At 67.6% G+C, this 56,617-nt stretch carries 54 protein-coding genes and 1 tRNA gene (2 of these 55 only partly in view); 27 read left to right on the forward strand and 28 right to left on the reverse strand.

Features of this window, described 5'->3' with window-relative positions; all coding sequences use genetic code 11:
• On the forward strand, positions 1-124 hold the 3' end of the coding sequence (amaB, locus tag ASD42_RS17725) for an L-piperidine-6-carboxylate dehydrogenase (RefSeq protein ID WP_056818062.1). Its footprint begins 1,394 nt before the window's first position; only the last 124 of its 1,518 coding nucleotides appear in the window; its start codon lies off the left edge, out of view; its stop codon occupies positions 122-124.
• Between the two features lie 119 nt (positions 125-243).
• Positions 244-317: transfer RNA gene (locus ASD42_RS17730), tRNA-Met, on the forward strand.
• A gap of 43 nt (positions 318-360) precedes the next feature.
• Here ASD42_RS17730 and ASD42_RS17735 read toward each other — a convergent pair.
• Positions 361-900, reverse strand: a complete 540-nt coding sequence (locus ASD42_RS17735) for a histidine phosphatase family protein (protein ID WP_435830420.1) — start codon at positions 898-900, stop codon at positions 361-363.
• A 145-nt stretch (positions 901-1,045) separates the two neighbouring features.
• On the opposite strand from ASD42_RS17735, the gene ASD42_RS33890 reads away from it, so the two are divergent.
• Positions 1,046-6,199, forward strand: a complete 5,154-nt coding sequence (locus tag ASD42_RS33890; protein ID WP_084787191.1) for an Lhr family ATP-dependent helicase — start codon at positions 1,046-1,048, stop codon at positions 6,197-6,199.
• Between the two features lie 4 nt (positions 6,200-6,203).
• Entirely contained in the window at positions 6,204-6,977 is a 774-nt protein-coding gene (locus ASD42_RS17745; protein ID WP_056818065.1) for an Fpg/Nei family DNA glycosylase, read from the forward strand.
• Between the two features lie 26 nt (positions 6,978-7,003).
• On the opposite strand, the gene glpD is transcribed toward ASD42_RS17745, so the two are convergent.
• Positions 7,004-8,794 carry a glycerol-3-phosphate dehydrogenase gene (glpD, locus tag ASD42_RS17750; protein ID WP_235569647.1) on the reverse strand — a complete coding sequence of 597 codons (1,791 nt, stop codon included), beginning with the start codon at positions 8,792-8,794 and terminating at the stop codon, positions 7,004-7,006.
• 213 nt (positions 8,795-9,007) lie between these two features.
• Between glpD and glpK the strand changes: the two genes are divergently transcribed.
• Positions 9,008-10,504: a glycerol kinase GlpK gene (gene glpK / locus ASD42_RS17755; RefSeq protein ID WP_056818067.1), complete on the forward strand. Its 1,497-nt coding sequence runs from the start codon at positions 9,008-9,010 to the stop codon at positions 10,502-10,504.
• 179 nt (positions 10,505-10,683) lie between these two features.
• Here the strand turns inward: glpK and ASD42_RS17760 are convergent, their stop codons facing one another.
• The 4 genes from ASD42_RS17760 to ASD42_RS17775 all read right to left on the reverse strand — a co-directional run bounded on the left by ASD42_RS17760 (position 10,684) and on the right by ASD42_RS17775 (position 16,155).
• Positions 10,684-11,868 (reverse strand): aminotransferase-like domain-containing protein, encoded by a 1,185-nt coding sequence (locus ASD42_RS17760; protein WP_056818070.1) that lies wholly within the window; start codon positions 11,866-11,868, stop codon positions 10,684-10,686.
• Between the two features lie 91 nt (positions 11,869-11,959).
• The gene (locus tag ASD42_RS17765) at positions 11,960-13,081 is read right to left on the reverse strand and encodes a hypothetical protein (RefSeq protein WP_131816684.1); all 1,122 of its coding nucleotides are present in this window, start codon (positions 13,079-13,081) and stop codon (positions 11,960-11,962) included.
• A gap of 366 nt (positions 13,082-13,447) precedes the next feature.
• Complete coding sequence (locus tag ASD42_RS17770; RefSeq protein WP_235569649.1) at positions 13,448-14,464, reverse strand: hypothetical protein; 1,017 nt, start codon at positions 14,462-14,464, stop codon at positions 13,448-13,450.
• Positions 14,465-14,754: 290 nt separating this feature from the next.
• Positions 14,755-16,155 carry an NAD(P)H-quinone dehydrogenase gene (locus ASD42_RS17775; protein WP_056818075.1) on the reverse strand — a complete coding sequence of 467 codons (1,401 nt, stop codon included), beginning with the start codon at positions 16,153-16,155 and terminating at the stop codon, positions 14,755-14,757.
• Between the two features lie 221 nt (positions 16,156-16,376).
• Between ASD42_RS17775 and ASD42_RS17780 the strand changes: the two genes are divergently transcribed.
• On the forward strand, positions 16,377-16,838 hold the full coding sequence (locus ASD42_RS17780; RefSeq protein ID WP_056819179.1) for a gamma-glutamylcyclotransferase: 462 nt from the start codon (positions 16,377-16,379) through the stop codon (positions 16,836-16,838).
• A 39-nt stretch (positions 16,839-16,877) separates the two neighbouring features.
• Here ASD42_RS17780 and ASD42_RS17785 read toward each other — a convergent pair whose 3' ends face one another.
• From ASD42_RS17785 to ASD42_RS17795, 3 genes are all read right to left on the reverse strand, one after another.
• Positions 16,878-18,044: a M20 family metallopeptidase gene (locus tag ASD42_RS17785; RefSeq protein ID WP_056819181.1), complete on the reverse strand. Its 1,167-nt coding sequence runs from the start codon at positions 18,042-18,044 to the stop codon at positions 16,878-16,880.
• Between the two features lie 125 nt (positions 18,045-18,169).
• Positions 18,170-19,372: a M20 family metallopeptidase gene (locus ASD42_RS17790; RefSeq protein ID WP_056818077.1), complete on the reverse strand. Its 1,203-nt coding sequence runs from the start codon at positions 19,370-19,372 to the stop codon at positions 18,170-18,172.
• 49 nt (positions 19,373-19,421) lie between these two features.
• A complete protein-coding gene (locus ASD42_RS17795; protein ID WP_056818079.1) occupies positions 19,422-20,123 on the reverse strand; it encodes an enoyl-CoA hydratase-related protein in 702 nt (233 codons plus the stop codon).
• A 125-nt stretch (positions 20,124-20,248) separates the two neighbouring features.
• Here ASD42_RS17795 and ASD42_RS17800 point away from each other — a divergent pair, with 125 nt between their 5' ends.
• The 3 genes from ASD42_RS17800 to ASD42_RS17810 are packed head-to-tail and all read left to right on the forward strand — an operon-like array spanning position 20,249 to position 22,758.
• The gene (locus ASD42_RS17800; protein WP_056818081.1) at positions 20,249-21,028 is read left to right on the forward strand and encodes a purine-nucleoside phosphorylase; all 780 of its coding nucleotides are present in this window, start codon (positions 20,249-20,251) and stop codon (positions 21,026-21,028) included.
• Positions 21,029-22,537 (forward strand): phospho-sugar mutase, encoded by a 1,509-nt coding sequence (locus ASD42_RS17805; RefSeq protein ID WP_056818083.1) that lies wholly within the window; start codon positions 21,029-21,031, stop codon positions 22,535-22,537. It begins immediately after the preceding gene.
• Positions 22,534-22,758 (forward strand): hypothetical protein, encoded by a 225-nt coding sequence (locus tag ASD42_RS17810; protein ID WP_056818085.1) that lies wholly within the window; start codon positions 22,534-22,536, stop codon positions 22,756-22,758. Before ASD42_RS17805 ends, ASD42_RS17810 begins: the two co-directional genes overlap by 4 nt.
• A gap of 1 nt (position 22,759) precedes the next feature.
• On the opposite strand, the gene upp is transcribed toward ASD42_RS17810, so the two are convergent.
• On the reverse strand, positions 22,760-23,383 hold the full coding sequence (gene upp, locus ASD42_RS17815) for a uracil phosphoribosyltransferase (protein ID WP_056818087.1): 624 nt from the start codon (positions 23,381-23,383) through the stop codon (positions 22,760-22,762).
• A gap of 147 nt (positions 23,384-23,530) precedes the next feature.
• Between upp and ASD42_RS17820 the strand changes: the two genes are divergently transcribed.
• From ASD42_RS17820 to ASD42_RS17840, 5 genes are read left to right on the forward strand one after another with little or no spacing between them, the layout of a single operon-like run.
• Positions 23,531-23,860, forward strand: a complete 330-nt coding sequence (locus ASD42_RS17820; RefSeq protein WP_056818089.1) for a hypothetical protein — start codon at positions 23,531-23,533, stop codon at positions 23,858-23,860.
• Positions 23,857-25,008 carry a C40 family peptidase gene (locus tag ASD42_RS17825; protein ID WP_056818090.1) on the forward strand — a complete coding sequence of 384 codons (1,152 nt, stop codon included), beginning with the start codon at positions 23,857-23,859 and terminating at the stop codon, positions 25,006-25,008. Before ASD42_RS17820 ends, ASD42_RS17825 begins: the two co-directional genes overlap by 4 nt.
• Positions 25,005-25,358, forward strand: a complete 354-nt coding sequence (locus ASD42_RS17830; protein ID WP_056818092.1) for a hypothetical protein — start codon at positions 25,005-25,007, stop codon at positions 25,356-25,358. The genes ASD42_RS17825 and ASD42_RS17830 overlap by 4 nt, the downstream gene beginning before the upstream one ends.
• On the forward strand, positions 25,355-25,714 hold the full coding sequence (locus ASD42_RS17835; protein WP_056818094.1) for a YbaB/EbfC family nucleoid-associated protein: 360 nt from the start codon (positions 25,355-25,357) through the stop codon (positions 25,712-25,714). Before ASD42_RS17830 ends, ASD42_RS17835 begins: the two co-directional genes overlap by 4 nt.
• A 14-nt stretch (positions 25,715-25,728) precedes the next feature.
• Entirely contained in the window at positions 25,729-26,970 is a 1,242-nt protein-coding gene (locus tag ASD42_RS17840; protein WP_056818096.1) for a hypothetical protein, read from the forward strand.
• Positions 26,971-27,022: 52 nt separating this feature from the next.
• Here the strand turns inward: ASD42_RS17840 and ASD42_RS17845 are convergent, their stop codons facing one another.
• The 3 genes from ASD42_RS17845 to ASD42_RS17855 form a co-directional block, all read right to left on the reverse strand.
• Entirely contained in the window at positions 27,023-28,120 is a 1,098-nt protein-coding gene (locus ASD42_RS17845; RefSeq protein WP_056818098.1) for an adenosine deaminase, read from the reverse strand.
• 128 nt (positions 28,121-28,248) lie between these two features.
• Positions 28,249-29,535 carry a thymidine phosphorylase gene (locus ASD42_RS17850; protein ID WP_056818099.1) on the reverse strand — a complete coding sequence of 429 codons (1,287 nt, stop codon included), beginning with the start codon at positions 29,533-29,535 and terminating at the stop codon, positions 28,249-28,251.
• A 27-nt stretch (positions 29,536-29,562) separates the two neighbouring features.
• The gene (locus ASD42_RS17855; protein ID WP_056819183.1) at positions 29,563-29,964 is read right to left on the reverse strand and encodes a cytidine deaminase; all 402 of its coding nucleotides are present in this window, start codon (positions 29,962-29,964) and stop codon (positions 29,563-29,565) included.
• Positions 29,965-30,254: 290 nt separating this feature from the next.
• Here ASD42_RS17855 and sdhC point away from each other — a divergent pair, with 290 nt between their 5' ends.
• From sdhC to ASD42_RS17880, 5 genes are all read left to right on the forward strand, one after another.
• On the forward strand, positions 30,255-30,659 hold the full coding sequence (gene sdhC / locus ASD42_RS17860) for a succinate dehydrogenase, cytochrome b556 subunit (RefSeq protein WP_056818101.1): 405 nt from the start codon (positions 30,255-30,257) through the stop codon (positions 30,657-30,659).
• A 1-nt stretch (position 30,660) separates the two neighbouring features.
• Complete coding sequence (locus tag ASD42_RS17865; RefSeq protein WP_056818103.1) at positions 30,661-31,095, forward strand: succinate dehydrogenase hydrophobic membrane anchor subunit; 435 nt, start codon at positions 30,661-30,663, stop codon at positions 31,093-31,095.
• Between the two features lie 34 nt (positions 31,096-31,129).
• Positions 31,130-32,881 carry a succinate dehydrogenase flavoprotein subunit gene (gene sdhA, locus ASD42_RS17870; protein WP_056819186.1) on the forward strand — a complete coding sequence of 584 codons (1,752 nt, stop codon included), beginning with the start codon at positions 31,130-31,132 and terminating at the stop codon, positions 32,879-32,881.
• Positions 32,881-33,651, forward strand: a complete 771-nt coding sequence (locus ASD42_RS17875) for a succinate dehydrogenase iron-sulfur subunit (RefSeq protein WP_056818106.1) — start codon at positions 32,881-32,883, stop codon at positions 33,649-33,651. The genes sdhA and ASD42_RS17875 overlap by 1 nt, the downstream gene beginning before the upstream one ends.
• Positions 33,652-33,792: 141 nt before the next feature.
• Positions 33,793-34,302 (forward strand): DoxX family protein, encoded by a 510-nt coding sequence (locus ASD42_RS17880; protein ID WP_056818108.1) that lies wholly within the window; start codon positions 33,793-33,795, stop codon positions 34,300-34,302.
• Positions 34,303-34,382: 80 nt separating this feature from the next.
• Here the strand turns inward: ASD42_RS17880 and ASD42_RS17885 are convergent, their stop codons facing one another.
• Complete coding sequence (locus tag ASD42_RS17885) at positions 34,383-35,273, reverse strand: fructosamine kinase family protein (protein WP_056818109.1); 891 nt, start codon at positions 35,271-35,273, stop codon at positions 34,383-34,385.
• 204 nt (positions 35,274-35,477) lie between these two features.
• Between ASD42_RS17885 and ASD42_RS17890 the strand changes: the two genes are divergently transcribed.
• Positions 35,478-36,707 carry a cytochrome P450 gene (locus ASD42_RS17890; RefSeq protein ID WP_056819187.1) on the forward strand — a complete coding sequence of 410 codons (1,230 nt, stop codon included), beginning with the start codon at positions 35,478-35,480 and terminating at the stop codon, positions 36,705-36,707.
• 28 nt (positions 36,708-36,735) lie between these two features.
• Positions 36,736-37,452 (forward strand): TetR/AcrR family transcriptional regulator, encoded by a 717-nt coding sequence (locus tag ASD42_RS17895; RefSeq protein WP_056818111.1) that lies wholly within the window; start codon positions 36,736-36,738, stop codon positions 37,450-37,452.
• Positions 37,453-37,468: 16 nt separating this feature from the next.
• On the opposite strand, the gene ASD42_RS17900 is transcribed toward ASD42_RS17895, so the two are convergent.
• Positions 37,469-38,140 carry a JAB domain-containing protein gene (locus tag ASD42_RS17900; protein WP_056818113.1) on the reverse strand — a complete coding sequence of 224 codons (672 nt, stop codon included), beginning with the start codon at positions 38,138-38,140 and terminating at the stop codon, positions 37,469-37,471.
• A 113-nt stretch (positions 38,141-38,253) separates the two neighbouring features.
• Positions 38,254-38,466, reverse strand: a complete 213-nt coding sequence (locus ASD42_RS17905) for a type II toxin-antitoxin system VapB family antitoxin (protein WP_056818115.1) — start codon at positions 38,464-38,466, stop codon at positions 38,254-38,256.
• 246 nt (positions 38,467-38,712) lie between these two features.
• Between ASD42_RS17905 and ASD42_RS17910 the strand changes: the two genes are divergently transcribed.
• The gene (locus tag ASD42_RS17910; protein ID WP_056818117.1) at positions 38,713-39,609 is read left to right on the forward strand and encodes a phenylalanine 4-monooxygenase; all 897 of its coding nucleotides are present in this window, start codon (positions 38,713-38,715) and stop codon (positions 39,607-39,609) included.
• 153 nt (positions 39,610-39,762) lie between these two features.
• Positions 39,763-40,446 carry an ester cyclase gene (locus ASD42_RS17915; protein WP_235569650.1) on the forward strand — a complete coding sequence of 228 codons (684 nt, stop codon included), beginning with the start codon at positions 39,763-39,765 and terminating at the stop codon, positions 40,444-40,446.
• On the opposite strand, the gene ASD42_RS17920 is transcribed toward ASD42_RS17915, so the two are convergent.
• Together ASD42_RS17920 and ASD42_RS17925 are read right to left on the reverse strand one after the other, a co-directional pair.
• Complete coding sequence (locus ASD42_RS17920; RefSeq protein ID WP_056818123.1) at positions 40,447-41,055, reverse strand: TetR family transcriptional regulator; 609 nt, start codon at positions 41,053-41,055, stop codon at positions 40,447-40,449.
• Positions 41,045-42,556, reverse strand: coding sequence for an MFS transporter (locus ASD42_RS17925; RefSeq protein WP_056818125.1), 1,512 nt, complete (start codon positions 42,554-42,556; stop codon positions 41,045-41,047). The genes ASD42_RS17920 and ASD42_RS17925 overlap by 11 nt, the downstream gene beginning before the upstream one ends.
• Before the next feature lie 117 nt (positions 42,557-42,673).
• Here ASD42_RS17925 and ASD42_RS17930 point away from each other — a divergent pair, with 117 nt between their 5' ends.
• The gene (locus tag ASD42_RS17930) at positions 42,674-43,987 is read left to right on the forward strand and encodes a D-alanyl-D-alanine carboxypeptidase family protein (RefSeq protein WP_056818127.1); all 1,314 of its coding nucleotides are present in this window, start codon (positions 42,674-42,676) and stop codon (positions 43,985-43,987) included.
• A gap of 7 nt (positions 43,988-43,994) precedes the next feature.
• On the opposite strand, the gene yhjD is transcribed toward ASD42_RS17930, so the two are convergent.
• From yhjD to ASD42_RS17945, 3 genes are read right to left on the reverse strand one after another with little or no spacing between them, the layout of a single operon-like run.
• Positions 43,995-45,017 (reverse strand): inner membrane protein YhjD, encoded by a 1,023-nt coding sequence (gene yhjD, locus ASD42_RS17935; protein ID WP_056818129.1) that lies wholly within the window; start codon positions 45,015-45,017, stop codon positions 43,995-43,997.
• A gap of 41 nt (positions 45,018-45,058) precedes the next feature.
• Complete coding sequence (trpS, locus tag ASD42_RS17940; RefSeq protein WP_056818132.1) at positions 45,059-46,090, reverse strand: tryptophan--tRNA ligase; 1,032 nt, start codon at positions 46,088-46,090, stop codon at positions 45,059-45,061.
• A gap of 21 nt (positions 46,091-46,111) precedes the next feature.
• Positions 46,112-47,056 carry an oxygenase MpaB family protein gene (locus ASD42_RS17945; protein ID WP_056818134.1) on the reverse strand — a complete coding sequence of 315 codons (945 nt, stop codon included), beginning with the start codon at positions 47,054-47,056 and terminating at the stop codon, positions 46,112-46,114.
• A gap of 103 nt (positions 47,057-47,159) precedes the next feature.
• On the opposite strand from ASD42_RS17945, the gene ASD42_RS17950 reads away from it, so the two are divergent.
• Positions 47,160-47,798 (forward strand): TetR/AcrR family transcriptional regulator, encoded by a 639-nt coding sequence (locus ASD42_RS17950; protein ID WP_056818136.1) that lies wholly within the window; start codon positions 47,160-47,162, stop codon positions 47,796-47,798.
• Between the two features lie 86 nt (positions 47,799-47,884).
• On the opposite strand, the gene ASD42_RS17955 is transcribed toward ASD42_RS17950, so the two are convergent.
• The 5 genes from ASD42_RS17955 to ASD42_RS17975 form a co-directional block, all read right to left on the reverse strand.
• The gene (locus tag ASD42_RS17955; RefSeq protein WP_235569652.1) at positions 47,885-49,741 is read right to left on the reverse strand and encodes a vWA domain-containing protein; all 1,857 of its coding nucleotides are present in this window, start codon (positions 49,739-49,741) and stop codon (positions 47,885-47,887) included.
• Between the two features lie 94 nt (positions 49,742-49,835).
• Positions 49,836-50,204, reverse strand: coding sequence for a hypothetical protein (locus ASD42_RS17960; RefSeq protein WP_056818138.1), 369 nt, complete (start codon positions 50,202-50,204; stop codon positions 49,836-49,838).
• Between the two features lie 100 nt (positions 50,205-50,304).
• Entirely contained in the window at positions 50,305-50,784 is a 480-nt protein-coding gene (locus ASD42_RS17965; protein WP_056818140.1) for a barstar family protein, read from the reverse strand.
• Positions 50,784-51,278, reverse strand: a complete 495-nt coding sequence (locus tag ASD42_RS17970; protein ID WP_056818142.1) for a ribonuclease domain-containing protein — start codon at positions 51,276-51,278, stop codon at positions 50,784-50,786. The genes ASD42_RS17965 and ASD42_RS17970 overlap by 1 nt, the downstream gene beginning before the upstream one ends.
• Positions 51,275-52,054, reverse strand: a complete 780-nt coding sequence (locus tag ASD42_RS17975; RefSeq protein WP_082844060.1) for an exodeoxyribonuclease III — start codon at positions 52,052-52,054, stop codon at positions 51,275-51,277. Before ASD42_RS17975 ends, ASD42_RS17970 begins: the two co-directional genes overlap by 4 nt.
• Positions 52,055-52,122: 68 nt before the next feature.
• On the opposite strand from ASD42_RS17975, the gene ASD42_RS17980 reads away from it, so the two are divergent.
• A complete protein-coding gene (locus ASD42_RS17980) occupies positions 52,123-52,977 on the forward strand; it encodes an alpha/beta fold hydrolase (RefSeq protein WP_056818146.1) in 855 nt (284 codons plus the stop codon).
• A gap of 42 nt (positions 52,978-53,019) precedes the next feature.
• Here the strand turns inward: ASD42_RS17980 and ASD42_RS17985 are convergent, their stop codons facing one another.
• Positions 53,020-54,249 (reverse strand): acyl-CoA dehydrogenase family protein, encoded by a 1,230-nt coding sequence (locus ASD42_RS17985; RefSeq protein ID WP_056818148.1) that lies wholly within the window; start codon positions 54,247-54,249, stop codon positions 53,020-53,022.
• A gap of 192 nt (positions 54,250-54,441) precedes the next feature.
• Here ASD42_RS17985 and ASD42_RS17990 point away from each other — a divergent pair, with 192 nt between their 5' ends.
• Positions 54,442-56,064, forward strand: a complete 1,623-nt coding sequence (locus tag ASD42_RS17990) for a purine-cytosine permease family protein (RefSeq protein ID WP_056818150.1) — start codon at positions 54,442-54,444, stop codon at positions 56,062-56,064.
• Positions 56,065-56,219: 155 nt separating this feature from the next.
• On the opposite strand, the gene ASD42_RS17995 is transcribed toward ASD42_RS17990, so the two are convergent.
• Positions 56,220-56,617, reverse strand: partial view of an SDR family oxidoreductase gene (locus ASD42_RS17995; RefSeq protein ID WP_056818152.1) — the 3' portion only. 352 nt of this gene lie beyond the right edge of the window; the window shows 398 of its 750 coding nt (coding positions 353-750); its start codon lies off the right edge, out of view; it ends in the stop codon at positions 56,220-56,222.

Genomic DNA, 56,617 nt, shown 5'->3' on the forward strand with positions numbered 1-56,617 from the left:
GAAACATACCGGCGGCGGCCGGGAATCGGGCTCGGACTCCTGGAAGGCCTACATGCGCCGGGCCACCAACACCGTCAACTACTCCACCGAGCTCCCGCTCGCGCAAGGCATCCATTTCGGCTGATCAGCCAGGCGTACCTGCGCCTTCGCTCCGGCCATGCGCAGGGCTGAGGAACGCTGCGCGACTGCGCCCACCAGGCGATTTCACCTTCTGACCCACCCCGTGTAAAGTGGTATTTGCAACGCGGGATGGAGCAGCTCGGTAGCTCGCTGGGCTCATAACCCAGAGGTCGCAGGTTCAAATCCTGTTCCCGCTACTACGAAGAAGGCCCCGGATTTTCGAATCCGGGGCCTTCTTCGTTATCCGTTGCCGAGTCGCAGGGTCCAGTTCCCGCGATAGTGCAGCCGGGTGATGCTCGCGGGCGGAACATCCATGCGCCAGAACGACTTCGCCGGTGCGTCGAGCACCACGAGCAGCGCCGCGCGCACCACGGCCGGATGCGTCACCGCCACGGTGTTCTGCCCCGACGACGCGATCTCGGCCAACCAGAACCGCACCCGATCGACCAGATCGGTGACGGATTCGCCACCGTGCCCACGGAATTCGGGATCGGTCAGCCACGCGAACAACTGATCCTGCGCGAGTTTGCCCATCTCACTGCCCCGCCACGACCCGGCATCGAGATCGCGTAATCGCACGTCCTGTTCGCCGACCAGGCCCAATTCCTCCGCCGTCTCCCGAGCCCGTCGCTCCGGTCCTGTCCGCACCAACGCTTCGTCGAGCGGTACACAGGCACGCACAGCGGCCCGCCCCGACTCGTCCAGGGGTTCGTCGACAGGAAAACGCGCCTTACGTACCGCCTCGGTAAGGCCATGGCCGACAAGGTCGACTCTCAGCACCGTTTGCACGAGAGTCGAGGGTAGCGACGAATGCGATCCACGTCACAACCCGGTCTGCGGGCCGCCCCGGTCATCGGCATATCCACGCAGGTGGGGGTACATGATGCCGGCGAAGTTGTCGGTGGGTCGGTGCACACTTGGTGTCATGGATCGGTTCTCCCCCGCGACGGCACAGTGGTTCGACGGCGCCTTCCCCGGCGCGACGTCGGCCCAGCTCGGCGCGTGGGACGCGATCGCCGCCGGGGAGAACACGCTGGTGATCGCGCCGACCGGATCGGGCAAGACCTTGTCGGCGTTCTTGTGGGCCATCGACCAGCTGGCGCACCGGGACCCACCGGAGCCGGGAGCATCCCGCGGCACGTCGGTGCTCTATGTCTCGCCGTTGAAGGCACTGGCCGTGGATGTGGAGCGCAATCTGCGAGCACCGCTGGTCGGCGTGACGCAGACGGCGAAACGGTTGGGACTCGACCCGCCGGAGATCTCGGTGGGAGTGCGCTCCGGTGACACGCCGCCTGCCCAGCGCCGGGCCATGCTGCGCACGCCGCCGGACATTCTCATCACCACTCCCGAGTCGCTGTTCTTGCTGTTGACCTCGGCGGCCCGCGAGACGCTCGCCCAGGTCGACACGGTGATCGTCGACGAAGTGCACGCCATCGCCGGGTCCAAGCGCGGTGCCCATCTGGCGCTGTCGCTGGCTCGACTCGACCAGCTCACCGAGAAGCCCGCGCAGCGGATCGGGTTGTCGGCGACGGTGCGCCCGCCCGAGGAGGTCGGACGGTTCCTGGTCGGGAACGCGCCGATCACCATCGTGCGCCCGCCCGCGCCGAAGACCTTCGACCTGTCGGTGCGGGTGCCGGTGGCCGATATGACCGACCCGGGGGGCGACTCCGATCAGCCGGGCTCGATCTGGCCGCATGTCGACGAGGCGATCGTCGACCTGGTGCTCGAGCACCGGTCCTCGATCGTGTTCGCCAACTCGCGACGGCTGTCCGAGCGATTGACCGCGCGACTCAACGAGACCTACTCCGCGCGGCTCGGCGAGCCGGTGGACACCGAGCACAAGCCACCCGCCCAATTGGGGCCGTCCACCGAGGTGATCCACGGGGCCGACCACCTGTTGGCGCGCGCGCATCACGGGTCGGTCAGCAAGGAACAACGCGCCATCATCGAGGACGATCTCAAGACCGGTCGCCTGCGCTGTGTGGTGGCCACCAGCAGTCTCGAACTCGGCATCGATATGGGCGCGGTGGACCTGGTGGTGCAGGTGGAGGCGCCGCCGTCGGTGGCCAGCGGCTTGCAGCGAGTCGGCCGCGCCGGGCACCAGGTGGGTGAGATCTCGCGCGGCGTGCTGTTTCCCAAGCACCGCACCGATGTCATCCATTGCACCGTGGCCGCCCAGCGCATGCTCTCGGGTGAGATCGAGAAGCTCCAGATCCCCGCGCACCCACTCGACATCCTCGCCCAGCAGACGGTGGCGGCCTGTGCGCTCGAACCGATCGACGTCGACAGCTGGTTCGATATCGTCCGCTCCACCGGCAGCTACGCGAACCTGCCGCGCTCGGCCTACGAATCGGTGCTCGACCTGCTGGCCGGGCGCTATCCGTCCGACGAGTTCGCCGAGCTGCGGCCGCGCGTGGTGTGGGACCGCGACGCGGGCACCATCACCGGCCGCCCCGGTGCGCAGCGCCTGGCGGTGACCTCCGGCGGCGCGATCCCCGACCGTGGCATGTTCGCGGTGTTCATGGTGGGCGAAAAGGCGTCGCGAGTAGGCGAACTCGACGAGGAGATGGTCTACGAATCACGCGTCGGCGATGTGTTCGCGCTCGGCGCGACCAGTTGGCGGATCGAGGAGATCACCTTCGATCGGGTGCTGGTGTCGCCCGCGTTCGGACTGCCGGGCAGGTTGCCGTTCTGGCACGGTGACGGTTTGGGTCGCCCAGCCGAATTGGGCGCCGCGCTGGGCGAATTCGTGCGCACGGCGGGTCAGGTCCCAGCCGACGAGCTGTCCCGGATCGTGGCGAACATGGGCTCCGGCGCCGCACTGACCCCGGCCGACCTCACGTCGGAAGTTCCCGCACCCACCAAGACGACCCGGGGCTCGAAGAAGGCCGGGCGTGCAGCAGCGTCCAGCGTCGACGACCCTGCCGACGCCGCCGAGGGGCAGATTGCCACTCCGAAGAAGGCGAAGTCGTCCGCGGAGCAGAGCAAGCCCGCGGTAAGACTCGAGCAATTGGTGCGCACCGCCGGACTCGATCAGAACGCGACAGCGAATCTGGTGGGTCTGCTCGAGGAACAACGCAGTGCGACAGGTCAATTGCCCACCGACCGCACGCTGGTCGTGGAACGGTTCCGCGACGAACTCGGCGACTGGCGCCTGGTCCTGCATTCCCCCTACGGCACTCCGGTGCACGCACCGTGGGCACTGGCGGTGGGCGCGCGCCTCCAGGAACAGTTCGGCATCGACGCCGCCCCGACGGCCTCCGACGACGGCATCGTGGTGCGCCTCCCCGATACCACCGATCAACCGCCCGGCGCCGAACTGTTCGCCTTCGAGCCCGACGAGATCGATGACATCGTCACCGAACAGGTCGGCGGCTCAGCCCTTTTCGCGTCCCGCTTCCGCGAATGCGCCGCCAGGGCGCTGCTGCTGCCGCGCCGCGATCCCGGCAAGCGCGCACCGCTGTGGCAGCAGCGGCAGCGCTCGGCCCAATTGCTGGACGTGGCACGCAAATTCCCGCAGTTCCCGATCCTGCTGGAAACCGTCCGCGAATGCCTGCGCGACGTATACGACCTGCCCGCCCTGCGCGACCTGCTCACCAAGGTGGCCCGCCGCGAGATCCGCCTGATCGAGGTCGAAACCGCGAGCCCGTCGCCCTTCGCGGGCGCTCTGCTGTTCTCCTACATCGGCCAATTCCTCTACGACGGCGACAGCCCGCTGGCCGAACGCCGAGCCGCCGCACTGGCGCTGGACTCCAGCCTGCTCGCCGAACTCCTCGGCCGGGTCGAGCTCCGCGAACTCCTCGACCCCGACGTCATCGCCCTGTCCGAGCAGGAACTCCAACGCCTCACCCCCGAACGTCGAGCCCGCGATGCCGAGGGTCTGGCCGACCTCCTGCGTCTACTCGGCCCCCTCACGCCCGTCGAAGCCGCGACCCGCTGCGTCCCCCGGCCCGGCACCGCATCCGCCGCCCGCCATGCCGAAGCCATGGAAAGCCGAGCACCCGACGACTATCGCAAACACGAGCTCGCCTCGGAATCCGGTGAGCTCGCCGCAGGACCCGACGGGGGCGCTCTCGCAGCCGAGCCGTCCGATCCCGCTGCCACCGCAGCGATTGCTGCTCCCTCCGCCGGGATGGATGGTGGACTCGCTTCCGGTCAGGGTGAGCGTGACCTCCTCATCGACTCCGACGCGCCCGCGTGGTTCGCGGAACTACGGGATTCGCGTCGGGCGCTGGAGGTTTCGTTCGCGGGACGAACCTGGTGGGTGGCGGTCGAAGACGCGGCGCGCCTGCGGGACGCACTCGGGGTGCCGTTGCCGATCGGGGTTCCCGCGGCGTTCATCGAACCGGTGCCCGATCCACTGGGCGACCTCGTCGGCCGCTACGCGCGCACCCATGCGCCGTTCACGACGGCCGCGGTCGCCGACCGCTTCGGCTTGGGTACCGCCGTCGCCGCGACGTCGCTGCACCGCCTGCTCGCCGAAAAGCGGGTCGTGGAAGGTGAGTTCACGCCGGGTACCGCCGGCGGAGAGTGGTGTGATGCCCAGGTCTTGCGTCGGTTGCGCCGCCGTTCACTGGCCGCCGCCCGGCACGAGGTCGAGCCGGTGTCCACCGCCGCCTTCGCACGCTTCCTCCCCGCGTGGCAACACGTCGGTTCCGGCGAGCTGCGCGGCGTCGACGGTGTGGCGACCGTCGTGGAACAGCTTGCGGGCGTGCCGATTCCGGCCTCGGCCTGGGAGTCGCTGATCCTGCCGACGCGAGTGCGCGACTACTCCCCCGCCATGCTGGACGAGCTGATGGCGACCGGTGAGGTGGTGTGGTCCGGCCACGGCGCCATCACCGCCCGTGACGGCTGGATCGCCCTGCACCTGGCCGACCAGGCACCGTTCACGCTGCCGCCCGCCGATGACATCGACCCCACCGACATCCAGCTCAGCCTGCTGGTTGCCCTCGGCGCGAACCTGGAGCCATGGCCCCCACCCGGCACCGACTCGACGGCGCCCGGCCCGCGCGCGAAGGCTGCTCGTGGAAAAGCGTCCGCCGACAAGGTCGTCGACCTCGACGCCGCCGAGCCAGCCAGCGGCAACGGCCAACGGCCTGATCCAGAACACGATGCGCCCATCGAATCCGGTGGCGCCACACGATTACCACCCACGCTGACCGGCGGCGGTGCGTACTTCTTCCGACAGCTCTCCGATGCCGCGGGTCTGCTCGACGACAAGGCGGCCGGGGACGCACTGTGGCAGCTGGTCTGGGCCGGCTACGTCTCCGGTGACACCTTCGCCCCGGTGCGCGCCCTGCTGTCCGGCACCGCCCGGACCACCACCGCGCACCGCACCCCGCGCCGCGCTCCGCGAGGCCGCGCGTACCTGCCGCGACCCTCGATGCCGACCCGGTCCGGTCCGCCCACGCTGGCGGGCCGCTGGTCGATCCTGCCCGAACGCGTGCGGGACAACACCGTTCGCGCCCACGCCACCGCCGATCAGCTCGTCGAACGCTACGGCGTGCTGACTCGGGGCTCGGTGCAGAACGAAGGGATCTCCGGTGGGTTCCAGCTGATGTACCGGGTGCTCACCGAGTTCGAGGATCGCGGCCGTTGCCGGCGCGGCTATTTCGTCGACACGCTCGGCGGCGCCCAGTTCTCCACCACCGATACCGTCGATCGCCTGCGTTCGTTCGACACCGACCGTGACAACACCAGAGCCGGCGTCGCGCTCGCCCTCGCGGCGTGCGACCCCGCCAACCCCTACGGCGCGGCCCTGCCGTGGCCGAAGGGCGACGCCGAAGGCGGTCATCGGCCGGGCCGTAAGGCGGGCGCGGTGGTGGTGCTGGTCGGCGGCGAGTTGGTGCTCTACTCCGAGCGCGGCGGCAAGACTCTGCTCAGCTTCACCGAGGACATCGGCCTGCGCCGTGCGGCAGCGATCGCGCTGGCCGGGCTGGTGCGCGACCGCAGGGTCGACAGCTTGGTGATCGACAAGATCAACGGAGAAACCGTGCACGGCAACCTGTTCGTCGAAGTCCTGATCGAAGCCGGTTTCTCGATGACCCCGAGCGGTCTGCGGCTGCGTAGGCAGGTGTAGCCGAATGCCAGAGGGCGACACCGTCTTCCACGCCGCGAAGCGGCTACGCACGGCCCTGGTCGGTAGAACTCTGACCCGCAGTGACTTCCGGGTCCCGCGCTACGCCACCGTGAATCTGGTCGGCGAGCCCGTAGAGGAGGTCGCCAGCTACGGCAAGCACCTGTTCATCCGCACCGACCGTGTGAGCATCCACACCCATCTGAAGATGGAAGGCGTATGGCGGGTGTTCCATCGCGGCCAGCGCTGGACCAAACCCGCGGTCACCGCGCGACTGGTGCTCGCCAACGACGAGTTCGAGGCCGTCGGCTTCTCGCTCGGCAAGGTCCAAGTGCTGGCGCGCGCCGACGAACACACGGTCATCGGCCATCTCGGCCCCGATCTCCTCGGCCCGGATTGGGATGCGGCCGAGGCCTTGCGCAGGCTCACCGAGTACCCCCGCCGCGCTGTCGGTCTCGCCCTGCTCGACCAGCGCAATCTGGCAGGGATCGGCAATATCTACCGCAGCGAGATCTGCTTCCTACGCAAAGTCCACCCGGTTACCGCCGTCGGCGACATCCCCGATCTCGTGGCGCTCGTCGACGAAGCTCACCGCGTCCTCGGCAAGGCCGCACACCAACCACCCTGGCGCGCCATGGTCTACGGCCGTACTCGCCGTTCCTGCCCCCGCTGCGGCACCCCCATCGCCTCCCAACTCCTCGGCGAGGACGACCCCGCCGACCGCATCACCCAGCGCGAACGCGGCATCTACTTCTGCCCACGCTGTCAGCCCCTACCCTGACATCGTCTCGCAGCGCCTGCTGAGGCTCAGCGATCCTGCGGTACCGGTTCCAGCAGTTGCGGGCGCGGCTCGGGAGCGGCGGCGCGCAGTGCGTCGGCGGACTTGTCGTCGGGTTGGGTCTGCGATTCGATTTCGGCCAGCACGCGCGCCTGGTACGTGGATACCTCGCGGTCGATATCGTCGGCATCCCAACCGAGTACGGGTGCGACGAGGTGGGCCACCTGTTCGGCACTGTTCGCGCCGCGATCGGAGTATTCGATCGAGATGCGGGTGCGGCGGGCCAGGATGTCGTCGAGGTGCAGCGCGCCCTCCGCGGCGGCCGCGTACACCGCTTCGACCTGCAGGTAGGCAGGCGCGTCGGTAATCGGTTGCAGCAGTTCGGGTTTGCCCGCGGCCATGGCGAGGACCTCGTCGACCAGGGAGCCGTAGCGGTCGAGCAGGTGCGTCATCCGGTACGGATGGATGCGGTAGTGCTCGGCCAGCTGCACGGTCTGGTTGACCAGCGCGAAGTAGCCGTCGGCGCCGAGCAGCGCGACCTTCTCGGTGATCGAGGGCGAGACGCGCGCCGGAATATCCTGTGCGGCTTCGTCCATCGCGTCAGCCGCCATCACCCGATAGGTGGTGTACTTGCCGCCCGCGATGCTGACCAGTCCGGGCGCGACCCTGGCCACGGCGTGTTCGCGCGAGAGCTTGGAGGTCTCGTCGTTCTCCCCCGCGAGCAAGGGGCGCAGGCCCGCATAGACCCCGTCGATGTCGGCGTGGGTGAGCGGGGTGACCAGCACCTCGTTGACCCGGCCGAGCAGGTAGTCGATATCGGCCTTGGTCGCCGCGGGGTGGGCGAGGTCGAGATTCCAGTCGGTGTCGGTGGTGCCGACGATCCAGTGTGCGCCCCACGGGATGACGAACAGCACCGAGGTGGCGGTGCGCAGGATGATCGCGGCATCGCTGACGATGCGGTCGCGCGGCACCACGATGTGCACACCCTTGGACGCGCGCACATGGAATCGGCCACGTTGATTCGACAGACCCTGCACCTCGTCGGTCCAGACGCCCGTCGCGTTGATCACCACATTCGCGCGCGCCTCGCCGGTGCGCCCGTCCTCGGTGTCGCGCAGTTTCACCCCGACGACCCGGTCGGCTTCGCGCAGGAACCCGACGACCTGCGTGGAGGTGCGGATGACCGCGCCGTAGTGGGCGGCGGTGCGGGCGACAGTCATGGTGTGGCGGGCGTCGTCGACCACGGTGTCGTAGTAGGTGACGCCGCCGATCATCGAATCCCGGCGCAGGCCGGGAGCGAGGCGCAGCGCGCCGTGCCGGGTCAGATGATGCTGTCCCGGAACCGATTTCGCGCCGCCCATGGAGTCGTAGAGGGTCAGGCCTGCGGCTACGTACGGTCGTTCCCATACGCGGTGGGTCAGCGGGTAGAGGAAGCGCAGCGGCTTCACCAGGTGCGGCGCCAAGGTCGACAGCGCCAGCTCACGTTCCTTCAGCGCTTCCCTGACCAGCCCGAATTCGAGCTGTTCGAGGTAGCGCAGGCCGCCGTGGAACATCTTCGACGAGCGGCTCGACGTGCCCGATGCGAGATCACGGGCTTCGACCAGCGCGACCGACAGACCGCGCGTCGCGGCGTCGAGCGCGATACCGGCGCCGACGACTCCGCCGCCGACGACCAGGACATCGAACTGATCCTTGCCCAGACGCTCCCAGGCGCTGCGCCGATGTTCGGGCCCCAGCTCACCCGGCCCGAGCCGGTCCCGCTTCCCGCCCGCGACCAGCTCACCCGGGTGCAGGAACGGAAACTCCGGTGTCTGCGACATGCTCGACTCCTCGCCGCCGGCCGAGGAACGGCCGGTCCCAGTCGACAGTGGGGGCGAACGCCGCGTTCGGCGGCGCCGCTGCGTACAGGCTAAACGTAGTGCCCGCTCGGCGCTCGGGACGTGCGCGGCGGGGCGCGGCGGGGCGCGGCTGCGAAATTCGTCGCCGACGACAAATCCCGCGGCCGCGGGCTCCGCGTTCGGTAACCTGCAGCAATGCGTCGCTATGTGGCTGCCATCGATCAGGGCACGACTTCGAGTCGGTGCATCATCTTCGATCGGCAGGGTCGGATCGTCGGGACCGCGCAGCGGGAGCATCGGCAGATCTTTCCGAAGCCAGGCTGGGTGGAGCACGATCCGGCGGAGGTGTGGCGCAATACCGAGTCGGTGCTCGGTGCGGCACTGGGCAACAGCCGGTGCTCGGCGGGGGATCTGGCCGCGGTGGGGATCACCAATCAGCGCGAGACCACGGTGGTGTGGGACCGGGCCACCGGCGAGCCCGTGTACAACGCGATCGTCTGGCAGGACACCCGCACCGATCAACTGTGCACCGAACTGGCCGGTGAGCAAGGACCGCAACGCTATGCGGACCGCACCGGACTGCCGCTGTCGACCTATTTCGCCGGACCGAAATTGCGCTGGATTCTCGACAATGTCGACGGCGTCCGGGCGCGCGCCGAAGCCGGCGACCTGTGTTTCGGCACCATGGACAGCTGGGTGCTGTGGAAGCTGACCGGTGAGCACCTCACCGACGTCACCAACGCCTCGCGCACCATGCTGATGGATCTTCGTACCCTGCGATGGGATTCGCGGATCTGTGCCGATTTCGGCATCCCGATGTCGCTGCTGCCGCAGATCCGCAGCTCGTCGGAGGTCTACGCCGATATCGTCTCCGGTCCGTTCGAAGGAATCCCCGTCGCCGGCATCCTCGGCGACCAGCAGGCGGCCACCTTCGGCCAGGCGTGCCTGTCCCCCGGCGAAGCCAAGAACACCTATGGCACCGGCAATTTCATGCTCCTCAACACCGGCACCACCCCGGTGTTCAGCAAGCACGGGCTGCTCACCACCGCCTGCTACCAACTCGGTAACGCCCCCGCCGTCTACGCCCTCGAAGGCTCCATCGCCGTCACCGGTTCACTGGTCCAGTGGCTGCGCGACAACCTCGGCATCATCTCCTCCGCCGAGGAGGTGGAATCGCTGGCCCGCAGCGTCGACGACAACGGCGGCGCCCACTTCGTCCCGGCCTTCTCCGGCCTGTTCGCCCCCCGCTGGCGCCCCGACGCTCGCGGCGTCATCGCCGGCCTCACCCGCTTCGTCACCAAGGCCCACCTGGCAAGGGCCGCACTCGAATCCACCGCCTTCCAGACCCGCGAGGTCGTGGACGCCATGCGCGCCGACGCCGCCGCCCAACGCCTCGACCTGGAGCTCACCACCCTCAAGGTCGACGGCGGCATGACCGGCAACAACCTGCTCATGCAATTCCAGGCCGATATCCTCGACGTCCCCGTCGTCCGCCCGGTAGTCCGCGAAACCACCGCCCTCGGCGCCGCCTACGCCGCCGGATTGGCGGTCGGCTACTGGTCCGGCCTCGACGATCTGCGCGCCAACTGGTCCGCTGATCGAACCTGGACCCCCTCGATGTCGGAGGAGGAACGGGCCCAGCGCTACGCCGACTGGAACAAGGCCGTCGAACGCACCTACAACTGGGTATGAACCGACCGCGCACGTGGGTATGAACCGACCGCGCACGCTGCCTCGCCAACAGCGATCCAGGAACACCGTGGAAATGTTGCTCGAAGCGGCTGCCAACTCGCATTCGGCGCCCGATGGGCCGCCGACCGGAATTGGCCCGACATCGTGGCGTGAGAACCGGCGACGAAGGGCCTCGGCATTCAGCTCGTAGTCTGTGCTGCCTTCGACAAGCGGCTGATCGCTTCGGTCAGGGTGGCTTCGTCCGAGGTGGTGAAGCACAGGCGCAAGGTGTTGGGGGTGGTGTCGGCGACGGCGAAGGCGGCACCGGGGACGTACGCGACGCCGGCTTCGAGCGCCGCGGGCAGGAGTGCGGAAGTGTCGGTGTTGTCGGTGAATTCGGCCCAGATGAACATGCCGCCGGTCGGGTCGGTACAACGAACGCGGTCGGCGAAGGTGGCGCGGACGGCGGAGACGAGGGCTTTGGCTCGGGTGCCGTAGGTGGTGCGGATCGAAGCTATGTGGGTGGACAGCCAGTCGGTGTCGGTGAGCAGGTCGGTGGTGATCTGCTGGGTCAGGGCCGAACCGCAGAGGTCGGTGCCCTGTTTGAGCAGTTCCACTGCGCGACAGACTCTTTCGGGGGCGATCATCCAGCCGACGCGGAGCGAGGGGGACAGAATCTTGGAGACGCTGGACAGGCGGATCACCTGGGGTGAGTACGCGGCCACCGGCGCCGGGGCCGGGGTGTCGAACCAGAGTTCGCCGTAGGGGTCGTCTTCGATGATCCAGAAGCCATGTGCCTCAGCCAGTTCCGCGAGGCGCTGACGGCGTTCGGGGGTGAGGGTGACGCCGCCGGGGTTGTGGAAGGTGGAGACGGTGTGGACCACGGCGGGGCGTTCGCCTGCCGCGAGAAGGTCTTCGAGGATGTCCAGGCGCATGCCTTCGCTGTCCAAGGGGACGGCGACGATTCGGGCACCGGCCGCTCGAAACACTTGCAGGGCACCCACATACGCGGGATCTTCGACGATCACGAGGGCGCCGGGGTCGAGGAGGACTTCGGCCAGCAGGGAGAGCGCCTGCTGGGAGCCGTGAGTGATGAAGACTTCCGCGACCGGCACCGTGCGGCCGATCTTTGCCGATTCGCGGGCCGCGATCACCGCGCGCAGCGCGGGCCAGCCGGACGACTCGGTGTACTGCAGAACGGCGGCGTCGCGCAGCGCGGTCTCGGCGGCGAGGGCGATCCGCTCGCGCGGCATCAGGGCGGCGTCGGGGAGGCCGCCCGCGAGGCTGATGATGTCGTCGCGAGCGGTGAGTTTCAGCAGGTCTCTGATCGCCGAGCTCTGCAGGCCGGCGAGCTTACCCGCCAATGCTGGAATGGTCAGCGACATGGGAACCTCCGGGGACGCCAAGAGAAGCAATCATCCTACGATTGCATATCGCCCACCAGAATATGAAATTGTTGTCTCAAATAATGAGAGTCTACCGAGCAGTGATGGACTTGACCTGCCACTTTCCGTCGGTGTTGGTGGTGATGATCTCCTGCTTGTAGACCACCGCCGAGCCATCGGGGTGCATTTCGCGCAGTTCCACGTCGTAGCGGCCCAGGGTGGTTTCGCGCATCTTCACGCAGTGGGTGGTGCCAGGGGGGATCTGACCGTCGATCGCCTGCTGGATCGTCTCGGCAGGCGAGATGTTCTCGGCGTCGGGCGCTACGAACTCGCGCACTTTCGCCCCGGACCGATCGGTGTAGAAGGCGTATTGGAAGCCGAGGATGGCCCTGGCGCCGGTGGTGGTGTCACCCGGTCCGTTGCCGACGGTGACGGATTGTTCTGCGACAGTCTGGCATTCGGAGGCGGACGCGATCGAGGGAATCGGCGCGGCCGTGACACCCGGATCGGCACCGCCGCCGCGCTTGACCAGACCGATCGTCAGCACGAGGGCCACCACGAGCAGAACGGCAGCGGCCACCCCGCCGATGATCCAGCGCAGGCGCTTGTTGTCGGACTCCTCCTCCACCGGCGCCGGGGCGATCGGTGTCTTCGGCGCGAGACGGCGCGCGATCGGGTCGTCGGCCCACGACAGACCGGGTTCGGACGGCGGCTTCGGGATCGCGCCGTCATCGTCGGGGTTGTCCCACCACGCCTTGTCGGCGGCGGGCCTCGGCTTATCCGGGACCAAGGGGGTGCGTGAGCCCTCCGGCGGCCGCACAGGTTCCGAGGCAGGCCCGACATCGCGCGAGGGCGCCTGCGGCACAGCGTCTTTGGGACCGGGGCGACCACGACGGATCACCTCGGTGAGCTCACGACCGGAAGTCACCGGCACGGAATCACCGAACACCGAGTCGCCGAAGACGGAACTCTCACCGCGCGGCTGCTCGCCACCGAAACGCACCGTCGGGTCGGCAGCAGGCGGACCACCGGGGGTGGGACCGCCGAACGGTGCCGCGCTCCGCGGACCCGGTCCGGCGGGCGGCGTAGGAGGCGGCGTCGCCACCGCGTCACCGAAGACGGACGTCGGCGCGGAACGCCGACCATCGGGCAGCCGAGGCGGCGCTTGACCGGCGGACGGTCCCGGCGGCACCGAACCGGTGAACGGAGCCACGGGGGGACCCGGCGGCGGAGTCACGGGCGGCTGACCCGCGACAGGTCCACCGAACGGACCCGGCGCGGGTGCCCCGGCCGGCGGACCGAATGGACCGGGCGCAGGTGTACCGGCCGGCGGACCGGCCGGTCGCCAACCCCGCTCCGGAACCCCGGACGGCGCGGGCGGCGGCGCGGCGGGGACCGGCCCACCGAAACCGGCGTCATCGACCGGCGGCCCGAATCCGCTTACGGGGGGCCCGAATTCCGCAGCAGGTCGTTGATCGCCGCGTTCGTTGTCGTCGCCCTCGGTGCCCAAGTCCAATCCTTTCCCGGGACACACGTGTGGGGCGGTCGAAGGCGACCGCCCCACACGTCAAACTGCGTGTCAGTACTGGATCGAGCCACCCCACTGGGTGTTCACACCCGCGACGTTCAACGTCTGAAGCAACTCCCCCGGCACGGGCAGTGTAGCCTTCGCGGCCGCATCGAGCGCGGCGGTGCCGCCCGGCTGCGCCTTGATCCAGTTCTCCACCGCGGCCTTGGCCAGGTTGGCCTGCGTGGTGTCGAGCACGGTCACCGTGGTGTTGTCACTGCGGCCGTCGCCACCGTTGAAGGTGGTGACCTTGACCTCGTTCGCGCCGACGTACTCGACCGAGACACCGGCGTCACCGAAACCGCCGCCCGGCGTCCGGTAGCCGACGGTGCCGACGTAGCCCGAGGCGTTGTTGTAGTGGTGGGTGTTGGCCAGGATCCCGGCGCCGTCGACGGTGACGCCGATTTCCTGACGCGGGCCTTCCATCTCGACGACGGGCGCGGCGGGCGCGTTGGCCAGGCGCGGCGCCTGCCAGGACGGTTCCTTCGGCTCCTGGACGAGGGTGTCCGGAGACTCGACCTCGGCCTCGGTGCCGTTCCCGGTGCCCTGCGGCACGGTGGGCTGTGTCTGCTGCTGGCCCGGCGTGGCGCCCGGCTGGCTCGGCGTGGTGCCGGTCTCGGGCTTGGTGGTGCCCGGCTGGTCGGGCGTCGCGCCTGCGCGCTCCGGCTGGACCGCGGGCTGTGCCTGTCCCGGCACGGGCAGCGGCGCGACACGCGGGCTGGTGACGCCCGGCTGGCTCGGCGTCGGCTTGGCGGGGGTCTCCTGCCCCGGCTGACCCGGCGCGGGGCTGGTGACGCCCGGCTGGGCCGGCGTCGGCTTGGTCTCGCCCGGCTTCGCCTGACCCGGCTTCACACTCTCCGGGGTATCCGGGGTCTCCGGGGCTTCTACTTCACCCGAAGGCTGGCCCGGCTGCGCAGGAGCCGGAGTCGCGGGGGTGGTCGGCTGGTCGCTGGGGACCGCGCCGGCCGGCGCCGCGAGGAGGGTTGCCACTGCTGCCGCGGCAGCCAAAGGCAATGACGTGCTTGCCATCGCTCGCTGCGCCCGACTCGGCTTACGATGCTTCACTTTTCGTAATCCCTTTCCCGGAGGGAATCCCCCACTGCATCCACCACGCGATCACAACTGATCGCGCCTCGGCGGTGAGTCAACCACAAGAGCGCGGGACAGGCAACGCAGCACAAGGTTTCGAGTTCACCGGGCGCCGCCTGCGCAAACACCTGGCGTGGCGGTTGCCGAGAAGCGACGAGCAACGTTGGCGAACAAGACAATTCGAAACCCGGAAGCCCTTGTGATTCGTTTCACATTCCGGCATCGGGGGCTCAGTCGAGGTCGTCGTGCCGCATCAGCAAACGTCCGGCTTCGGTGAGCGAACCGGTAAGCGAGGGATACACCGAGAACGTCTGCGCCAGGTCGGTGACCGTCAGATTGTTCTGCACCGCCAGCGCGATCGGCAGGATCAGCTCCGAGGCGATCGGCGCGACCACCACACCGCCGATCACCACACCGGTGGCCGGGCGGCAGAAGATCTTGACGAAGCCGCGCCGCAGTCCCGACATCTTCGCGCGCGGATTGGTGTTGAGCGGCAACATCACCGTGCGCGCGGGGACTTCACCGTTGTCGATGGCGGTCTGGCTCACGCCGACGGTCGCGATCTCCGGGCGAGTGAACACCGCCGAGGCCACCGTCTTCAACCTGATCGGGCTCACGCCCTCGCCGAGCGCGTGGTACATCGCGATCCGCCCCTGCATGGCCGCCACCGAAGCCAGTGGCAGCAGACCCGTGCAGTCGCCCGCGGCGTAGATGCCGGGCACCGAGGTTCGCGAAACCCGGTCGACGCGAAGGTATCCACCGCGATCGAGTTCGATCCCGACCCGATCCAGGCCCAGATTCTGAGTGTTCGGGGTGGAGCCGACGGTCATCAGCGCGTGCGAGCCGGTGACGGTGCGACCGTCCGACAGCTTCACCACGATGCCTTCGGCGGTGCGTTCCACGGCGTCGGCGCGGGCGTGCTTGACCAGCTCCACGCCACGTTCGGCGAGGGCTTCCTCCAGCACGAGGGCCGCATCGGCGTCCTCGCCGGGCAGCACGCGGTCACGGCTCGACACGAGCTTCACCCGCACACCCATCTCGGTGTACGCGGACACGAATTCGGCGCCGGTGACACCGGATCCGACGACGACCAGCGTCTCCGGCAGTTCCGGCAGGTCGTAGAGCTGACGCCAGTTCAGGATCCGCTCCCCGTCTGGCTCGGCGCCCTGGAGCACCCGCGGGCTCGCGCCGGTCGCGATCAGCACGACCTCGGCCTCGAACTCCTCGGAGCCGCCGTCGACCAGGTTCGCGCGCACGCGATGCGCCAAACCCGGTGCGGGCCCGACCAATTCGCCGTAGCCGGGAAGTAGTTGCACACCCGCGGCCTGCAACTTGGCGCGGATATCGGAGGACTGCGCCAAGGCGAGCGCCTTGACGCGCGCGTTCACCTCGGGCAGGTGCACCTTCGCCTGGTCGGCATCGATATTGATGCCGAGGTCGCGGGCGCGGCGCAGATCGGTGCGCAGGCCCGTCGAGGCGATGAAGGTTTTCGACGGCACGCAATCCCACAGCACACAGGCGCCACCGATACCGTCGGCGTCCACCAGGGTCACTGTGGCCCCGTGTTGGGCGGCTACCAGTGCCGCCTCGTATCCGGCCGGTCCACCACCGATGATCGCAATCCGTGCCACCAGTCACGCTCCTTGTGCTCGCCTGATCGGACTGCCCCTTGTGAGGGCTCGTCCGTGCTGTCGACTCATCATTTCAGGTGCGATGTGACATGGCCGGGTCGGATCGGTGAACAACGGTGCGCGTGTTCCGCGCCGTGTTCTGCGCCACCGGCAAGTGTGACGGTCAGCCGATCTGGGAGGGAGACGGGAATTCCACCGGGGTTATTGGCTACAGTTCCATGGTGCCGATCTATGCCGCCTACGGGTCCAACATGGACTCGACGCAGATGCTGGAACGCTGCCCGCATTCGCCCATGTCCGGGACCGGGTGGCTGGAGGGTTGGCGCCTGACCTTCGCCGGTGACGACATCGGCTGGGAAGGGCCGTTGGCCACCGTCGTCGAGGATCCCGGCTCGCGGGTATTCGTCGTGCTCTACGACGTCTCCCCCGAGGACGAGGACAGCCTCGACCGCTGGGAGGGCTCCGACTTCGGTATCCACAAGAAGATCCGAATCCGAGTCACCGGCACCCAGGGCGAGTCCCGCCTGGCCTGGCTCTACGTCCTCGACGCCTACGAGGGCGGCCTTCCCTCGGCCCGCTACATCGGCGTGATCGCCGACGCGGCCGAAAAAGCAGGCGCCCCAGAGGACTACGTCCACGCCCTGCGCACCCGCAACAGCAAGAACGTCGGGCCCGGAGCTTGAGAGGAACCCGCGCCGGTCACGTGACCGGCGCGGGTTCGCTCAGTGTGCCTGCAGGATGATGTTGGTCAGGGTTCGCACGCCGACCGCCAGCGCGCGCTCGTCGATGTCGAACGTCGGTTGGTGCAGATCCAACTGCTCGCCGACACCGGACCAGACGCCCAGCCTGGCCATGGCGCCGGGCACTTCCTCCAGGTACCAGGAGAAGTCCTCGCCGCCGCCCGACTGCGGAGTGTCGGCCAGCGCGTCCTCGCCCATCCCCAGGATCGCGTTCTCGAACATCAGCGCCGACGTCGGATCGTTGACCACCGGCGGCACACCGCGCTTGTAATTGAGCTGGTAGCGCACGCCCGTCGGCGCGAGCAAGCCGTCGACGATCTCGCGGACCAGCGGTTCCAGCAGCAGCCAGGTGGCGTGATCGCCGGTGCGCACGGTGCCCGTGAGCATGCCCGTCTGCGGAATCGCGTTGGGCGCCTTGCCCGCGCTCACCGCACCCCAGACCATGATCGTGCTGGTCCGAGGATCGACGCGTCGGCTCAGCAACCCGGGCAGACCCGTGATGACAGTTCCGATCGCGTAGACCAGGTCGCTGGTCAGATGCGGCCGCGAAGTATGCCCACCCGGCGAATCGAGCACCAGCTCGACCGTATCGGCCGCCGACGTGATGGCCCCGGTCCGCACGCCGACCTTGCCGACCTCCAAACGCGGATCACAATGCAGCGCGAAGATCCGATCGACCCCGGTCATCCCGCCGGCCGCGACCACATCGAGCGCACCACCGGGCATCACTTCCTCGGCAGGCTGGAACACCAATCGCACCCCGACCGGCAACCTGTCCTGAGCCTCGGCCAGCGCGAGCCCGGCACCGAGCAGCACCGTGGTGTGCGCGTCGTGCCCGCAGGCATGCGACACACCGGGCACCGTCGAGGCGAAGGTCAGACCGGTGAATTCCTGCATCGGCAGCGCGTCCATATCGGCGCGCAAGGCGATGCGCGGACGATCGGTGGGGCCGAAGTCGCAGATCAATCCGGTGCCGCCCGGCAGTACTTCCCAGGTCAATCCGGCCTTAGTGAGCCAGCCCGAGACGAACTCGGTGGTGGCGAACTCCGCCCGGGACAACTCGGGGTTGGCGTGGATGTGCCTGCGCCATTGCACCAGGTCACCGGTGTGCTCGGCCAGCCATGCGTCGATGATCTCGGTTCCCGACATCAGAGTTGGTTCGGTGTCCGGCGTGGTCGGACACGCTGCGGTCTCGCGTGCCATCGAGGGGGTTCCCACACCCATCGATAGCGCGTCGGAGCCTGCGCGTGCGGTGCCCGGATGGCCGGAAATGGTCACCGAATATCCTCCTGTCGTTCGATCAGCCGTTGCAACAACCTGTCCCTGTGTACTTCATCGCCTGCCACGGCGACAGCGGTACGCGCCAACGCGAGCGCGCCGTCGAGCACCGCCTGGTCCGCCGAGGCGTTCACCGCGGCGGCGGCGAACGCGGGTTGATGGGTTGCCGCGCCACCCGCGTCGATGCCGATCACCGGGTGGATACCGGGAACGACGTTGGTGACGTTGCCCATGTCGGTGCTCCCGAGCGGTCGCAGCACCTCGAGCTCGGGCGCCATCGGCGTCCGTCCCAGCCCGGTGATCTGCGCGCGGTAGGCAGCGGAGAGAACCGGATCGGGGGTGAGCTCGGTATAGGTGGGCGCGAGCGTCCGAATGTCGTGGGTGCAGCCGGTTGCCAGGGCGCCCGCTTCGAAACACGCCTTCGCTCGGCGCATCAGGTCGTCGAGGGAGTCGGAATCGGCCGCGCGGAGGTAGTACAGCAACTCCGCACGCCCGGGCACGATGTTGGGGGCCACGCCACCGTCGGACACTATACCGTGCAGCTGCTGACCGGGTCGCAGATGCTGTCGCAGCAAGCCGACAGCAACCTGGGTCACGGTCACCGCGTCGCCCGCGTTGCGGCCCAGTTCGGGCGCGGCGCTGGCATGCGCTTCGCGGCCGTGGAAGGCGATGGCGAGGTCGGCCAACGCCAAGGAGCGCGCGCCGACGATATCGACAGGGCCCGGGTGGACCATCATCGCCATCGCGATGTCGTCGAAAGCGCCCGCTTCCAGCATGAGCACCTTGCCGCCGCCGCTCTCCTCCGCCGGCGTGCCGAGCACGACCACGGTCAGGCCGAGCGCGTCGGCCACGGCGGCCAGTCCGAGGGCGGCGCCGACGGCGGACGCGGCGATGATGTTGTGCCCGCACGCGTGCCCGATCTCGGGCAGCGCGTCGTATTCGGCGCAGATACCGACGGTGAGCGGGCCGCTGCCGTACACGGCGCGAAAGGCCGTCGACAGGCCTGCGACGTTCGTCGTGACCGCGAATCCGCGCTCGACCAGCGGCGCGAGGACCTTGGCGACGCTACGCGTTTCGGCGAAGGCCAACTCGGGTTCGGCGTGGATCGCGTGCGAGAGCCCGATCAGCTCGTCCGAGGCAGCCATAATCGCGGCGTCGGAGGCGGTGGCTGTGAGTTCGCCGGTGCGCGAGGGTGCCATACCCCCAGTCTTGCATCAGTGCCCGACAGCGGCGCACCGGCGAGCGGGGTCAGTTGCCGAAGGGAAGATTCTCCGGAGTAACGGGGGTGGCCAGCGCGGCGAGGGTCTCGGCGTGCAGCGCGGTCTTGATGATCGGGGTGATCGGCTTGCGCAGGCTGGTGAGCGCGGCGGCGCGGGCGATCGCGGCGGGCAGCACCTCGTCGGCGTCGGCCTTGGCATCGACGATGCCCGCGGCGATGGCCTCGTCGGCACTGAAACGGTGGCCGGTGGTCATCGCCTGGACACACACCTGGTTGCTCAGGCGACCCTTCAGCAAGCCGTTCATGCCGACGGTGAACGGCATGCCCAGGTGCACCTCGGGCAGCGACCAGAAGCCGCGGTCACCGCGCATCACGCGGAAGTCGTGGGAGGTGGCCAGCATGGCGCCCGCGCCGAACGCGTGGCCGTTGACCGCGGCGATCGTCGGCAACGGGAAGGTCAGCAGGCGGGTGTAGAGGGAGTGCACCCGGTCGAGGTAGCCGTGGATCTTGTCGAGGTTGCCGAAGACGTAATCGGTGTCGAGGCCGTTGCTGTAGTACTTGCCGGTCGCGACGGTGACCAGCGCGGCAGCACCCTCGGACGCCTCGACCTTGTCGAGTGCGGCGTGGAAGGCTTCGATCCAGTCCGGCGAGAAACGGTTCTCGTTGTCTGTCTCACCCTCGTTGCCGAGGTACAGGACGAAAACATCACCAGAGCGCTCCAAATACGGCATGCAGGGAGAATAAACCGCGACGGAAGGCGTACCTACTCGCGGGTACGACACGTGGGGGCCGCACCGTGGCGCCGCTGCCGCTCGGGCCGGGGACACCCACCGCCCACGCGGCTTAGACTCCCTTCATGACTGCCGAACAGGCCGCTGCGGCGATTGCCGAACGTACGGGGGTGCCGCGTCATCGCGTGGCCGTGGTGCTGGGATCGGGGTGGCAGGAGGCAGCAGCCGAGATCGGCGCGCCGCATGCCTCGATCCCGATGACGGAGCTGCCCGGCTTCGGCAAACCCAGTGCGCAGGGGCACGGGGGCATGGTGCATTCGGTCACCGTGAACGACAACAACGTGCTGCTGCTGATGGGGCGTCAGCACCTGTACGAGGGCTATACGCCCCAGCAGGTGGTGCATCCGGTGACGGCGGCGATCGCGGCGGGCGCCGAGATCGTGCTGCTCACCAATGCCGCGGGCGGGCTCAGGGCCGGGCTGCAGGTGGGTGAGCCGGTACTGATCGCCGATCACATCAACCTCACCGCGCGCACCCCGTTGGTCGGTGCGCGATTCGTCGACCTGGTCGACGCCTGGGACCCCGAATTGCGGGCGCTGACAAGGGAAATCGACCCCAGCCTGACCGAAGGCGTGTACGCCGGGCTCATCGGTCCGCAGTACGAGACGCCTGCCGAGATCCGCATGCTCGCGACCATCGGCGCCGATCTGGTCGGCATGTCGACGGTGCTGGAGGCGATCGAGGCGCGTTCGCTCGGCGCGAAGGTACTCGGCATCTCGCTGGTCACCAATCTGGCCGCGGGCGTTACCGGGGAACATCTTTCGCACGCGGAGGTGCTGGCCGAAGGGCAGGCCGCGGCGCCCCGGTTGGGCAAGCTGCTGCGCGGCATTCTGGAGCGCGTGTAGATGCTGCGTTTCGGGACCGCAGGCCTGCGTGGACCGTTGCGCGAGGGCCCGGACGGCATGAATGTGACGACGGTGTCGCGGGCCACGGCCGGGCTGGCCGACTGGCTGCGTGAGCGGTGCCTCGGCGGCGGGGCCGTGGTGGTGGGACGGGACGCGCGGCACGGGTCGGCCGAGTTCGCCACGGCGACCGCTGAGATCTTCACCGCCGCGGGCTTTCCGGTGACAGTGCTGCCGGATCCGGTGCCGACTCCGGTGGTGGCGTTCGCGGTGCGCGAGCTGGGTGCGGTGGCGGGAGTGCAGATCACCGCCTCGCACAATCCGCCCGCCGACAACGGTTACAAGGTGTATCTCGACGGCGGGTCGCAGTTGATCGCGCCCGCCGACAGCGAGATCGAGAAGCACATCGAGGCGGTTGTCGAACCGATTGCGCGGAAAACTGTTTCGGTTTCCGGTGCGGACCTGGTCGATCGCTATCTCGAGCGCGTCGCGGAACTGCCCGGCCTGCTGGGCGGTCCCGGCGAGCGGGCGGGTGTGCGGATCGCGCTCACCGCCCTGCACGGTGTCGGCGGCGAGCTCGCGGTGCGCGCGCTGGCCGCGGCGGGGTTCACCGACGTGCATGTGGTCGAGGAACAGTTCGCCCCCGATCCCGACTTTCCCACCGTCGCCTTCCCCAATCCGGAAGAGCCGGGCGCCGCCGATCTGTTGCTCGCGCTGGCCGAGCGGATCGAAGCCGATGTGGCGATCGCGCTCGATCCCGATGCTGATCGCTGTGCGCTCGGCGTGCCCGGCCCGAACGGTTGGCACATGTTGCGCGGTGACGAAACCGGCGTGCTGCTGGCCGACTACGTGCTGCGTACGCGTCCCACCGACCCGCTCGTCGCCACGACCATCGTGTCCTCGCGCCTGCTGTCGAAGCTGGCCGCCGCGCGTTCGGCTCGCTACGCCGAGACCCTCACCGGCTTCAAATGGCTGGCAAGGGCTGGCGACGGACTCGTCTACGCCTACGAGGAAGCCATCGGACACTGCGTCGACCCCTCGAAGGTCCGTGACAAGGACGGCATCTCGGCCGCGGTGGCCGCCGCCGACCTCGTCGCCCTGTTGAAAGCTCAGGACACGACGCTGCAGGGCGAGCTCGACTCCTACGCCGCAGAATTCGGCCTGCACGCGGGCGGCCAGGTCTCGCTGCGCCTCCCCGACCAGGCCGCCGCGACCGTGCTGGTCGCCGCCCTGCGTGCGAATCCACCCAGCGAAATCGCAGGCACCCCGGTGAAATTCACCGACCAGGCGCAGGTCCGCGGCCGATTGCGCACCGACGCGCTGATCTTCGACGCCGACGACTTCCGCATCGTCGTCCGCCCGTCGGGCACCGAACCCAAACTCAAGTGCTACCTGGAAGTTTTCGCCCCGGTGGCCGACGACGCGGCGCTCCCCCAAGCGCACCTCGCCGCCGACGACCGCCTCGCAGCACTGGCCGACTACTGCAAGTCCCTCAGTACTGTGGCGCGGTGACTGCACGACACTGCACCCATTGCGGCGGAACCGTTCTCAGGCTCGGCCTCATCGAGGACACCGGCCAACAGGCGCACGGCGAATCCCGTTGGTTGGAGGGTCCGTTCGAGCACGGCTTCTTCGGCGGCAAGCGGCACTCCCGCAAGACAGCTCGCACCGTCGATGCCTACCGCTGCACCGTCTGCGACCACCTCGAGCTGTTCGTCGGCCCCGAAGGCTGAGTCAGCGTGGGCCGAACTGGCGGTCGCCCGCGTCGCCGAGGCCGGGGACGATGTAGGCGTTCTCGTTGAGTTTCTCGTCGACGGCGGCGGTGACCAGGCGGACCGGCAGGCCCGAGGCCGCCAAGGCGGCAACGCCTTCGGGGGCCGAGACGACGCAGACGGCGGTGATGTCGGTGGCGCCGCGGGCGACGAGGAGTTCGATGGTGTGGCGCATCGAACCGCCGGTGGCCAGCATCGGGTCCAGGACGAAGACGGGCAGGCCGGTGAGGTCGGCGGGCAGCGACTCGAGGTAGGGCACCGGCTCGTGGGTCTGCTCGTCGCGGGCGATGCCGACGAAACCGACGCGGGCTTGGGGGACGAGTTCGGCTGCGGCGTAGACCATGCCGAGCCCGGCCCGCAGCACCGGCACCAGCAGCGGCGGCGACGCCAATCGGACGCCGTCGGTGACCGCGACCGGCGTGTCGATCGGCTCGCGCACCACCGGCGCGTCGCGCAGCGCCTCGTACATGAGGATGCCGGTGAGATCGGCCAGAGCATTGCGGAAGGTGGCGTTGTCGGTACGGGCGTCCCGCATGGTGCTGAGCAGGGTTGCGGCGAGCGGATGGTCGACAGTGTCGGTGCGCATGAAAAGACGATAGGGTCGCTTGGCGCTTCGCGCCTACGACCGCTGGGGAAATATTTTCGCGGTCGAGGGAACCGAATGCGGAGTCGGTGCGTCCAAGGTACTGAGTGACGTACTCTGCCCGGGAACTCGAGGATTGGGGGAAGTTCGATGACGAAAATGTCAGCCGATGCCGAGGGCATCGTCGCGTACAGCGCGGCTGCCGAGGTGATGGCCACGGAACTGGCCACCGCGGCGGCTGGTTCGGTTGCCTCCGACCCCACTCTGCTCGGCCCCATCATGGGTCTCATCGGCGGAGATTTCACCGCCGCCTACTCTGCCGCGCACGCCGGTCACGTGGCGGCGATCGCCCAGCTGTCCGCTGTCATGGGCAGCATGGGGCTGGCCACCGCCAGCGCCGCGACAACTCTCGTCGAGACCGACCTGAACAACGCGGCCGGAATCACCGCCACCGCAGGCGAACTCGGTACCGACGCATGATCGACCTCACCGGGCTCGCTCAGCCCCTCCTCGATCTGCTGTCGAGCTTCGGCACCGGCGTGGTCGGCACCGGCGGCGCCTCCGACGGCTTGCGCTCGACCTCGACCAACCTCGACCAGATCTATCAACAGGGTCGCTACAGCATCAACAACGTGAACACCGCGTGGGACGGCCAGGCCGTCGACGCGGCCACGTCCAAGGCGCTGCGCGTGCAGACGTCCTCGGCCACGCTGAGCGACAACGGCACCGAGATGGCGACCGTCGTCGACCAGGCCGCCGCCTATGTGGAGACCGGGCAGAAGGAGCTCGACGGGATCGTCAACTCGTTCCTGTCCCAGGTGTCCGCGCTCAGCCCCACCCTCGGCACACCCGCCGGTCTGACCGCCGTGGTGAGCTCGGCGATCGACCACATCGGTCAGGGCATGGGCGTCGTCGGCCGGGTGCAGGACGAAATGAGCACCCAGACCGCCGCGATCCAGGAACTCACCCCCGCACCGTCGAGCACGTCGCTGGCGAACGTCTCGTCCGGCGCGAGCAACCTCGTGTCCTCGGCGTCGAGTTCCGGTCTGCTCTCGACCGCGGCGAGCACCGGCAGCACGGTGCTCAGCGCCATGGGATCGGGTCTGTCGACGGCGATGGGCGGCAGCAACAGCAGCACCTCGAAGTCGACCACCACCGGCGGCACGGGCGCGGGCGCGGGAACGGGCGGTTCGACGGGGTCGTCGGCCGGTTCGTCGACCGGGTCCGGCACCGGCGTCAAGATCACCCTGCCTGACGGCAGCACGGTCGAGGCGCCCAACGAGAAGGCCGCGACCGCGGTCCGCTCGGCCATCGGCGCGGTCGGCACCCCGTACGTGTGGGGCGGCAACGACCCCCAGTCGGGCATCGACTGCAGCGGGCTCACCCAGTACGCCTACGGCGAGGCCGGGGTCGAACTGCCGCGGTTGGCACAGGAACAGCACATCGGCAATCCTCAGGTATCCCCCGGTGACCTGATGCCGGGCGATCTGGCCGTGTGGGACGGCCATGTCGCCATGGTCGTCGGCAACGGGCAGCTCGTCGAGGCGGGCGATCCGGTTTCGATCAGTTCCATCCGAACGGAGAACAGTGGCATGGAGTTCTACGGCTTCTACAGGCCCACCGAATGAGCGGCACGCCGATCCCCGAGGTGCCCAATGTGGAGTCCGCGGTCAGCACCAACCGGTCGGGCACGATCTCGGTCCGCGCGACCAGCATGGGTCTGCCGATCGCGATCAAGTTCGAGCGCAGCGAATACCAGTTCGGCGCCCAGGCGCTGGCCGACGAGATCCTGCGCCTGACCCGGCGCTCGACCATCGCCGCCGCCGCCCGCCTTCGCGAGGTCTACAGCGAACAGGCGCAGATCCCCGATGAACTGCTCGACAAGATGAACCTGCCCACCCGGCGTCAGGCGGTCGACGAGCTCGATCGCATCGACGACGCCGACACCGGTCAGACGAGTTGGATGAGGCCACTGTGAGTGCGGAAATGGACGCCCTGGTCGCGGGCGTCACCGGAAAGCTCGAGGCGCTCGAAGCGGCACTGTACGGGTTGAAGCAGGTCAACGGGCGTTTCACCACCGAGGACGGGCTGGTCACCGCCGAGGTGAACAGCGAGGGCGCCCTCGTCGCCCTGACACTGGACGAAGGCATCACCACGCTGGCGCCCACCGAGGCCGCCGCGCTCATCCTGGCCGCCTGCAAACAGGCCACCGAGACGGCCGGTGAGGCGCGTTCCAACATCATTGCGACACTGAACGAATCGCTCACCGGACCGAGTGCACAGCCCGACGGGCAATTAGCACCCGGGCCGGATAGTGCCCGGCGCTCGAGCTAGCTAGGCTTCGCGTCATGGCTTCTGGAGACATCGTCCCGATCGAGCTCGGTCTGACCGATGGCGATCTCGTCACCCTGTGGGCACCGCGCTGGCGCGACGGTGACGACGAGTGGGAGGCGTTCCTCGGTCACGAGGACGACCTCTACGGATTCGAGTCCGTTGCGGAGCTGGCGGCGTTCATCCGCACCAACTCCGACAACGACCTCGTCGACCACCCGTCCTGGGCGGTCATCGTCGGTCTTTCGGCCGCTGAGCTGGAGCCGGAGGAGAACTTCAGCTTCGATCTGGTCTCGGTGCCGGAACTGGCCGCGGGCGAACCGGACGTCGATGTCATCGGCGAGCTCGAGGACACCCTGGCGATGGTGCGCAATATCGCCGAGGTGTGCGAGCTCGACGTGGTGACCAAGTTCTTCGGCAACAACCCGGTGCTCGGCGCATTGGCCAGCGGGGCGAGCACGTTCGTCGGCCGCGACGGCGAAGAGCTGTGGGACCAGGTCGGCGCCGCGATCGTCAAGGGCTGGGACGACGTGCTCGACGCGATCGACGGCGTCGTGACCACCCCCGAGGTCGACGCGGCCGCGGTCGCCGTCGCCGAGGCGGAGCTGCTGGCGGCCGAGGAGAACGAGGTCGACGCCGACGATGTCGCCGAGGAGGAGGAAGAGTTCGAGAACGTCGACCTCACCGCCACCGACGACGAAGAGGAAGAGGATTCCTTCTGGGACGAGGTCGGCATCGACCCCGTCAAGATCGTCACCTCCGACGGCGAGCAGTTCACCCTGCGTTGCTACCTCGACGACGAGCCGATCTTCCTCGGTGACGGCCGCAGCATCACCGTCTTCGGTTCCGAGCGCGCACTGGCCCGCTACCTGGCCGACGATCACGAGCACGAGCTGGCCCGGGTGTCGACCTTCGCCGAGGTGCAGACCGCGGCGGTGGACGGTTCGCTCGAGGTCGAAGTGACCGACGAGAACGTCTACGTGCTCACCGGTCTGGTCGACGATCTGGCCGAGGGGCCGGAGGCGGTCGACATCGAACAGCTCGACCTCGCTGTCGAACTGTTCAGCGACGCCGCCGACTACGCCGATGACGACAGCGTGGAAACCGCTCTCGCGCAGTCGAATCCGCTCGGCTGGTACGTCTCGTACCTGCTCAACCCGGATCCGAACCGGATGGCGCCGAACCCGCCGTACGCGTCGGAGGCCCAGCAGTTCCGCGACCTGCAGCGTGCGTTCGAGGCGCGCCTCGTCAGCGAGTAGTGCTTCGATGAGATCAGGGGTGGCACCGGTTCGGTGCCACCCCTGATTCATGTCAACCGAGCAATACCGCGTAACCCGGCTTGATCACTTCGTCGATGATCTTCAGCCGGTCCGGGAACGGGATGAAGGCCGACTTCATGGCGTTGATGGTGAAGCGTTCCAGGTCGCTCCAGCCGTAGCCGAAGGTGTCGACCAGCTTGCGCATCTCCTCGCTCATGGAAGTGTCGCTCATCAGCCGGTTGTCGGTATTGACGGTGACCCGGAAGCGCAGGCGGGCGAGCAGGTCGAACGGATGCTTGTCCAGCGAGGGCACCGCGCCGGTCTGCACATTCGACGAGGGACACAGTTCCAGCGGCACCCGCATATCGCGCACATAGTTCGCGACCAGGCCGAGCTGCGCGTCCTCGATATCGCCGGGGACGCTGATGTCGTCGGTGATCCGCACTCCGTGGCCGAGCCGATCACAGCCGCAGAACGCCAGCGCCTCGTGAATCGACGGCAAGCCGAACGCCTCACCCGCGTGAATCGTGAAGTGCGCGTGGTTGGCTCGCAGATACTCGAACGCGTCCAGATGCCTGGTGGGAGGGAATCCCGCCTCGGCGCCCGCGATATCGAAACCGCCGACGCCGCTGTCGCGGAACCGGACGGTGAGCTCCGCGATCTCGCGCGACCTGGCCGCGTGCCGCATCGCCGTGAGCAGACACGTCACCCGAATGGCATTGCCCTGCTCGGCCGCGATCGCCTCGCCCTCCCGGAATCCCGCGAGCGTGTGTTCGACGACCTCGTCGAGCGTGAGGCCCTTCTCCAGATGCTGCTCGGGCGCGAACCGCACCTCCGCGTAGACGACCCCGTCGGCCGCGAGGTCGATGGCGCACTCCCGCGCCACCCGACGCAGCCCCTCGGGGGTCTGCATCACCGCGACCGTGTGCGCGAACGTCTCCAGATACCGCTCCAGCGACCCACTGTCGGCGGCGTCGCGGAACCACGCCCCCAGACTCTCGGCATCGGCAGCGGGTAATTCGTCATAGCCGCAGTCCGCGGCCAGCTCTAGCACCGTCGAGGGCCGCAGACCACCGTCGAGGTGATCGTGCAGCAAGGCCTTCGGTGCGCGTCGGATCGAAGCTAGGTCAAGGGGCGCCGGTCCAGTCATGTATAGACGGTAGCGGCCCGCGCCGATCCCGGCAGCGAAGTCCCCACGTGGCAACCGTCTCGTTGATTATCCGTCCCGCAAAGGACTATTGCGGGCCATCCGGCATGCGCGAACCTCGAGGCTCGCACTCACTCGATCCGCCCGAGCACCAACTCCCCCGGCTTACCGTCGGGCGCGGAATCGATCGTCACCGCGTCGGCGAGAGCAGCCGAAGCCCCGGCGAACGCCTCCGGCGTATCGGTGTGCAGCGTCAGCAACGGCTGTCCCGCCACCACCGAATCCCCCGGTTTGGCATGCATCTCGATGCCGGCTCCCGCCTGCACCTTCTCCCCTTGCCGAGCACGCCCCGCGCCCAGCCGCCACGCGGCGACGCCCACCCCCATCGCGTCGAGCCGAGTCAGCACCCCGCTCGATTCCGCCCGCACGATCTCGCTGTGCCGCGCGACCGGCAGTGCGGCATCCGGGTCCCCGCCCTGCGCCTGAATCATCGCGCGCCAGTGATCCATCGCCCGACCGTCAGCGAGAACATCGGCGGGATCGATCCGCAGCCCCGCCTGCGCGACCATCTCCCGCGCCAGCGTCAACGTCAGCTCGACCACATCCGCAGGCCCCCCACCAGCGAGAACCTCCACCGACTCGGCCACCTCCAGCGCATTTCCCGCCGTGCGCCCGAGCGGTGTATCCATCGCGGTGAGCAGCGCGACGGTCTTCACCCCCGCGTCGCGCCCGAGCTCGACCATCGCGGTGGCGAGTTCGCGAGCGCCGTCGAGCGTCTTGAGGAAGGCACCCGAGCCGACCTTCACATCCAGCACCAGCGCCGCCGTCCCCTCGGCGATCTTCTTGCTCATGATCGAACTCGCGATCAACGGAATCGACTCGACCGTCCCGGTCACATCCCGCAGCGCGTAGAGGCGCTTGTCGGCGGGGGCGAGATCGGCGCCCGCGGCGCAGATCACCGCGCCGATCGCCGGGTCGGTCAGGATCTCGCGCATCCGGGGCACCGTCACGTCGGCCTGCCAGCCGCGGATCGCCTCGAGTTTGTCCAGCGTCCCGCCGGTGTGCCCGAGCCCACGCCCCGACAACTGCGGCACCGCCGCCCCGCACGCGGCTACCAGCGGAGCCAACGGGAGGGTGATCTTGTCGCCGACCCCACCGGTCGAATGCTTGTCGACGGTCGGTCGCGGCAGATCGGTGAAGTCCATCCGGGTACCCGACCCGATCATCGCCGCCGTCCACCGCGCGGTCTCGCGCCGGGTCATTCCCCGCCACACGATCGCCATGGCCAGCGCCGACATCTGCTCGTCGGCCACGATCCCCCGGGTGAACGCGTCCACCACCCAGTCGATCTGTGCGTCGGACAGCTCTCCGCCGTCGCGCTTGGTAGTAATGACTGAAACCGCATCCAGTGCCGTCATGCCGCCAAGTCTGGCACTGCGATCCGACTACCGCTGTCCGGCTGCCAGGTCATCCGGTCCGAAGGCATAGGGCAGGAGCTCCGACAGCGGCTTCGGACCCTCGGCATGATCCACCAGAAGTTCGCCCCCACCGTGTTCGAACAGCAGCTGGCGACAGCGCCCGCACGGCATCAGGATTTCGCCGCGGGAATCGGTCACGGAGACGGCGATGAGACGCCCGCCACCCGACACGAATAAGTTACCGACGAGTACACATTCGGCACACAGGGTTAGCCCATATGAGACATTTTCCACATTGCATCCGCTCACAATTCGGCCATCCGCGCTGAGAGCAGCGGCGCCGACCGGGAAACCCGAGTACGGGGCATACGCCGACCCCATAGCGCGAATCGCCATGTCATGCAACGTATTCCAGTCGATTTCGGGCATCGAAAACCTCCAGCGGATCCCGCCGAACACAGGGAAACAGGGGCCGAAACACCAGTATTCGGCATTGGGAAAGGTAAACCTAACTCGCCTGTTTTACGCGCAACGCGCGGCACGCCGAATTAGTTCCGCGAAACAGAGGGGATTAGAGTTCAGCGAAGATCGGTTCAGGTTCCCGGCGGCGGGCGAGCGCTCGAGAATACAGCGCAGCCACCTGGGCATTTGCCTCTCCACGCATGCCGGCGTCGGATCTGTGACCGGGTCCATCAACGACGTTGGAGGCACCGCACTCTATGACCACGATAGAAGCTCCGGCTCCGGCCCAGCCGAAGCGGAAGACGCTGTACCGCGGCGACCCCGGCATGTGGTCCTGGGCGCTGCACCGGATCACCGGTGTCACGCTGTTCTTCTTCCTCTTCGTGCACGTGCTGGACACGGCATTGGTCCGGGTCAACCCGGACACCTACGACCACTCGATCGCGATCTACAAGAACCCGGTCGTGGCGTTGATGGAGATGGGTCTCGTCGTCGCCGTCCTGTTCCACGCCCTCAACGGCGTCCGGGTCATCCTGGTCGACTTCTGGTCCCAGGGTCCGCGATTCCAGAAGCAGATGCTGTGGATCGTCCTCGCCATCTGGATTCTGGTCTCCGCCGCCGGCATCGGCCGCCAGTTCTTCTACCTGCTGACGGAGCACTGATATGTCTGCACCTGTCCTCGGCAAGTCCTACGATCGCCCGGCCAGCCTCGACTCCCCGCGCTCGCCGCGTGCCAAGTCGAACGGCAACTTCGAGAAGTACGCATGGCTGTTCATGCGCATCTCGGGCCTGTTCCTGATCGTCCTCGTGCTCGGCCACATGTTCATCATGTTGATGATCGACGGTGGCGTGAACCGGCTGAACTTCGCGTTCGTGGCCGGTCGCTGGTCCAGCCCGTTCTGGCAGTTCTGGGACCTGTCGATGCTGTGGCTGGCTCAGCTGCACGGCGGCAACGGCCTGCGCGTCATCATCGACGACTACTCGCGCAAGGACTCCACCCGGTTCTGGCTCAAGACCATCCTCGCGATTTCGATGGTCCTGGTCGTCGCTGTCGGCACGTACGTCATCTTCACCTTCGACCCCAACATCACAGGTTAGGAACAGGCCACCTCGCATGAGTGAATCCCGTCCGATTCAGGAGCATCGCTACGACGTGGTCATCGTCGGCGCCGGTGGCGCGGGCATGCGCGCGGCGATCGAGGCCGGCCCGCGCGCTCGTACCGCGGTCCTGACCAAGCTGTACCCGACCCGTAGCCACACCGGCGCGGCCCAGGGCGGCATGTGCGCCGCGCTGGCCAACGTCGAAGAAGACAACTGGGAATGGCACACCTTCGACACCGTCAAGGGTGGCGACTACCTCGTCGACCAGGACGCCGCGGAGATCATGGCCAAAGAGGCCATCGACGCGGTCATGGACCTGGAGAAGATGGGCCTGCCGTTCAACCGCACGCCCGAGGGCAAGATCGACCAGCGTCGTTTCGGTGGCCACACCCGTGACCACGGCAAGGCGCCCGTGCGTCGCGCGTGTTATGCCGCCGACCGCACCGGTCACATGATCCTGCAGACGCTCTACCAGAACTGCGTCAAGCACGACGTCGAGTTCTACAACGAGTTCTACGTGCTCGACCTGGTGATGACCGAGTCCGATCGTGGCCCCGTCGCCACCGGCGTCGTCGCCTACGAGCTGTCGACCGGCGAGATCCACATCTTCCACGCGAAGTCGATCGTGTTCGCCACCGGCGGCTCGGGCCGCATGTACAAGACCACCTCGAACGCGCACACGCTGACCGGTGACGGCATGGCGATCGTGTTCCGCAAGGGCCTGCCGCTCGAGGACATGGAGTTCCACCAGTTCCACCCGACAGGCCTCGCCGGCCTCGGCATCCTCATCTCCGAGGCTGTTCGTGGCGAGGGCGGCATCCTGCGCAACGCTTCCGGCGAGCGCTTCATGGAGCGCTACGCCCCCACCATCAAGGACCTCGCGCCGCGTGACATCGTCGCCCGCTCGATGGTGCTCGAGGTGGCCGAAGGCCGTGGCGCAGGCCCGAACAAGGATTACGTCTACATCGACGTGACCCACCTCGGCGCCGACGTGCTCGAGGAGAAGCTGCCCGACATCACCGAGTTCGCGCGCACCTACCTCGGCGTCGACCCGGTCTCCGAGCTCGTGCCCGTCATGCCGACCTGCCACTACGTGATGGGCGGTATCCCCACCCGCATCCGTGGCGAGGTCCTGCGCAACAACACCGACGTGGTCCCCGGTCTCTACGCAGCCGGTGAGTGCGCCTGCGTGTCGGTGCACGGCGCGAACCGTCTCGGCACCAACTCGCTGCTCGACATCAACGTGTTCGGCCGTCGCGCCGGCATCGCGGCCGCCGAGTACGCCAACCGCACCGAGTTCGTCGAGATGCCGGAGAACCCGTCGCAGATGGTGATGGACTGGCTCGAGCTGATCCTGTCCGATCACGGCAACGAGCGCGTGGCCGACATCCGCACCGAACTGCAGGCCACGATGGATGCCAACGCGGGCGTGTTCCGCACCGAGGAGACCCTCAAGAAGGTCCTCACCGACATCCACACGCTCAAGGAGCGCTACACCCGGATCACGGTGCAGGACAAGGGCAAGCGCTACAACAGCGACCTGCTCGAGGCCGTCGAGCTGGGCTTCCTGCTCGAGCTGGCCGAGGTCACCGTCGTCGGCGCGCTCAACCGCAAGGAATCGCGTGGCGGCCACGCCCGTGAGGACTACCCGGACCGCGACGACGTGAACTTCATGCGGCACACGATGGCGTACAAGGAGGGGCCGGAGCTCATCTCCGAGATCCGCCTCGACTTCAAGCCGGTGGTGCAGACCCGCTACGAGCCGATGGAGCGTAAGTACTGATGACTGCTGCAGTCGATACCGCAAAGCAGAAGCCGGCGCCGGTGCCCGAGGGCTCGGTCATGGTCACCGTCAAGGTGGCCCGCTTCAACCCGGAGAACGGCGAGGGCGCCTACTGGGATTCGTTCCAGGTGCCGGTCCTGCCGACCGACCGCTTCCTCAACGTGCTCATCTACATCAAGTCCTACCTGGACGGCACCCTCACCTTCCGGCGCTCCTGTGCCCACGGTGTGTGTGGCTCCGACGCCATGCGGATCAACAATGTGAACCGCCTGGCGTGCAAGGTGCTGATGAAGGACCTGCTGCCCAAGGGCGACAAGACCCTCACCATGACCGTCGAGCCGATCCGCGGCCTGCCTGTGGAGAAGGACCTCGTGGTCGACATGGAGCCGTTCTTCGACGCGTTCCGCGCGGTGAAGCCCTACCTGATGACCTCGGGTAACGAGCCCACCCGCGAACAGATCCAGAGCCAGGCCGACCGGGCCCGCTTCGATGACACCACCAAGTGCATCCTGTGCGCCTGCTGCACCACCTCGTGCCCCGTGTACTGGACCGACGGCAGCTACTTCGGCCCGGCCGCGATCGTGAACGCCCACCGCTTCATCTTCGACAGCCGCGACGAAGGCGCCCGCGAGCGCCTCGACATCCTCAACGACGTCGAAGGTGTCTGGCGCTGCCGCACCACCTTCAACTGCACCGACGCGTGCCCCCGCGGCATCGAGGTCACCAAGGCGATCCAGGAAGTCAAGCGGGCCCTGCTCTTCACCCGCTGATCCTTCTTACTCCGCACAGGCCGTCCACACCGAAAGGTGTGGGCGGCCTGTGTCGTTCGTCGGTACTTGCGGGAATGCCAGCAAGGTGGATAGTGTTACTATCCATAGTAGATAGTAACAGTATCCATTCTGGGAGTCCTTATGATCACCCTCGTAGCTCTGATCGGCTCGCTCGTCGTCTTCCGAACGCTCGGAGCACTCGGCGTGACCCGATTCGCCTCGTGGTCCGTCAGCGCCGCCCACGCACTGGCCGTCATGCTGGTGATGACGGGGACCGCGCACTTCATGCCCGCGAGCGTCACCGTGATGCCGAACTACGCCGACATGGTCGCGATGATCCCGCCCTTCGTCCCGTTCCCCGGTTTCATGGTCCTCGCCAGCGGCGTCCTGGAACTGCTCGCTGCGATCGGCCTGGTCCTCACCCGCACTCGATGGCTGGCAGGCTGGGCCCTGGTCCCCCTGTTCCTCCTGCTACTGCCCGCCAACATCTACGCCGCCCTCAACGACATCCCCTTCGCGGGAGAGCCTGCCTCGCCCCTGTGGCAGAGGATCCCGGAACAGGTCCTGTACATCGGGTTCGCGATCTGGGCCACCCGTTCGGCACCTCGTGTCCTGCCCGCAATGCGGCGACAGGAGCCGTCGCCGATCTGAACACCACACCGGCGAAGGCCATCAGCATCGAATGATGTTGATGGCCTTCGTTCTGACACAACATGTCCCGTTACGACCAGCTAGCGGTAAGGGTGAGCCGCGTCCAGGACGGCCGTTCGGTAGGAGCGGCCGAAGAGGACGGCGTGGGCCAGTAGGAGGTGGAGTTGGTGGAGGGGGATGCGGGTTTGCCAGTCGGGGGCCAGGGGGTGGACTTCGTTGTAGGCGGCGATGATTCGGGGGAGGTAGGGGGCGCCGCCGAAGAGGGACAGGGTTGACAGGTCCGTTTCGGGGTGGCCTCCGTGGGCGGCGGGGTCGATCAGCCAGGGGGTGTCGGAGGAGCCCCAGAGGATGTTTCCCGGCCAGAGGTCGCCGTGGATTCGGGCGGGGGGCTCGGCGGGGGCTTCGATGTGGATCGACTCGATGGAGCCGGCGTCGGCGGGGTCGAGGGCGCCCGCGTCGACGGCGAGTTTCAGGTACGGCAGGATTCGGCGCTCGCGGTACCAGGTCGGCCAGTCCTGGCCGGGGGTGTTGTCGAGGGGAAGTCCCGCGAGGAAACCTTCGGCGGCAGCGCCGAATTCAGAGGCGCCCGCATCATGGGTGACCGCCAATCCCGCACCGAATCGTTCGGCGGCAGCGGCGGTCGGCTCGGCATGGTCAACCCACTGCATCAACAGCAGCTCGTCGGTCTGCGCGTACAACTCCGGGACCGCGACCCCACCCGCCTCCCGCAGCCAACGAAGCCCTTGCGCTTCCGCCGCGAAAAGCCCGGGCGGAGCGGGCGCGGGCTCGACGGTCGGGGCTGCGGACACCCCGCCGGGCCAGGTCTTCAGGAATAGATGCGTTCCATCGTCGAGCGCGATCCGCTCGGCGACACTGATCGACCCACCCGCGACAGGCGTCGTCCGCAGCCGCTGATGAGCGAGAAACGTCGGCAACAGGTGCGGGTTCGCACGCAGAAACGGCAGGTCCACGCCGCCATCTTGCCCAGGACGGCCGGTGGTGGTCGGCGAATCGGGAGATCCCAGGACCGGACCCCACGTCCCGAAACTATCGAACCAGTTTGTGAACAGGTATTACTAAACGCTGTTCATAAACAGCCTCGACGTGGTTTCATCGTGGAGAACGTGTTCCACATCACGGTGCGACATCCGCGCACCGGATCGAAGGAGACTGCCGTGACCAGCACAAACATCCCCGCGGGATTCGATTTCACCGATCCCGATCTCCTCGCCAGCCGATTGCCGATCGAAGAGTTCGCCGAACTGCGGCGCACCGCTCCGGTCTGGTGGTGCGCGCAGCCCGACCGCGCCAGCGGCTTCGACGACGGCGGGTACTGGGTGGTGTCGACGCTGGCCGACATCAAGGAGATCTCGAAGAATCCGGAGGACTTCTCCTCGCACGAGAACACCGCGATCATCCGGTTCAACGAGGAGACCACCCGCGAGCAGATCGACATGCTCGGCAACATGCTGATGCTGAACCTGGACCCGCCGCAGCACACCAAGATCCGGCGGATCGTGTCGAAGGGCTTCACCCCACGCGCGGTGGAGAACCTGCGTGCCGCGCTCACCGAGCGAGCCGAGCGGATCGTGTGGGAGGCCAAGAAGGCCGGTCGCGGCGACTTCGTCGAGCAGATCGCGTGTGAGCTGCCGCTTCAGGCCATCGCCGAGCTGATCGGCGTACCGCAGGAGGACCGCATGAAGCTGTTCGACTGGACCAATCAGATGATCTCCTACGACGATCCGGAGTTCGAGGGCAACCACCACACCGCGACCGCCGAGGTGATGGGCTACGCCTGGAACATGGCCGAACAGCGCCGCGGCTGTCCGGCGGCCGACATCGTCACCCAGCTGGTGAACGCCGACGTCGACGGCGAGCACCTCGGCTCGGACGAGTTCGCGTTCTTCGTCATCCTGCTCGCGGTCGCGGGCAACGAGACCACCCGCAATTCGATCACCCACGGCATGAAGGCCTTCGTGGACAACCCGGATCAGTGGGAGCTCTACAAGGAGCAGCGTCCGCGCACCGCGCCCGACGAGATCGTGCGGTGGGCGACGCCGGTGACCGCCTTCCAGCGCACCGCCACGCGCGACCTGGAACTCGGCGGGCAGCAGATCAAGAAGGGCCAGCGCATCGGCTTGTTCTACAGCTCGGCCAATTTCGACGACCAGGCCTTCGTCGACCCCTTCCGGTTCGACATCCTGCGCAACCCCAACCCGCATGTCGGCTTCGGCGGCACCGGCACCCACTACTGCGTCGGCGCGAATCTGGCCCGCCTGGAGATCGACCTGATGTTCAATGCCATTGCCGACGCGATGCCGAACCTGCGCCAGGTCGCCGAGCCGGTGCGGCTGCGCAGCGGCTGGCTCAACGGCATCAAGCGCTGGGAGGTCGAATACGCTTGAACCGACGTGTGATCGAGGGGGTGGCCGGGTGACGGGCAAGGCGCGTGGCCGTGCGCCGGTGGTGACCGATGCCGATATCCGGCGGGTCACCCGGGCGCTGCTGTCCGAGCAGGGCACGGACGCGGTCACCCTGCGGGCGATTGCCCGCGAACTCGGCGTCACCGCGCCCGCGCTGTATCGGCACTATTCGTCACGCGACGAGTTGATCGAGCGGATGCGAGTGGAGTTCTGTGCCGATCTCGCCCAGTTCCTCTCGACCGAGATCGAGCCGCTGCCCGATGACGGCGCGGTGCGGTTCCTTGCCATCTGCCGGGGCTTCCGGCACTGGGCGCTGGCGAACCCGAGGGAATTCACCCTGGTGTTCGCCTCGCCCACCTCGCAACGGTCGATGATGCACCGCTTCGACGAACCCTTCGGCCGGATCTTCCTCGCCGCCGCGGGCGGACTCCTGGCGAACTTCGAGATCGCCACCCCACCGGGCGAGACCATCCCGGCCGCGCTCCGCGACGACCTTGTCGGCTTCCAGACCGACCTGCTCGCCATGCTCTCCGAATCCGGACAGAAGTTCCCCGCCGAGAAGCTCGACCTCGGCGTGACGTATCTGATGGTGCAGATCTGGGCCCGCCTGTTCGGCCACGTCACCCTCGAGGTGTTCGGCAACTACCCGATCCCCCTGGCCGACCCGGAGATCATGTTCGACGCCATGCTCGCCGACCTCGCCCGCACCACCGGTTTCGCCGGCTGAGAGAACCACCCCTCGGTCACGGGAAAGGTGCGGCGGTGGACCAGATTTCGCCCGCTACGACGAGGTGGTCCAGGTAGCGCAGGCCCACCGTGCGGGCGGCTTGGTGGAGCAGGGTGCTGGCTCGGCGGTCGTCGGGACTGGGAGTCGGGTCGCCGGAGGGGTGGTTGTGCACCAGCGCGAAGGCTCGGCCGTCGTGGCGCAGGACGGTGTTGAGGATTTCGCGGACGGGGACGGCGACGTGGTCGATGGCGCCTTCGGCGACGAAAGCCCGGTGACGTAGGCGGTTTTGGGTGTCGCAGACGAGGACGAGCAGGCGCTCTACGCGGGCGCCCGCGAACAGCGGGATCGCTACGGCCGCGATGTCTTCGGGGGTGGCGAGCTGGGGTAGCGACTCGGTGGGGGTGCGCGAGCGGGTGCCGAGGTGGAAGGCGGCGACGACCGTGGCGGCTTTGGCTGGGCCGATGCCGGCGTGGACGGCCAGTTCCTCGGGCCGGGCAGCGGCGAGTTCGGCCAAACCGCCGTAATCGCCGATCAATTGAGCGGCGACCTCCAGTGCGGATCGGCCACGGGTGCCCTGGCCGAGCAGCAGCGCCAGCAGTTCGCCGTCGCTGAGCGCGTGTGGGCCGAGCATGCGCAGTCGCTCGCGCGGGCGTTGGGCGACAGGCAAACTCGCGATCGGAACCGACATCGTATCCCCCTGCGGATCGGTGACTGACTCCGATAATCGCAGGGGGTACCGACAGACTCGGGCTACCCCTCGGCCACCACCTCGGTGACGAACCCGAACCTGGACCTGTCCCCCTAGGTCGACTCCGCGAGGAGGACGGAATCAGTGGGCGGATCTGTGCTGAATACCGAATCCGCCATCAAGCGTTCCAAATTCCGTAGCTGACGTTCGTGCACCACGATGCGGCGCAGCGCCTCGTTGACGGTGGCATTGCTGTCGGCGGTGCCCATGATGTCGGCGGCAGCGGCCAGCAGGCGCTGATCGAGATCTATTCGCAGGGTGCGCACGCAACCTCCTCTTCTACGCTCGCAATTTTGCGCGATGGCCGCTCGGCTCGTCCGCTAATTCACCGCGTCGTTACCGAAACCGCGTGTTCGCAAGTCCGCACAGCTATGCGCGGGGACCGTCAGCAAGCACACAGAAAACACAGTTCACCGCCGGAATCCGACCGCGACGAACCCTGCAACTGTGCAGTTTGCACAGTTGTCGGCGTGGTTGTTGTCGCGACGGGAATGCGGTGCTTGCCTGGAGTCATGTTCACCGAGGCCCAGCTCTACTCGCCGGTGACGCGTGAGCGTGACGGCGACGTGACAGTGCACCTGAGCGATGACCACCCCGGCGTGCACGACGAGCACTACCGCGCGCGCCGCAACGCCATCGCCGCGCTCGCGCTCGACCACTCCCCCGGCGCCCCCGCACCGCACATCGACTACACCGACGACGAGCAGCGGGTGTGGCGGATCGCGTCGGCGGAGCTGGCCCGCAAACACGAGGTCTACGCCTGCCGTGAGGTGCGGGAGGCAGCGAGCGACCTTGCCCTCCCGCACGATCACATCCCGCAACTCGACGAGGTATCGCGGCTGCTCACCCCCCTCACCGGCTTCCGGTACGTGCCCGCCGCCGGCCTGGTTCCGCTGCGCGAGTTCTTCGGTTCCTTCGCCGAGCGCACCTTCCACTCCACCCAGTACATCCGTCACCACTCCGCCCCGCTCTACACCCCGGAACCCGATGCGATCCACGAGATCATCGGCCACGCCAGCCAGATCGCCAGCCCACGTTTCGCGGCCCTGTACGAGACGGTCGGCGCCGCGGTGGCCAGGTTGGAGACCGGCACCGCGCTGAAATTCCTCGCCGATGTCTTCTGGTTCTCGCTCGAGTTCGGCGTGGTCCGCGAGAACGATGAAATCCGTTGCTACGGCGCCGGACTGCTGTCGTCCTACGGCGAGATCGACGAGTTCCGGCACGCGCGCCTGCGGCCGCTCGACGTCGCGGAGATGGGCACCATCGCCTACGACATCACGCACTACCAACCGGTGCTGTACTGCGCGGATTCGGTGGACCAGATAGTCGGCGTGCTCGGCGAATTCTTCGCGACCATGGACGACGAGACACCGGCCAGGCTCGGCCACCCCACCCAGCCGGTGTCCTAGCTACCCTCGAAAACATTGCTACAGAACACAGTTCGACATTTCGTGTTTCTCACTTGTTGGGACCCGACACGCGCGACCGATGCGCGACTGTTACCTTCGACCCGTTCTTCGAGCTTTTTGAAAGGGTCGGGTAGACCGAAAATGACTGTGGACGTGACAAATACGCAGGCCGAGCAGAACCCGGAACCGGAAGCGCCCCTGTGGCTGCAGGGCCGGGAAGCCGTGATCGCCGCCGCAGCGCCGGAGGAATGGCGCGGCAACGTTCCCGACTACGAGCTGAGCCACGAGGTGATCCCGCGCGAGCGCAGCGTCGAGCACGCGCCCGGATCCCTGGAGGCGATCGTCGAAGACCTGGTGAAGGTCTTCGAAATGGAGGTCTCGCACAAGGCCGACCCCGCCACCTGGCTGTCGGTGGTGGCCGAGCACTACCGCGGCCGGGTCAACGGTGGGACGTGGCAGGACGCCGAGGAATTCGCGCGTATCGGCAGCTACAACATCCTGATCGGCGACAATCCGTACTACGACGCCGCGAACGAGACCTTCGATTCCTCGCACCACATCTTCCATACCGCCTTCCCCGGCGGGTTCTTCTGGGAGGTCCAGGAAGTGCTCTCGGGCCCGCCGTCGGTGAGCTTCCGCTGGCGTCACTGGGGCAAGTTCGAGGGCGAGTACAAGGGCCACCAGCCCACCGGTGAGCAGATCGAGATGTTCGGTGTGACCATCGCCCGCGTCAGCGAGGATCTGCGCATCCTCGAGCTGGAACACTTCTACGACAACAACCAGCTGCTCGGCCCCCTGGCACACGGCTGCCCCGTGCAGCACGGCAAGGCCGACTAGTCAGGACCGATCGCTGCCGTTCGGTGCGTCGTCCGGACCGAACGGCAGCCCGGCCTGCAGGAATCGCAGGGCGTGACCGACGTTCTCGGCATTGACCGGCGTGGTGGTCACGATGGCGAGCATGGTGCCGATCATGGCGCCCGCGGCCACCCGCACCTCGAAATCGTCGGCGGCCCGGCCGGTGTAGTCGGCCATCAGTTGCGCCCCCAATTCGATGCTGCGCTGAAATTCCAGGCCGATTGCCGGGCGCAGCTCGGGGACGTGGTACAGCAGCGCGTGCCGTTCCTGCTCGAAGGCCATGTCGGCCGCCGACATGGCCGAGAACACCGCCTCGGTGGCGTTGCGGAAGGCGGTCAGCGGGTGCAGGCCGCGCGGTTGCGCCGCCAGGGCCTCGATCATCAGCGCGTCCTGATCGTCGGCGATGACCAGCTGTTCCTTCGTCGGGAAGTAGCGGAAGAAGGTGCTGGGCGAGATCTCGGCGGCCGCCGCGATCTGTTCCACCGTGGTCTCGGTGTAGCCCTGCTCCCGAAACAGCCGGAACGCCTCGACCCGGATGGTTCGGCGGGTCCGCTCCTTCTTCCGCTCGCGCAGCGATATCTCAACCGACATGTATCGATTCTGCCGCATCCGGCTGAGTAACCGGTGCCGTCGGTCGCCGCAACCGCAGCGCGGTCACGAGTCCGGCGACCAGACACAGCGCCGCGCACAGCCCGAGCATGGTGTCCATGCCCGCGACGAAGGCCTGCTGCACCTGCACCAGTATCGCCGGATCACCGGTCTCCCGCGCGGCCGCGACGCCCGCGTTGACGCCGTCGGAGATCGGCGCACGGTCGAGCGCACCGAGTTCGGCCCGGTACCGGGTGGACAGCACGGTGCCGAGCACGGCGACGCCGATGGTCCCGCCCGCCTGCCGAAGTGCCTGCAGCAGCGCCGAACCCGACCCCGAACCGGCGGCGGTGAGTTCCCCGAGCGCCATGCCCATGGCGGCGGGCATGACCAGACCCATCCCGATGCCGAGCACCGTGGTCCACAGCGCGGTCAGGCCGTAACCGCTCTCGACCCGGGTGAGCGCACCGAACCCGATTCCGGCCGCGAGTACCAAGAATCCGGCGGTGAGCATCACCCGCAGGCCGAGCTTGGGGAGCAACATGTCCACCAACCTGCTGCCGATCACCAGTCCGCCGATCATGGGCAACAGCCGCAACCCGCTACCGAGCGCGTCGACCCCGAGCACGGCCTGGAGATACTGCGGGACGGTGAAGAACATCCCGAACATGGCGAAGCTGACGAGAATGGACAGTGCTGTGCCCCAACGGAATCCTGGGCTGGCGAACAGCGTGATGTCGATCAGCGGATGCGCGACGCGGCGCTGCCACCACAGGAAGACGGCGAGTAGCGCGGCCCCCGCCGCGACCACGAGCCAGGCGGCGATGTCGCCCCAGCCCCGTTCGCCGATGCGGATGAAACCGTAGGTGAGCCCGAGCATGCCTGCCGCCGACAGCAGCGCACCCACGATATCGATGCGAAAACTGTTGTCGCCGCGCGATTCCGGCACCAAGGTCGCCACCGCGACCGCACCGATGACTACCAGCGGCACATTGATGAGGAACACCGAACCCCACCAGTAGTGCTGGAGCAGCCAGCCGCCGACGATCGGACCGAGCGGCAGACCGATCGCGGTCGAGGTGACCCAGATCGTCACCGCGCGTTGCCGTTGCGCCGGTTCGCTGAACAGCACCGGCAGCACGGCCATCGACAACGGCATCATCGCGGCGGCGGCGACGCCGAGTGCCACTCTGGCCGCGATGAGCTGACCCGACGAGCCGGCGAACGCGCAGGCCAGTGAGGCCACACCGAACAGCACCAGCGCCGCGAGCAGCACCTTCTTGCGTCCGTAGCGGTCGCCGAGCGCGCCCGCGGGCAGCATCAGCGCGGCAAGGGCAAGGGTATAAGCGCCGCTGAACCACTGCAGCGCAGCGGTATTCGCGTCCAACTCGACCGCGAGCGTCGGGATGGCGACGGTGAGCACGGTGACGTCGAGTCCGATGGTGAGCATCGCCACGGCGAGCGCACCGAGCGCGAGCCAGCGGCGGGTTTCTTCCGTCCGCATATCTCCTCCAAAATGAGAGTATCTACCTTTTGATAGTAACTACCATTTGCTAGTTGATGTCAATAGCTGCCCGGGCCGGGAAAAGTTCCGCGGCAGCGACTACTAGGCTGCGAGGCGATGAGGATTCGCGAAGTCGGCCTGCGCGCCGCATGCTTTCTCGGCGCTGCCGTCACCGTCACCGCTCTCGCAGGCGCTCCCGCCGTCGCCGTACCCGCCACCAATGGGCCGCCGACCAGCGCCCCCGCACCCGGCGCGACGACCACACCCCCGTTCACCACGCCGAGCACCGACGACTGCCCGCAGAAGACGCAGCCGCCCGCGCCGATCGACACCTCGGAGGTGCCCGCACCCGGCGAGCCGACGCCGAGCCGGCTACCCGTTCCCTCCCCCGCTATCGGCGGTCAGCGGATGGGCGACTGCGGCGTAGTCACCCCCGACGACACGCCCCCGGTGCCCGCCGAGATCTCGGCCACCGCGTGGATGGTCTCCGACCTCGACACCGGTCGCGTACTCGCCGCCAAGGACCCGCACGGCCGCTACCGCCCCGCCAGCACCATCAAGGTCGCCCTCGCCATCGTCGCGCTGCGCAGCCTGGATCTGGACAAGGTGGTGATCGGGACGCAGGCCGACGCCGACGTCGACGGCACCAGGGTCGGCATCGGCCCCGGCGGGCGCTACACCAACCGTCAGCTCATGCAGGCGCTGATCATGTGCTCGGGCAACGACGCCGCCCACGCCATCGCCACCCAGCTGGGCGGCGACAAGGCCACCGTGGCGAAGATGAACGAGGTGGCGAAGTCGTTGCGCGCGATGGACACTCGCGCGGCGACCCCGTCCGGCCTCGACGGGCCCGGCATGAGCACCTCGGCTTACGACCTGTCGGTGCTGTTCCGCGAGGCGATGAACATCCCGCTGTTCGCCGAGCTGATCCACACCGAACAGGTCGACTTCCCCGGTTTCCCCGCCGACCCCGCGATCCCCGGCGACAAGGATCACCCCGGCTTCCCGATCGCCAACGACAACCAGCTGCTCTACAACTACGAGGGCGCGATCGGCGGCAAGACCGGTTTCACCGACGACGCTCGCCAGACCTTCGTCGCCGCCGCCGAACGCGACGGACATCGCCTGGTCGTCACCCTGCTCAAGGCCGATGTACGCCCGATCCGGCCGTGGGAACAGGCCGCGCGCCTACTGGACTACGGTTTCGCCCTCGACACCGACGCCAGGATCGGCAAGCTGCCCGAAACAGGCAGCGAGGCGATTCAACCCAGCGTGCCGCTGGCCTCGCCACCGCCGCGCGCCGACGGCTCCCAGGCCGAGCCGGAGCGGTCCGCCCATCAGGGCGCGCGCATCGCCGCCTTGATCGGCGGTCCGGTGTTGGTCGTCGTGCTGTTGCTATTGGCGCGCCGGGCATTCCGGCGCAGGGGCTGACCGGGCGCTACTTGCGCCTACCGACCAGCAACAGCGCGAGCGCCGCGACCGCGCCGGCTCCGAAATAGGCGGCGCCCGCACCCGTCGACATCCCGTGCTCGACCACGCGCGGCCGGATGACCACCGGGTTCGGCGGCGCGACCGCCGCAGCACGCTCGTTGTCGCTCGAGGTCGCCGCCCACGCGGTCGCGAACAGCAGAATCCGATAGGACATGTAGCTGAACACCATCAGACCGATGATCGAACCGAACGTCGCACCCACCGGGCTGGACAGCACCACCCGCAGGTAGATCGCGGCGATGATCTTGAATATCTCGAAGGCCACCGCGGCCAGCATCGCCGCCCGCACCGCGCTGCGCAACGACACCGGCTCGCGCGGCAGCCGCGCGATCATCCACGCGAACACCGCCCACGACGCGAGCAATCCGAGCGCGATCGATACCAGCCGCAACACCACCCCCGCCCCTGGCAGGTGGTCGGCCCCGACGAATTCGAGCACCCCCTTGCCCACCCCGCTCGCGGAGACCGCCGACAGACCGAGCGACACCACGAAGGCGAGGCCGAGGCCGACCAGCGCGCCGACATCCGACAATTTAGCCAGCCACCAGGGCTTTTCGGGACTCTGAGTGTCCCACTGCTCGGTGAGCGCGGCCCGCAGGTTCGCGATCCAGCCGAGCCCGGTGTAGAGCCCGACCAGCAGGCCGATGACGCCGACCGTGCCGCGGGAATTCATCGCCTGTTCGATGAGGTCGTTGATCTGGGTGCCGAAGGAGCTGGGAACCTTCTCGACGACCTTCTCCTGCAGCTCGGTCAGCAGTTCCGGTTGCCCGGCCAGGATGAAACCGGCCACCGAGAAGGCCACCATCAACAGCGGAAACAGCGACAGCACAGTGAAATACGTGATGCCCGCGGCGAAGAAGTCGCCGCGCTGGCTCTGGAAGCGCCCACCGGCCCTGACCAGATGATCCAGCCAGGGCCTGCGTCCGATGTGCTTCTCGACGGTGGCCGAGATGTTGTCGATCAACTGCATGACACGCGCCCCTTCAGCGAAAACCTCAGGTGCGCAACGGGTCAGCGAGCGAGGAAGCCAACCCGGTCGTACACCTGAGCAAGTGTGTTGCCTGCGATCTCACGCGCCCGTTCGGCACCCGCGGCCAGAATCCGGTCCAGTTCTGCCTGATCGGACAGGTAGTCCTTGACCTTCTTCTGTACGGGCGTGACGAATTCGACCAGCGCGTCGGCCACCTCGGCCTTGAGATCACCGTAGCCCTTACCCTCGAAATTCACCTCGAGGTCGACGATCGGGGTTTCGCGCAGCGAGCTCAAGATCACCAGCAGATTGCTGACGCCCGCCTTGTTCGCCGGGTCGTAGCGGATCTCGCGCTCGGTGTCGGTGACCGCCGAACGCACCTTCTTGGCGGTGATCTTCGGGTCGTCGAGCAGGTTGATGAGTCCGGCGTCGCTGGAGGCCGACTTGCTCATCTTCGCGGTGGGGTCCTGCAGATCGAAGATCTTCGCGGTGCCCTTGACGATGTGCGGTTCGGGCACCACGAAGGTCTTCTTGTAGCGAGTGTTGAAGCGCTGAGCCAGGTTTCGGGTCAGCTCGAGATGCTGACGCTGGTCCTCGCCGACCGGCACCTGATGCGGGCGGTAGAGCAGGATGTCGGCGGCCATCAGCACCGGGTAGGTGAACAGGCCGACGGTCGCGTTCTCGGCGCCCTGCTTGACCGACTTGTCCTTGAACTGGGTCATCCGGCCCGCCTCACCGAAACCGGTGATACAGCTGAGCACCCACGCCAGCTCGGCGTGCTCGGGCACCTGACTCTGCACGAACAGGGTGGACTTGGCGGGGTCGATGCCGAGCGCGAGCAGCTGGGCCGCGGCGGACTTGGTGCGCGCGCGCAGTGCCTTGGGATCCTGGCTGACGGTGATCGCGTGCATATCCGGAATGAAATACAGCGCGTCGTACTCGTCCTGCATCGTCACCCAGTACTGCAGCGCACCCAGGTAGTTGCCGAGGTGGAAGGAGTCGCTGGTGGGCTGGATGCCCGACAGCACCCGCTGCTTACGTTCGGCCGTCGCGGCCGGGGCAGGACTGGACATACCCCAATCCTTCCATGGGCCTCAAGCGGAATTTCGCTGCACCCAGTTGCGCGGATCGACGCCGGGCATGCTCGGGTGCCCGGTCTTCACCATGTGCTGTTCGCGACGGGCCAGCAGCTGGTAGGAGGGGGCGCTCGGTCCGGCGAGGGTGCTCGCGAGCACCCGGGGCGCCAGTGGTGGGGCGAGGTGGGCGGTGCGGATGCCGGTGCACAGCGCGCGGTGGGCGAGTTCGTCGGCGATGCCCCACTCGATGCCGTACATCTGCCGGATCCGGGCCGGGAGGCTGCCCTGCACGAGCAGATACAGCGCGGTGCCGACCTGCTCGGCGGGCGGACGCTGCCGGTAGGCCTTGCGGTGGCCGGCCAGGTAGGAACCGACCAGGGCCGCCTCCTCGGTGAGGAACAGTTCGGTGGAGTTCAGATAGGTGTCGAAGTAGCAGCGGAAGGCCGGGTAGTCGGCGGGCGCGGCGTCGCGCGGCATGCCGAACAGCTCGCCCCAGCGGACGTAGTCCTGGTAAAGGTCTTCGCGTTCGGTGGGGGTGAGTTCGCGCACGAGCCGGTCGTACATCACCTCGGCCGAATCGAAGGTGAAGGCCATGGTCATGAACATCAGGTGCGGGTCATGGGCCGCGTAGGCGGTGCCCGCGGGATGGTGGGCGCCCGCGTCTTCGGGTAGGGCGCCGACCACCGCGTCGTGCTTGCGCCTGGTGAAGGCCAGCGCGCGATCGGCCTCGGCCTTGCTGCCGAGGAACACCGCTTCGAACAGGGCGCCGGTGATGGCCAGCCGGGTGTAGGGGGTCTCCCGGTGCGAGGTGTGTTCGCTGGTGCCCACGAACAGCAGCGGATGCACCGCGCCGATCACCAGCGCCCGCACGCCGTAGGTCAGACCGACCGCGCGCTTGCTCATCACCCGCCGGATCATCGAATCGTCGGCGAAATATCCGGGTTCGCCCTGTCCTGCAGCCATGCCGCGCCTCCTCGTCGAGTGCATCTGGCAATAGAATCCCCCAGAATTGGTATTCTGGCAAGAGTCTCTACCAGAACAGCACCGGAAGACGGCGGCACGCAGAATGGAAGCTGTGGCAGCACAACGGACATACGGCGGCGTCTCGGCGTCGCAGCGGCAGGCGCAGCGGCGCACCGCACTGTTGGACGCGGCGCTCGACATCGTCGCCGAGGACGGGCAGGCCAAACTCACCGTCGCCGGGCTGTGCGCCCGCGCCGGTCTCAACGAGCGCTACTACTACGAGAGCTTCGAAACCCGCGACGGCGTGCTGGAAGCACTACTCGACCGCATCGCCGAGGAACTCACCGCGGCGATCGCGACAGCACTGGCGACCGCCGCCCCCGACAGCCGCACCCAGGCCCATGCCGCGATCGACGCGGGCATCTCGGTGCTCACCGACGATCCACGCAAAGCACACGCCGCCCTGATCGCCGGGATGGCGACACCGGAATTGCGCGCGCGCACCGCCCGAACAGTACGCGCCTTCGCCCGTCTGGTCGCCGCCGAAGGCACCGGATTCTATGGCGGTGACGTTCCACAGAAATTGGTCGACTTTCGGGCGATCTACCTGGTCGGCGGCCTGACCCAAGCCCTCACGACCTGGCTGGCCGGCGATCTCGACCTCACGCGCGAAGAGCTGATCGACCAGATCACCGAGGTCTTCGTGTTACTCGGCGACGACCTGGCCGACCGCTATCGCTGAGAGCACTCGACTCCTAGCCGATCCAGATGGCTACAGGCATCTGAGCGGAATAGCTTTCCGCCGATTCCGGTGCCATCGAAGTGTGTCTATCGGCGGCGACGCTTACGCAGCAGGGTGAACGTGATGATGCCGCCGACGACGAGCGCGAACGCGACAACGGCGATGCCGGTGCCGAGCAGCGCGGGGGCGTTGTCGTCGTCGGAGTCGCTGACCTGTGCGGTGTCCGGTACGTTCCCGGTGGACCCCGGCACCGTCTGGTAGGTGGGGCCGGGCTCCGGTGTTCCGGTCACTGCCAGGTCCAGCTCGATGGGCACGGGACGGACGGCACCGCGGTCGTTGACGGTCGGGGCTGCCTGCACGGCGATGTAGTACCAGCCGGCCATGGCGTTCTCCGACACCTCTTTTTCCGAGGATTCGCGGTTTCGGTAGCGGACCTCCGGGGTTGCCACGGCTTCCTTGCTGTTGGGCACGGTATCGGGCGAACCGTTGTAGGACGAGAACTCGTAGTCGACCTCCTTGCGGTACGGCGTGTACAGCGTGGTGGTGACGGCCGAGACGTTGTCCAGCCCGCGCCCCGGTGACTCGAGGAAGCGCACCCGATAGGCCAAGCCCTGACCCCAGTCGAGTTTCACCTTGTAGAACACGAATTCGCCGCGCTGCAAGGTGTCGCTGTAAACACCGGGCCCGTCGAGCGCGGTCGCCACGTTGAACGAGCCGCCGCCTGCCACCGGTTCGACCGGGCCGCTCGGCACGGTGAACGACACCGGTTCGGGTTGCGCCGCCGGGCCCGCGTCGGTGACACCCGGTTCGACCGCGACGTTCAGTTCCAGCGCCAATGTCGCCGGTGCGCTGTCCGCGACCCCGGCCCATTCCAGGGTGAAGTAGTACCGGCCGCCGCCCTTGCACTTGTCGGTGCGCTCCGTGCCGTCCTTCGGTTCGGTCGCGCCGGTCCATGTCGAGCTGACCGTGAGCGCCACCCCATCGGTGGATCGCACGGCGCTCTCGTGTTCGAAGACGTTGCAGTCCTGGCCTTCTGCGCCGAATACCCGCATGTACAAGCTGTTGTTCGCACGCACCGCGTCTTCACCGAGCGGAAAGGACACCGTGCCGCTGAAATAGGCGGTGGCCCCCTCGGGAACGTCGACGGCGTAGTAGCGCGGCTTCTTGTGGCCGATGGTGTCGAGGTATTGCCCCGGCACTACCACCGGTGCGTTCTGGTAGCCCTCGCCGCCTTCGACCGGTGTGCCCGCCGACGCGTACTCGCGCAGCGCCGCGGTACTCACACGAGGTAGCACCTGCTCGAGCGTTTTGCCGTCGGCGGCATCGGTGTAGGTGCCGCCGGTGGTTTCCGCGATGCAGGTCAGCTGGGCACGGGAGGCATCGTCGACACCGAAACCGATGGTGTGCATGACGATATCGGCGCCCTGGCCGCTGAGTTCGCGCGCGACCTCACACGGGTCCGGCGGTGAGCAAGTGTCCAGTCCATCGGAGACCAGCACGATCGAGCGCGGACCCTCGGTCGGCAGGGCGCTCGCCGCTGTGCGCAGCGCGGCGCCGATCGGGGTGAAACCGCTGGGTGTGATGGCGTCGACGGCTGCGGTGAGTGCGGACCTGTCGATGGTTTCGGCCGGTTCGAGCACCGAGACATCGCGGCAGCCCACGGCCTTCTCGGCATCGGTGGATCCGGTGCCGGTGCCGTAGACCGACAGTCCGACCTTCGCCGCGGCGGGCGCGGTCTGCACGAAACCGCGCACCGCGGTCTTCGCCGCGTCCATCTTGGTGCCACCACCGGGATCGGCGGCGAGCATCGAACCGGAGGCGTCGAGCACCAGCATGGTCGGTGCGTACTGGGTGTCCGTCGGCGCGGCGAACGCGGGAACCGCCAGCGGCAACAGCCCGATCGCTCCTGCCGTCGCCAGACCGACCATCTTCGCGAAACGCACGGCAGAACTCCGTCCCGACCCGCCGGATCTCGACGCATCAGCCAACGACCCTAGTTGTGCGAACCTCGCATAGGGAACCTTACGGACACGAGCGTCATTCCCACGCGCAGTTCGGTCCGAAGCTGACGCACGGCTCCGACGAGCCGTTGTACAGCCAAGCGAGCGCGTGGTTGATCGCCAACACGGTCTCCGGTGTCATCAGCGCCGACCCACTGTCGGCCACCGGCACCGCCTGCGGCGCGCTCGCGGCGCCGACGGGGATGCACGTATCGAGCATGATCCCGTCGCACGGCTGGGAGGAACCGAGCCCGATCTGCCGCAGTAGCGCATCGATCAGGGCACCACTGGACGATCCGGTCGTGGGCCCCGCGACCGGCGCCGTCGTCACATCGGCCGAGGCCATCGCGGCACCCGACATCATGATCGCGGCGGCAATGCCCGCACTCGCCAGAACTCGCTTCATCGTTGTCTCCTCATCGGCGGCCTCCGCAGCCGCGCGGTGAGAACGTTAAGCGGGCTGATCACACGGCGGCAGCCACCAATTCCAGTGGCACCGGAATCGGTCAGGCGGACAGGACGACCGCGCCGAAGGTTTCCGGATCGCCCTGCAGGACAACGCGGAAGGCGACGTCGCGGCGCGTCCAGTAGGCGGCGCAGTCGCGCATCGCGCTGTCGAACCAGGCGCGTTCGGTGGGGTCGACGGCGAGCAGATCGTCCGCAGTGCGCACCATCACCACGTAGCCGGGGGCATCGCCGACGAAATCGTCCAGGTCGCGCAGGCATTCGTCGAAGGCGTCCTTGTTGGCGCCGAAGTAGTACGGGAACTGGAAGGCCGCGGCGAATTCGTCGAACAGTTCGGCCATGGTGCGCATCTTGGCGCCGCGGAGTTCGCGGACGCGGTAGTCGGCGGGGGCGTCGTAGCGAACGCCGCTGAACTGGTTGGCATCCACCGGCAACGCGCCGAGCACCGGCGCTGTGGCGGCGGCCGGCGCCTCGGCGCTGGGACGAGCAAGGAACTGCGACAGCGTCATTCGCGGAGTCATCAGCGCATCCTCGTGAAGGTTTCGTAGTGGTCGCCGGTGTACCAGGCCGAGCCGTCGCTGCCGGTGACGATGCGTTCGGCGTCACGACCGCGGTTGGGCTGCTTGGGATTCACATCCCACTCCTGGTATTTCACCGCTGTGCCCGCCGAATCCTTGGGCGGCAGTCTGGTTCCGCGGTTCATGAACTGCTCGCCGCCCTTGGTGCCCTGCGCATTCGCCGAGCCGGGCCAGCGACCCGCATCGATTTCGACGAGGGTCACGTAGGCGCGATCGGGCACACCGGCGGTCTTGGTGACCGGCGAGGCCGACGAATTCCCGGCGGGCGGGCCGGGTTTCGGCGCGTTCGCGGTGGGTGTGACCCCCGCGACGGCACGCGTACTGGTGGTCGTGGTGGTGCTGTCGGTACCACTCCCGCCGAACAGAGTGAGGCCGATGGCCGCCAGAACGAGGACGAGTCCACCGAGCAGGCTGAGAGTCTTGCGTGAGAGTTTCATCGGTACTGGACAGTAACCGGCGCGTGGTCGGACCAGCGCTGGTCGTAGGCATCAGCGCGTTCGACGACGGCCTGCTTGGCGCGGCCGGTCAGCTCGCCCAGTGCCAGCTGGTAATCGATCCGCCAGCCGGAGTCGTTGTCGAAGGCGCGGCCACGGTAGGACCACCAGCTGTAAGGGCCCGCGACGTCGGGGTGCAGGGCGCGCACCACGTCGACATAGCCCGCGGCGAGCAGTTCGGCGATCCAGGCGCGTTCCTCGGGCAGGAAGCCCGCCGACTTCTGGTTGCCCTTCCAGTTCTTCAGGTCGACCTCGGCGGGGGCGATATTCCAGTCGCCGCTCACCACGAACTCGCCGGTGCGCGCCTTCAGGTACGCGCCGAGCTCAGCCATGAACCGGTACTTCTCGTCTTGCTTGGGGGTGTTCTCCTCCCCCGAGTGCACATAGACGCTCGCCGCGGTGACATCGTCGAAATCGGCCTCGATATAGCGGCCCGACGCCGCGAACTCGGTGCTGCCGAACCCGACGCGCACGGCATCGGGTGCGCGCCGCGACAGAATTCCCACCCCAGCGCGGCCCTTGGATTCGGGCTCGGCATGTGAGAGCACCCAACCCGCGTCGAGTGCGGGGGCCAACGCAGCGGCGGTCTGCGCGTCGGTCGCTCTGGTCTCCTGTAGGCAGACGATGTCGGCTTCGGTCGCCGCCAACCAGGCCAACATGCCCTTGGTCGATGCGGCACGGACCCCGTTAACGTTCACAGTCGAGAGGATTATCGGCACCGTACGACCGTACAATGCAGGCAGGGATGCTCCCCCGGACATTGTCGTCCAGGAAGGGGTGATTGACGATGACGTCACGCACCGCCAAGTCCACCGCCCGCCCCGCGCCCGTCGCGGCGCTGCACATCGGGTCCGGCGACCCGGTGTTGCTGTTGCACGGGTTCCTGCTCTCGCCACATTGTTGGGAGCAGGTCGCACAGCGAATGTCGGCCCATTGCGAGGTGTACGCGCCCGCGTTCGCCGGGCACTGGGGTGGCCCGAAGGTCGAGGGCTGGGCACTGGACGTGTACGCCCTGGCCGATCAGATCGAAGACCAGCTCGACGAGCTGGGCTGGCGCACCTGCCACATCGCGGGGAACTCACTCGGCGGCTGGGTGGGACTCGAGCTGGCTCGACGCGGCAGGGCACGCACGCTCACCACGATCGCCGCGGCCGGGGGTTGGGCATCGCCGTCGCTGAGCCAGGTCAGGGTCGGCATCAAGTTCGCGTCGATGATTCCCTTCATCGAAATCGGCAAGCGCCTCGGCGGTGTAGCGATCAACAACCCGCTCGTGCAGCAGGTGGCCGCCATGCTGGTCACCAAGCACACCGGCGCCGTCGCCCGCCGCGACCTCGCGACCACGCTCACCGCGGTCCTGCACTGCGACGCGATGATCCCGCTGATCCTCGGCAGCCTGCGGGCGCCGGGCATGGACGACCTGGGTGAGCTGAGCACCCCGGTGCGGATGCTGCTCGCCGAATACGACCGGATCATCCCCAACAGCGTGTACGCCACCCGCTACCTGCGCGAACTCCCCGAGTCGGCGGATCGCATCCTGGTGCACGGGGTGGGGCATGTGCCGATGCTGGAGGCGCCCGACCGGATCGCCACGCTGATCGCCGAGCACATCTACGCCAGCCGCGGACACCTGCGCGCGGTGTGACGAGATCCCGGCCGCGACGACACTGTTCGCGGCCGGTCCGCTTCACTTCCCGAGTAGACCCTTGGCGATGTGGGTCACCTGGATCTCGTTGCTGCCCGCGTAGATCATCAGCGACTTCGCGTCGCGGGCCAGCTGCTCGACCCGGTATTCGCTCATATAGCCGTTGCCGCCGAACAGCTGCACCGCCTCCATCGCCACCTCGGTGGCGGCCTCGGAGCAGTACAGTTTCATCGCCGAGGCCTCGGCCAGACTCGGCGGCTTACCCGCGCGTCCACGCTCGAGCACGTTGAACACCATGTTCCGCACATTGATTCGCGCGACTTCCATCTTGGCGAGCTTGAGCTGGATCAGCTGGAAGCGACCGATCTCCTGGCCCCACAGCGTGCGTTCGCGGGCGTAATTCACACAGAGCCGGTGACATTCGTCGATCACGCCGAGCGCCATGAACCCGACGCCGATCCGCTCCGCGGTGAAACTGGCTCTGGCGCTTTCTCTTCCGTCGCCGCCCTTGTGTTCTTCGGTCTCGCCGAGCAACCGATCCTTGCCGAGCCGGACATTGTCGAAGAACAACTCGCCGGTCGGCGAGGAGTGCAGACCCATCTTCTTGAACGGTTTGCCCTGGGTGAGGCCCTCCATGCCCTTGTCGAGCACGAAGGTGAGCACCTTGCGGTCGCGCTTGTCGCTGCCGTCGCGCTCGTCGAGCTTGGCGTAGACGATCATCACGTCGGCGCACGGGCCGTTGGTGATGAAGGTCTTCTGGCCGTTGAGGATGTAGTCCTCGCCGTCGCGTTCGACGCGAGTCTTCATGCCGCCGAACGCATCCGAGCCGGAATCGGGTTCGGTGATCGCCCAGGAGGCCACCTTGCGCAGGGTGACGATGTCGGCCAGCCAACGCTGCTTCTGGGCCAGGGTGCCGCGCGACATGATGGTGGTGGCGCCGAGCCCGATGCTCACCCCCAGTGCTGACACCAAACCCATACAGACGCCGGATAATTCGCTGATCAGCACGGCCATCATCGACTGTTGATCACCGAACGGACTGCCCGGCTTCTTGTCGCCCTCGCGCGGACCCGCCGCTTCCCTGGCGAGCATCTTCGCGACGGCGTCCTCACCCATCGCGTCGATCCCGAACTGGCTGAACAGCTTGCGCAGGATCGGATACGGCAGCATCTCACCGCTGTCGAGGGCGTCGAGATTCGGCCGGACCTCCTTGTCGATGAACGCCCGCACGGCGTCGCGGATCATCAGATCGGTCTCGGACCATTCGAACACTCTCGTCTCCTGACGCTCGCTCCGCCCAAAAACATACACGCGTGCTTGTTTTTGCGCGGCGTTTCGGTGACCCCGGTCACCATCGTGGCGCGTAACAGCGGCGTAACTAATCGGAAAATTCATGTCTACATCCATGCACCACCGTCTGTGAGTCGCCGATTTCGGGCGGCAGCGGATGAAGGAGAGAGGGAAATGGCCGGAGCAGATACTGCCGCCAAAGAAACACTCGAGGACTACACGCTGCGTTTCGCCCCGCGGAGCTACCGTAAATGGAGCCCCGCGGTCGTCGGCATCTCCGCGCTCGGCGGCATCGCCTATCTGGCCGATTTCGCGATCGGCGCGAATATCGGCATCGCCCACGGCACCGGAAACGCCCTGATCGGCATCGGTATCTTCGCCGTGGTCGTGATGCTCACCGGATTTCCGCTCGCCTATTACGCGGCGCGCTACAACATCGATCTCGACCTGATCACGCGCGGCAGCGGATTCGGCTACTACGGATCCGTGATCACCAATATCGTGTTCGCGTCGTTCACTTTCATCTTCTTCGCGCTCGAAGGTTCGATCATGGCCCAGGGCCTGTTATTAGGCCTCGGAATTCCCCTGTGGCTGGGCTATCTGGCCTCCACGATCATCATCTTCCCGCTGGTCATCTACGGGATGAACACCCTGGCCAAACTCCAGGTGTGGACCACTCCCCTGTGGCTGCTGCTGATGGTGGCGCCGTTCGGCTTCCTGCTGGTGCGCCACCCTGATTCGGTGGGTTCGTTCTTCGCCTACGGCGGGGAGAACGGTGAGGGCGTGAGCGTTTCGGGCGCGCTGCTGGCCGCCGGCGTGTGTCTGTCGCTGATCGCCCAGATCGCCGAGCAGATCGACTACCTGCGCTTCATGCCGCCGCGCACGCCGGAGAACCGGGCCAAGTGGTGGGGCTGGATGCTGCTCGCCGGTCCCGGCTGGGTGCTGTTCGGCGCGGCCAAGCAGGTCGTCGGCCTGTTCCTCGCGGTGTACCTGATCGCGAATCTGCCCGCCGCGCAGGGCATCGCCAACCAGCCGGTGCACCAGTTCCTGGAGATCTACAAGGACATGGTGCCGGGGTGGCTGGCCATGACGCTGGCGGTGGTGCTGGTGGTCATCAGCCAGGTCAAGATCAACGTGACCAACGCCTACTCGGGCTCGCTGGCCTGGACCAACTCCTACACCCGCGTCACCAAGACCTACCCCGGTCGCCTGGTGTTCCTGGTGGTCAACCTCGCTGTCGCGCTGGTGCTGATGGAAGCGAACATGTTCGACTTCCTCAACAACATCCTCGGCTTCTACGCCAACTGCGGCATCGCCTGGATCGTCACCGTGGCCACCGATATCGCGGTGAACAAGTACCTGCTGAAGATCTCGCCGAAGGTGCCGGAGTTCCGGCGCGGCATGCTCTACGACTTCAACCCGGTGGGTCTGGTCGGTTTCGGGCTGTCGGCGGTGCTGTCGATCATGACCTTCTTCGGCCTGTTCGGTGAGCTGCTGAAGCCGTACTCGCCGCTGGTCGCGGTGCTGGTCGCCTTTATCGCGACCCCGCTCACCGCGATCGCCACCAAGGGCAAGTACTACCTGCGACGCGCCGACGACGGCATCGAGGCGCCGATGTTCGACGAACACGGCAACCCCTCGGGCGACCTGCTCACCTGCCACGTCACCGGCATGGACTTCGAGCGCCCGGACATGATCGCCTCAGCGGTGCCGGGCCCCGAAGGCGAGATCCAGTACATCAGCTCGCTGGCGCTGTCCACGGACAAAGACGGAAAGCACCTGCTGCCCCGTCAGTAATTTTGGAGCGCTGGCGCGCTCGAGTTCGCGGCCCCTCCGGTCCCGTCGATCAGGCACCGTTGCTTGCTCCTTCGTCGCCTACGCAACGGCACCTGATCGACGGGACGGCCGCTGCGCGGCGGCCCCTCCTCGAGGTCGGGGCGGCGGGGCTGGTTTCAGATCAGTTTGCGGACCAGCGGCAGCGGTAGGGTACGCAGCGCGAAGCCCATCGGTACCCATGGCCAAGCGGGCACGTAGGCATTGGCGCGACGCTTCTCGATCGCGGCGATCATGGAGCGGACGCCGGTTTCGGTGTCCACCATGAACTTCGGCTGGTGCTTGACTCTGTCGTTCATCTCCGAGCGGATGTAACCGGGGTAGATCACCGAGACGTCGACACCCGGAATCGCTTCCGCGCGAACGCCTTCGGCGAGCGCCGCGACACCCGCTTTGGTGGCCGCGTAGGTGGTGAGCGTCTTGGGCATACCGCGCAGGCCCGAGATCGAGGAGATCATCACCAGATGGCCGCGACCCTGCGCGCGGAAGATCTGCAGCGCCGCCTCGCTTTGCGCCA

The sequence above is a fragment of the Nocardia sp. Root136 genome (genome assembly GCF_001427185.1).
Taxonomy (GTDB): Bacteria; Actinomycetota; Actinomycetes; order Mycobacteriales; family Mycobacteriaceae; genus Nocardia; species Nocardia salmonicida.

Coding starts and splice junctions, on each gene's coding strand:
- yhjD (WP_056818129.1), bottom strand. CDS start 45,017: ATGCAGTTGATCGACAACATCTCGGCCACCGTCGAGAAGCACATCGGA.
- ASD42_RS33890 (WP_084787191.1), top strand. CDS start 1,046: ATGGATCGGTTCTCCCCCGCGACGGCACAGTGGTTCGACGGCGCCTTC.
- ASD42_RS17850 (WP_056818099.1), bottom strand. CDS start 29,535: ATGACGGCACTGGATGCGGTTTCAGTCATTACTACCAAGCGCGACGGC.
- ASD42_RS17920 (WP_056818123.1), bottom strand. CDS start 41,055: ATGTCGGTTGAGATATCGCTGCGCGAGCGGAAGAAGGAGCGGACCCGC.
- ASD42_RS17900 (WP_056818113.1), bottom strand. CDS start 38,140: ATGTCGGTTCCGATCGCGAGTTTGCCTGTCGCCCAACGCCCGCGCGAG.
- ASD42_RS17795 (WP_056818079.1), bottom strand. CDS start 20,123: ATGCCGTATTTGGAGCGCTCTGGTGATGTTTTCGTCCTGTACCTCGGC.
- glpD (WP_235569647.1), bottom strand. CDS start 8,794: ATGTCGCAGACACCGGAGTTTCCGTTCCTGCACCCGGGTGAGCTGGTC.
- ASD42_RS17770 (WP_235569649.1), bottom strand. CDS start 14,464: ATGGCAAGCACGTCATTGCCTTTGGCTGCCGCGGCAGCAGTGGCAACC.
- ASD42_RS17745 (WP_056818065.1), top strand. CDS start 6,204: ATGCCAGAGGGCGACACCGTCTTCCACGCCGCGAAGCGGCTACGCACG.
- ASD42_RS17960 (WP_056818138.1), bottom strand. CDS start 50,204: ATGAAGCGAGTTCTGGCGAGTGCGGGCATTGCCGCCGCGATCATGATG.
- ASD42_RS17845 (WP_056818098.1), bottom strand. CDS start 28,120: ATGACTGGACCGGCGCCCCTTGACCTAGCTTCGATCCGACGCGCACCG.
- ASD42_RS17990 (WP_056818150.1), top strand. CDS start 54,442: ATGGCCGGAGCAGATACTGCCGCCAAAGAAACACTCGAGGACTACACG.
- ASD42_RS17800 (WP_056818081.1), top strand. CDS start 20,249: ATGACTGCCGAACAGGCCGCTGCGGCGATTGCCGAACGTACGGGGGTG.
- sdhC (WP_056818101.1), top strand. CDS start 30,255: ATGACCACGATAGAAGCTCCGGCTCCGGCCCAGCCGAAGCGGAAGACG.
- ASD42_RS17880 (WP_056818108.1), top strand. CDS start 33,793: ATGATCACCCTCGTAGCTCTGATCGGCTCGCTCGTCGTCTTCCGAACG.
- ASD42_RS17950 (WP_056818136.1), top strand. CDS start 47,160: ATGGAAGCTGTGGCAGCACAACGGACATACGGCGGCGTCTCGGCGTCG.
- ASD42_RS17970 (WP_056818142.1), bottom strand. CDS start 51,278: ATGAAACTCTCACGCAAGACTCTCAGCCTGCTCGGTGGACTCGTCCTC.
- ASD42_RS17980 (WP_056818146.1), top strand. CDS start 52,123: ATGACGTCACGCACCGCCAAGTCCACCGCCCGCCCCGCGCCCGTCGCG.
- ASD42_RS17840 (WP_056818096.1), top strand. CDS start 25,729: ATGGCTTCTGGAGACATCGTCCCGATCGAGCTCGGTCTGACCGATGGC.
- ASD42_RS17965 (WP_056818140.1), bottom strand. CDS start 50,784: ATGACTCCGCGAATGACGCTGTCGCAGTTCCTTGCTCGTCCCAGCGCC.
- ASD42_RS17945 (WP_056818134.1), bottom strand. CDS start 47,056: ATGGCTGCAGGACAGGGCGAACCCGGATATTTCGCCGACGATTCGATG.
- upp (WP_056818087.1), bottom strand. CDS start 23,383: ATGCGCACCGACACTGTCGACCATCCGCTCGCCGCAACCCTGCTCAGC.
- ASD42_RS17875 (WP_056818106.1), top strand. CDS start 32,881: ATGACTGCTGCAGTCGATACCGCAAAGCAGAAGCCGGCGCCGGTGCCC.
- ASD42_RS17820 (WP_056818089.1), top strand. CDS start 23,531: ATGACGAAAATGTCAGCCGATGCCGAGGGCATCGTCGCGTACAGCGCG.
- ASD42_RS17785 (WP_056819181.1), bottom strand. CDS start 18,044: ATGTCGGGAACCGAGATCATCGACGCATGGCTGGCCGAGCACACCGGT.
- ASD42_RS17790 (WP_056818077.1), bottom strand. CDS start 19,372: ATGGCACCCTCGCGCACCGGCGAACTCACAGCCACCGCCTCCGACGCC.
- ASD42_RS17910 (WP_056818117.1), top strand. CDS start 38,713: ATGTTCACCGAGGCCCAGCTCTACTCGCCGGTGACGCGTGAGCGTGAC.
- ASD42_RS17825 (WP_056818090.1), top strand. CDS start 23,857: ATGATCGACCTCACCGGGCTCGCTCAGCCCCTCCTCGATCTGCTGTCG.
- glpK (WP_056818067.1), top strand. CDS start 9,008: ATGCGTCGCTATGTGGCTGCCATCGATCAGGGCACGACTTCGAGTCGG.
- ASD42_RS17865 (WP_056818103.1), top strand. CDS start 30,661: ATGTCTGCACCTGTCCTCGGCAAGTCCTACGATCGCCCGGCCAGCCTC.
- ASD42_RS17830 (WP_056818092.1), top strand. CDS start 25,005: ATGAGCGGCACGCCGATCCCCGAGGTGCCCAATGTGGAGTCCGCGGTC.
- trpS (WP_056818132.1), bottom strand. CDS start 46,090: ATGTCCAGTCCTGCCCCGGCCGCGACGGCCGAACGTAAGCAGCGGGTG.
- ASD42_RS17760 (WP_056818070.1), bottom strand. CDS start 11,868: ATGTCGCTGACCATTCCAGCATTGGCGGGTAAGCTCGCCGGCCTGCAG.
- ASD42_RS17855 (WP_056819183.1), bottom strand. CDS start 29,964: ATGCCCGAAATCGACTGGAATACGTTGCATGACATGGCGATTCGCGCT.
- ASD42_RS17930 (WP_056818127.1), top strand. CDS start 42,674: ATGAGGATTCGCGAAGTCGGCCTGCGCGCCGCATGCTTTCTCGGCGCT.
- ASD42_RS17805 (WP_056818083.1), top strand. CDS start 21,029: ATGCTGCGTTTCGGGACCGCAGGCCTGCGTGGACCGTTGCGCGAGGGC.
- ASD42_RS17925 (WP_056818125.1), bottom strand. CDS start 42,556: ATGCGGACGGAAGAAACCCGCCGCTGGCTCGCGCTCGGTGCGCTCGCC.